This window comes from Bacteroides nordii, assembly GCF_019930665.1.
In the GTDB taxonomy this organism is placed as follows: Bacteria; Bacteroidota; Bacteroidia; order Bacteroidales; family Bacteroidaceae; genus Bacteroides; species Bacteroides nordii.
Genome location: NZ_CP082886.1, coordinates 2076177 through 2133847, shown reverse-complemented (window position 1 = coordinate 2133847; position 57671 = coordinate 2076177). Strand labels below are relative to the sequence as shown.

Genomic DNA, 57671 nt, shown 5'->3' with positions numbered 1-57671 from the left:
GTTTGTACCAATATCTTGTCTCCGGGAGATGTCAGGGCTTTTATTATTGCAGACAGTGCCGGTACAACTCCGGTTGTATAAATAATCCAATCTCTTTCTATTGTCCAATTGTGTTTTCGTCCAAACCAATCTACAATAGAATCATAATATTCAGAGGGAACTTTTGTATAACCGAAAATACCGTGTTCTACCCGTTTTTTCAATGCATCAACCACAGCGGGAGCTGTACGGAAATCCATATCAGCTACCCACATAGGCAAAACATCCTCTTCCGTCTCTGTATCCCATTTATAAGAGTTGGTACCACGACGGGGGATTACTTCATCAAAATCGTATCTCATGCGCTAAAGCAGGTTATATTGTCCCATAGTTGTAATTCACAGTCAGCAGGTTTTTTGATGTTTTCGTCGATGATAATTTCACCGTAACTTTCTGCCATGATACTCCCGCTACGTGGATTTTTTATACTATGTACCGGACTGTTGATAGTGGCTTGTACACTGCTATACTCAAAACAGAGATCAGCGTCATCAGCCATTATACAATTTTCCATAATAAGATTATGGGCATAGCAAAGTGGTTGGGTTCCTGAAATTTTACAATTTACCAGACGTAGGTTGTGAGAATGCCAACCTAAGTATTCGCCATTTAGCTCAGAGTTGTACACTGTTACATTTTCAGTATTCCAGAAAGCGTCTTTCGAATTGATTACTGCATTGCGGATTTCTACATTCTTGCAATATTGGAATGAGTAATTTCCGTTTTGACTGTAATTTTTAATACGGATATTTTCACCGTACATAAACAAGTAGTCGGCCTTATCTATCTGTACATTTTTTAATTCTACATTGCGGCAATACCAAAAGGTTTCGAGTGCATTGGGGAGCTGTACATTTTCCAGTTTGACCCCATCCATTTCGCGAAACATTTTCGGAGCTTCTACCACAGTGTCGGTCATATGAAGGTTTTGAGAATACCAGAGGGCGGCACGTGCCCCTTCCGTAAAGAGACAATTTTTCACGATAAAACCATTCGTATGCCAAAAAGGATATTTACCTTCGAAACGACAGTTTACAGCTATAATATTACTGCATTCTTTCAATGCTGATTCGCCGGTATGAATGGTTACATTTTCCAGTTGTAAGTCATGTGTTGCAAATAGAGGGCGTTCGCCTTCGTATTCTGTGTTTTTAATTATTTCCATATTCCAATTGTTTTTAATTTTATAATTCTAATTCTGTTTTATAGGCATTTTGCCGACTCTTTATTCTTCAGACGGCATCTTCTTTCCATTATGGTAATTCAAAAGTGGCAGTTACATTGCCCGAACCAAGAGCAGATGCCAGGCCCACAGGATTGTCCACACGTCCCAGACATGTATAACTGTAAGACGTAGAAAATGTCTTATAAAAGAGTACTACACATGAAGAACCATAAAGCATTAAATCTCCTGTTTGGATTCTACCAGGATTGGAAGATGCCGTCGGAAGGTTTTCCGGTAAGTAATAATACTTTTCATTATTATTCATTTCTGACATATTCACTGTCATTGGCAGTAATGACTTAAACGCTGTTACTGTTGGATTGTCTTCCAGAGTTATATTGAACGAGGTGGAACCAATGTTTATTTTAAGATTATTATTCATAGAATTATCCTCTTCATTATTACCTGGTTTATTGGGATCATTGTTATTATCTGACTCGTCAGGGTCGACAGTAGGCGCAGGCTGTGTTGTATCCGGCGGACTCGGGAAAGGGTCATCCGTACTACACGATGTGAGGCTGACCAATAATGTCAGTACCACAAAAGAAGTTATAATATAATATTTTATATTCGTATCCATTTTCATCATTTCAGATATTCTTTGAAGAAAGATTCCAATTTGTCAAATGGAATGAGGTTTACCCGGTCGTAAAGATCTACATGTCCTGCACCGGGCACGATATACAATTCTTTCGGTTCGGCAGCTTTACTGTAAGCATCTTCACTGAATTCACGTGAGTGTGCATTTTCTCCGGTAATGAAAAGCATGGGGCGGGGGGAGATAGTCTCAATATCAGCAAACGGATAAAAATTCATGAATTTCACGTTGCTTGTCAATGTGGGATGTGTAGTAGTCAGTGATGTTGCACCTTCGGGCGTAAACTCTCCGCGTTCTGTACGATAGAATTCGTAAAACTCGCGTTCTATCGGAGAGGAGTTTTCTGTTAGTTCGTGTACTGTACCACCGGTATACTTCGTTTCCCCACCTAAGAATTCCACATAGCGTTGTTCGGCAGCTTCGGCAATGATCTGTTTTCTTTGTTCCAGTGTTAATGCATGTTTCAGGCCATTACGACTGGCTGTCCCCATGTTGTACATACTTATGGTTGCGATGGCTTTCAACCGCGGATCGATTTTAGCTGCACTGATAGCAAAACTTCCACTACCGCAAATCCCGATCACACCAATGTGTTCACGATTAACAGAAGGATGTGTACCAAGATAATCTACTGCAGCACTGAAAGATTCTGCATAAAGTTCGGGAAGGACTGCATTACGTGGTTCCCCTTCACTCTCTCCCCAGAAAGATAAGTCGATGGACAAGGTTATAAAACCGCGTTCGGCCATCTTCGTAGCATAGAGGTTGGCACTCTGCTCTTTGACGGCTCCCATAGGATGCCCTACAATAATTGCCGGATATCTTTCACTTTCTTTCATGTCTTTGGGAAGAAAGAGATTGCCTGTCACTTTCATTTTGTACTGATTGAGAAAGGTTACTTTCTCAGTACCTACCGTACTACTTTTATAGAAGTTGTCTGCGTCGGTTTGCGCAAAAGAGAGGGTAGTACTGAGCATTGTAAGGGATGTTGCTGCTAATAATAAGTTTCGTCTCATATCTCTTAGGGTTTTAATGAATAAAGAATTGATTGTCTATTTTTTATATTGCAAATGTACGGGGAAGAAAAGAGATTCTTTGTAGACAAATTACAGACATCATAACCCGAATTACAGATTGTAATATTTACATTCACTTTTTCTTATAAAACCGGATAAAAAGAGAATCTGAAGATATGGCAAGAGGGTGCCAAAAGTGAAACTCACTATCATTAAAACGCAGATTAACGCTAATTTACGCAAAGATTATGAGCCTGTTTAAATCTGCGATAATTTGCGTAAATCTGCGTTTCTAAAGTTAGATATTGATAGCTTTCTCAGACTTTTGATACCCTCTTACTACCGTTGATATCTGATTATAGATTACATTCCTTTTGTCTTCATATCAATCACAAAACGATATTTGACATCATTCTTTTCCAAACGTTCCATGGCTTCATTTATTTGGTCAATGCTGATTAGTTCTATCTGAGCCGTGATATGGTGTTCTGCACAGAAATCAATTACTTCTTGTGTCTCGGCAATGCCACCAATGTTGGAACCGGAAAAACTTTTGCGTCCATTTACGATATTGAATGCACCGACTTCCAATGGTTGATTAGGAAGGCCAACCAATACAAGGCTACCATCTACTTTCAAAAGATTCAAATACATATTAACATCGTGTCGTGCGGAAACCGTATCCAGAATCATATCAAACTTAGAGAGGTTTCCCATCTGGTTCGCGTCAGTAGATAGCACGGCTTCATCCGCACCCAACTCTTTGGCTGTTTCTATTTTAGAGGGAGACGTAGTAAAAACGGTTACATGGGCTTTCATCGCTTTTGCAATCTTTATAGCCATATGGCCCAAACCACCAATACCTATGATACCTACTTTTTTCCCAGGTCCTGCTCCCCAATGTTTCAAGGGAGAATAAACGGTGATTCCTGCACATAAGATAGGAGCTGATGCTGCAAGATCAATTGTTTCAGGCAGTTTCAATACATAATTAGCATCGGCTACAATCGTTTGCGAAAAACCACCATAAGTTTGTCCTCCAAGATATTTGTCGGGAGAATTAAAAACAACCGTCCAACCTTCTTCACAATATTGTTCTTCACCGTTGTGACAATGTTCGCAGTGTCCGCAACTATCGACGATACAACCGATGCCGGCCAAATCTCCGACTTTGAATTTAGTTACATCTCTGCCTATTCCGGTAATACGTCCTACTATTTCATGTCCGGGAACAATAGGATAAGTAGTTCCACCCCAATCATTATGGATGGAGTGAAGATCAGAGTGGCAAATACCACAATACAAAATATCAATCTCCACATCATTCGGTAGAAGCGAACGACGTTGAATCTCTAAACTATGGAGCGGAGTTTCTGCTGATTCCGTTCCATATGCTTTTACTGTTTTTGTTTCCATATTTTTATTTTAATGTAATCAATCCGTACTTTGGAAGAAGATATCACTATCAAATTAGTTTTCCCATCTCATAGGCTTCGATCAAGACTGGATTGCCTTTTATCTCACCTACATGCCAGACATCGGTAGCAAGAACTTTGCCTTTTACTACCGGATTTTCCAGACAATCTATAAAGCCCATCAGATTATCGAAAACATGTTCTAAGCTGGCAAGCCCTTCTTTTCCTTCGGCAGCGGTAGCAAGGAAATAGAATTCTTTGTTTTTCATTTCGGTATAAGGCCCGCAACAACGGTCGAGCAATGTTTTCAATTGTGCACTCATTGCATAGAAATATACGGGAGTACCAAGAACTATGACATCAGCAGCCAGCATTTTAGCAATGATTTCCGCTGCATCATCTTTCTGAGGGCATGGTTTCTTATATTGGCTGCATACACTGCATCCCATACAATAGTGGATCGTTTTATCCCGTAGAAAAACTTTTTCCGCTTCATTTCCAGCTTCTATAGCTCCACGCATGAATTCATCACAGAGTGTGTCAGAGTTGCCTCCGCGTCGCGGACTGGATGATAAAATCAGTACTTTTTTACTCATAATGACAGGTCGTTTAATTAGTTGTTTTTTTATGTTACAAAGATACACTGTTGTGAGAAGATACTTTGTAGATAAATTACGGATAATATAACCTCAATTACAGATTGTATGAGGTTTCATCACAGAGGTAGCATAGGACATAGAGTTTAAATCTTTATTGAAACGCAGATGATCGCAGATTTTCGCAAAGAGAAACAAATGTATGATAAAGAACTACAGTCTTTTAATCTGCGTTCATTTGCGATCATCTGCGTTTCATCAGAGAAAATAATATCTCTGTGCTCTCCGTGTCCTCCGTGGTGAACCGTTTCATTTCTATTCAGGTATGATAACCCTGATTACAGAAGAAAATGGCTTTCAAAATCAACTTTAGCTGTTAGCATAAAAAAAAATGTACCCAAATTACAGATAGTATAACCCAAATTACAGATTTGACTAATTCCGCTGAATCAGTGTATATTTTATTTATATCTTTGCTAAAATTCAAATACTTATGTCTATGGATAATATAGTAAACTTAGAAAGTGTAGACCGGTACAACAGCATGTATGGACTCGAAACATTGCATCCGTTAGTGAGTGTTGTAGATCTTACGAAAGCAACTAAGATAGTTAACCATACCCAAATGAATTATGGGGTTTATGCACTTTTTTTAAAGCAGACCAAGAGCTGTGATCTTAAGTATGGACGTAGATCTTATGACTATCAGGAAGGGACTATTGTTTGTTTCGCACCCGGTCAGGCTGTACGTGTAGATATGATCGAAGATGAAATCACACCGGAAGTTTATGGTATTGTTTTCCATCCCGATTTGATTCGTGGCACTTCTTTGGGAAAGAGTATAAAAAACTATACTTTCTTCTCCTATGCTGTCAATGAAGCACTTCATCTTTCAGATCAGGAAAAGGGGATTGTTATGGATTGTCTCAAGAAAATCAGCATTGAGCTGGAACATGCTATTGATAAACATAGTAAGGCTCTGATTGCAATGAATATAGAATTACTCCTCAATTATTGCATGCGGTTCTATGAACGACAGTTTATTACCCGCAGTGATGCAAATAAAGATGCTCTTACGAAATTTGAGCAACTTTTGAATGAATATTTCCTAAGTAAACTCCCCATGCAGGAAGGATTACCTTCAGTGAAATATTTTGCAGACAAAATCTGCCTTTCCTCCAACTATTTTGGAGATATGGTAAAAAAGGAAACCGGAAAAACTCCGCAAGAGCATATTCAGGATAAGGTTATTGAAATGGCAAAGGAACATATTACCGAAACGGATGAAACTGTTAGTCAGATAGCCTATACTTTAGGCTTTCAATATCCGCAGCACCTTTGTCGGTTATTTAAGAAACGCGTAGGGTGTACTCCCAATGAATACAGAACGCAACAAGGTCAAATTATTTGATATACTTCATATTATGGATGAAATTATAAAGATTGATACTATTGATCAATACAATAAGTTATACGGGTTGGAAACCATGCATCCGCTGGTCGGAATTGTAGATTTGAAAAAGGCAACCAATCGTCCGAATCATATCCGGATCAATATGGGTTTCTATTCGCTCTTCTTGAAACATACGAAGTGCGGAGATCTTAAATACGGTAAAAAACAATATGATTATCAGGAAGGAACAATTGTTAGTTTTGCGCCGGGACAGGTTATAGGTATTGAATTGAAAGAAAACGTCCAACCGTCTTCCATAGGTATTGTGTTTCATCCTGACTTAATTCGTGGTACATCTTTGGGGCAGAACATCAATACGTACTCTTTCTTTTCTTATGAGGTAAGTGAAGCGCTTCATGTGTCTCATGCTGAACAGCAAATAATAACGGACTGCCTTAAAAATATCACGATGGAGTTAGAGCGTGCAATAGATAAGCATAGCAAAACTTTGATAGCTAAAAACATAGAGTTATTGCTTGACTATTGTATGCGTTTTTATGAACGGCAATTTAACACTCGCAGCGGAGTTAATAAAGACATTATTGTACAGTTTGAACATCTTCTGGATGATTATTTCCTGGAACAAAATGCAGAAAAAAATGGTTTCCCCACCGTGAAATACTTTGCAGATAAGGTTTTTCTTTCGCCTAATTATTTTGGTGATTTAATAAAAAAAGAGACAGGGAAGAGTGCCCAGCAGCACATTGTGTTCAAAATAATCAATCATGCAAAAGACCAGATACTCAATACCAATCAGCCAATTTCTCAGATTGCATATAAGTTAGGATTTCAGTATACGCAACATTTTTCACGTCTGTTTAAAAAGAACGTCGGATGTTCACCTAATGAATACAGGGCACAAAACGATATAGTTCTTTGATAAACTACTTAGTGTAGTCTTTGCTAAAAATAGGCTGTTTTTATGAAAAAAAACATATTGAATATAGAAACTGTACATCAATGTAATTGCTGTTTAGGATGTAAAACGCTTCATCCATTGATAAGTGTCATTGATTTGTCGAAAGCTAATTTGGAACAACGTACCCTTAAATTTGGCTTCTATACAGTCATATTGATAGAAGGTCATGCTGAAGATTTCCTGTACGGGCGTAAATATTACGATTATTCCAATGCATCATTGATATTTCTTACTCCGGGAGAATCCTTTAAGGCGGATAAAAACAAGATACTTTCTCAAAAAGGTTGGTTGCTGGCATTTCACCCGGATTTACTTTATCACACTTCATTGGAAGCAAATATAAAGAATTACTCATTCTTTTATTATAAACCGGAAGAAGCTTTACATCTTTCTTTGCGTGAAAAGACAAAGATAATAGAATGTTTATGCAATATCGGAGAAGAATTGCAACATGCCATCGATTGTCATACTAAAACAATTATTTCGAGATATATCGAGTTGTTTTTAGACTATTGTACTCGTTACTATGAACGGCAGTTCATCACACGCAACGAACCCAATAAACTCATAATCAATAAAACCGACTTGTTATGGGATGAATATGTTCAGTCTGGCAAACTCATGAATGGCATATTACCATCAGCTGAGTATTGTGCAAGGAACCTTCAATTATCTCCTCATTACTTTAGTGATCTGTTAAAGTTTGAGACAGGGAAAAATATATATGAGTATTTCCAGCAAAAACGTTTTGAGACATCTAAAAGAATGTTGTCCGATAAGAACAATACGACTGCCCTGGTTGCAGATAAGTTAGGTTTCTCTAATGTACAGTATTTTAGCAGCCTGTTTAAAAAGATAACCGGAGTGGCACCGAATGAATACAGAATTTCACAAAATTAATGTTGCCGGGAATTTATGTTTATTTCACCTGTAAAATGTAGTTTTCGGTTCCTTGTAATATCTACAATATCTTTGAAACAATTCAGCTCACCTCTACTACCATGTGTGTAGAAAGATTGTTAAAACGCAAACAAGCGCAGATTTTCGCAGATTATAATAAGACTACATTAATGATATTTACATGACTTTGCGATAATCTGTGTTTCAAAATAGTTGGAATACAATATTTATACTCCCAATGAGTATGAATGCAGTATCTATTTGTCTATGTTGACAATTTCACCAATCATAGGGTTGAGAACATTTAGCGAATCCGTCTCTATCATTTTTCGTACATTCATGATCGGTTCGTCCCACCGATGTTTTGCTAAAGCAAATTTAGAGTGGTGCACCGTCAGTATCTTCCCCTATAAACATATGCATTCGGGTTTGTTTTAATAACTTCATATTCTTATCTATTATTTCACGTTGCAAAATTGCACAGAATCTACAAAAACTTTTGTATACAAATTACGGATAGTTATACCTTAATTACGGTTATCATCTTTAGAGTCTGTTTCAATTTTCCTCGGCATTATTTGGAAACGCCCGGAAGTTCCTGTATATTTGCACAAAACTTTTTCTCAAAATGAGGCAACACAGTTTTGAAATTCAGAATTCAAAGATGAACAATGTGATTCGATTAACAGAGTCCCGGTCGGGATTTTGTCGATTGATGCATTTTGATCTTTGACATTTTGAACAACGTTCAAGATCTGTCCGGTATAAAATTCGTGCAGATCGGGAACGAAAAAAGCTATGCAGGCCTGTACTTTTCATAATTGAACCTTTTTTCTCATTCATTTTATGATTTGCGCATAACTGTCTCTTTACTGAGGCGGTCTTTCTCATGCCCGTATATTAACTTGTGCGGGATTTCGTGTTTCTATACATTTAAAAGTCTTATATTCTTTACTCTTAATTATTATACTACTATGAATAAGAATAAATCAAACAAAACATTTACGGATAAAAGTAATAAGTATACTATACAATCAGTACATATTGAGCATCATGGGGATTCTAAAGAGATCTGCGGAACTTCCGGACGTATGTATCTGAATATCCTTTTTAGGGAAGCAATTACTTCCTTCCATCATTTTACAGCATTCTGTTATAATAGTTTGCTAAATCTGGTAGGTGAATCCGAAGGCAGGCCGGGAGATACAGAGTCAGGTGAGAACGTCCTGAAATTGACTTTCCATCCTAAAAGGATATGGACGGAAGGGCATTATTTTGTACTATTATTACACAATGATGAACCTCTTTACAAGGTTTCTTTCTCTTTAGGAGAAAAAGGAATGATCGATTGCAGCTATGAACCTGTCCATAAAAATTCAGTTGACTATATGCTTGCCCGTTATTTGGGAAAGAATCCATTGTGGTATAATGAGTTACATAATCTTCCGGGCATGACAGCTGCGCGTCGTCAACTATTGAACTTATATAAACAGAGTGAATTCGACCGGTTGCGTAAGCGTCGAAAGCTGAATGTTCTCCGGCATTATTCTAATTTTGTCATTACCGGAGCGGGTGGAAGGAATAAAGAGATTTTCGCAAAGAATGCAGCTTTTCTACTTGCCGGCTCGGAGATTTACTTCAAACAGGTGAACGCGTATACGCTGACCGAAACACATAATGCGGTGGATCCTTATGAAACGGCAACTGAACTTTTCACCCAGTGTTACGGAAGAGTTATTTATCTGGATCATTTATTAGCATTAACCTCTCCGGGTGCTTCGAACGTGATTGGCAAGATGATTAATGCATTGCAAAAACAAGAAGGGATGTTTATACTGTCCGGCATGGACGCCGAGATTAATCAATTGTTTGAGTTAGTCCCCGAACTTGCTGCGTATTTTCCGGAAGAGAACCATTTTAAGACAGAAAGCTTCTCCATGCATGATATACTTAATTTAGTAGAGCAGCAGCTGGAAAGCGAATCCTTTTATCTTTCGTCGGATGCACAACAGGTTTTGTACCGGAGCATGAAGACAGAATCTGATAACGGAACATTGTTATATTGGAAAGAAGATACCGTCAGTAAGTTTATCCATAAGGCCATCTATCCCCGTATGCAAGAGCGCATTCTTCTCGAAGATAATCAGCCAACCGAAGATTTGCCCGAAGCGCTTATACGTATTGAAGCACAAGATATCGATATAACTTTTTTTGAAGCTCAGGCCAACTTGTTTGATGAAAGCATGAAGCAGCTGAATGCTTTGGTTGGTTTAAGTAAAGTAAAGCAGAATATGGAACAGGCTTTCAAATTTGTACGTTTCAATGAAAAACGTAAACAGTTGGGGTTACCTGTTCAGGGTCCGGGGGCACATCATATGATTTTCACCGGTAATCCGGGAACGGGAAAAACAACAGTAGCCAAGATGGTAGGGAAGATATATCATGCATTGGGGCAACTGTCTAAAGGAGAGGTTATAGTGACCGGACGTTCACAGTTGGTGGGGCGTTTTATCGGAGAGACGGAAAAGAATATGCAGGAGATTCTGGAACGTGCACGTGGCAATGTACTATTCATAGACGAAGCATATACGCTTTATGACGGAGCAAGTGATCATAAGGACTTTGGATTTCGGGTATTGGAGTCCTTATTAGCCGTACTTGCATTGGAGCATGCTGATATACTGGTTATATTTGCCGGTTATGAAAAAGAGATGAAGGCGATGATGGATGCCAATCTGGGACTGTGGGGACGTTTTCCGCATCAATTTCATTTTGAAGATTACTCTGTTGACGAGTTATTACGGATAGGATATGATCTGTTGGATAAGAAAGGGTATGTGCTGACGAATGGTGCACGGAGTGTTCTGAAAGAAACAGTGATCCACGTTTGTGAGCATAAAGATTCGTATTTCAGTAACGCCCGCTGGATGGGGCAATTAATAACGAATGGGGTACTTCCTGCAATGGCAGAAAGAATATTCAGAAGTACGCCTTCAGAAGATAAGAGGCTTTATCAGACGATTGAAGAAGAAGATGTGCGTTTTGCTGTAAATCGGATGAAGATCAATGAAATGCGGCTATCTCCACGTTCTGTTATCGGTTTCAGGGCCTGATGACCAAGGAACGGTAGATTACTGATTTGCAGATAAAGACAAAAGACTTTATACTATTTACCTTTTGCCTGGATAGCTTTAGAGTCTTTTGTCTTTTTTTTACGTTCCCTTTTTCTTCCCTTATTCTCTTTTTGCTAACTTTACAAGATGATAATTAGTGCAAGTCGCAGAACTGATATACCCGCCTTTTATTCAGACTGGTTTTTTAACCGGATAAAAGAAAGGTATGTGCTTGTTCCCAATCCTTATAACTCAAAAATGATAAGTAGGATTAGTCTGGATCCTGCCGTAGTAGACTGTATTGTTTTCTGGTCAAAGAATCCGGCTCCGATGCTTGAAAAGCTGGACCAACTGAAAGATTACAATTACTATTTTCAGTTTACTCTCAACCCTTATGGACCGGATATTGAGAATCATCTCCCTGCAATAAGCAAACGTATTGATACTTTTAAGCGTCTTTCGGACCGGATAGGTAAGGAGAAAGTAATCTGGCGTTATGATCCGGTTCTTACCAATGAGACATATACCCCTGGTTTTCACAAAAAGAAATTTGCTGAAATCGCCTATGAGTTAAAGGAACATACAGAGAAGTGTATGCTTGGTTTTATAGATCATTATCAGCATATCCGCACTGCTGTCAGTCAATTTAACATACAATCTCTACTGAAAGCGGATATTGAGGAGATGGCGGTATCCTTTAAAAAAACGGTGGACACCTGTTCTATTCAATTGGATACATGTACAGTCAAGGTCGATTTGACTCACTTGGGCATTCCGGATGGATTGTGCATTGATAATCAATTGGTGGAAAGAATTACAGGTTATCCTATATCCGTCCGGAAAGATAAAAATCAGCGTGATATTTGCCGGTGTGCGGAAAGTATTGACATCGGTACTTATGAAAGTTGTCTGAATGGCTGTATTTATTGTTATGCCATCAAAGGAAACTATAACACGGTGAAGTATAATTTGAACAAGCATGATAAAAATTCTCCTATGCTTGTCGGAGAATTGCAAGAAGATGATATCGTGAAAGAGCGTTTGGTTAAAAGCCTGCGCAATGATCAGTTTTCGCTGTTTTAAAGATTGAATATCATTCAAACAAGAGTACGTATTTAAGGGTGTGTTAAAATGGATTTTAACTTACATTTAAATACGTACTTTTATACCTATAAAGTACGTACTTTATCATCGGCTGATATACAGACTTTTATCTTTTGTTTTCTCTGCGCTCCTTTTGTACACAAACGGGTTGGGTAGTTTGTCTTGCAGTAAGGACATCGATAAGTTTATTATAACCCAACGTACCAAAGGTCGTAGGGGAATGATGTTTTAGATGTACATGTAAAGCAGTACGACATGTGCATGTGGAGCGGTACGACATGTACATCTAAAACATCGTCCCCCGGTGAGAGAAGGAACATTCCCCGGTAAGTAAACTAAAGAAGAACGGTAAGGATGGAAAACAAAAACCGTTATCGTCTGGGCTATCACTGCATAAATAAGTATCTTTGTTCCCCGGAATTGTAGCCATACATCAATAATCATGAAGCAAAATACCATTCATATAAAAGATCTTTCCATCGGTTATCCTGGTAAAGGAGAGGTGAAGGTGGTTGCCGGGCACATCAATGCCGGCATCAATAGTGGTGAACTAACTTGTTTGTTGGGAGCTAATGGTATCGGCAAATCTACTTTGTTGCGTACTCTTTCTGCTTTTCAGCCTAAGCTTAGCGGAGAAATTTTCATTCAGGGCCAAGAGATTGAACAATACAAAGACAAAGAGCTGTCAATGGCCATCAGTGTAGTGCTGACCGAAAAATGTGAAGTGCGCAATATGACTGTAACGGAGCTGGTGGGACTTGGACGTACTCCTTATACCGGTTTTTGGGGAACACTTGACGAGGATGATAAACAAATCGTAGAACGTTCTATCTCTTTAGTGAAGATAGAGAAGCTTGCCGATAGAATGGTGCATACGTTAAGCGATGGTGAACGACAGAAAGTGATGATTGCAAAAGCATTGGCACAGGAAACACCTATCATTTTTCTGGATGAACCGACTGCTTTTCTTGATTTTCCCAGTAAGGTAGAGATGATGCAACTGCTTCATCGGTTGAGCCGTCAGACGAATAAAACGATTTTCCTTTCTACACATGACTTGGAATTGGCATTGCAGATTGCCGACAAAATATGGCTGATGGATAAAATGAACGGAGTCATAATTGGCACTCCTGAAGATCTTTCACTCAATGGTAGTTTAAGTACCTTTTTTGCTCATAAGGGGATTATTTTTGATATTGAAACCGGTCTTTTCCGGGTAGATAATGAATATATTACCAAACTTCGTCTTATAGGAGAAGGGGAGGGGTATGCTATGGTACGCAAGGCTTTACAACGTAACGGCATTCTTGCTGATAAAGAGGTGGAATCAGAGTTTTTTATTGAAGTCGGTGACTTGAAAAAGGAGGGAAGTTTTACTGTTTATTCTCAGCAAGGAGAAGTTTCAAAGGCAGATACTATAGAGGAATTGCTGGAAAAGATTCTGAATAATACGACAATATGCTAATATGCCAATGTGCCAATTGGCTGCGCTACCTATTGTTGTACATCAGTTAAGAATTAAATCTTTGATGAAACGCGGATGATCGCAGATAAACGCAGATTAAAAGACTGTGGATCTTTATTTATATTTGTTTCCCTTTGCGAAAATCTGCGTTTATCTGCGTTTCAATGAATCATCGCTTGTCGTTCCTCCCCGTGCGGGAAGCACTCATTGCGCAGCCAATTGGCACATTGGCAAATTATTCTTCCCTTTCCAATTTCATTATTGAAGGAATAAAGAACGCCAGTGTCCCAGTCAATACAATGGCAATACCGCATATTGCAAATACATTGGCAACACCGATAGCATCTGCTATAAATCCGGTAGCCATCAATCCCAAAATAGAAGGCAGTAAACTGATACTGTCAAACAACGAGAATACACGTCCCAGGAAAGAAGCCTCGATTTTAGTTTGAAGTAACGCTGTGAAAGGGCCCGAATTAAATGGAATAGCAAGACCTTGTACTACGGAAAATATAGCGTAGGCAATGAATGCCGAAGGCGGGAGAATGCCTGAAATAAAAATGCTTATTCCGATGATAACATAAGATACATTCATCATCACTACCTTCCGGATACGGGGATTCCATATTCCTAACAGAATACCACCCAACAGCATACCTAAACCGAAAAGAAGTTCGATCAGGCTGACCTGATAAGCTGTTCCCGAAAAGTTTTTTAATGTCATCAGAGGTAATAGCGCTACGATAGGCATTACAAAGAAAGTGATAAGCACTTCGATTACCATTACCCAACTCAATCCACGATTCCTGCTAATAACGTTGAAGCCTGCCTTCATATCCCGCAACACATTATCGGCAGTATCTGTTTCTGTTTTTTCCGGGTTAGGGATAAATACAAACAGCAAAGCCGTACAAGCTATAACAGCTCCTGCAACATCGAGAAGCATCACTATGCTCATGTCCGTAGCAACAATCAATGCAGCACCCAGCACCGGACCACAGATATTACACACAGCTTGTATCGCCTGGTTAATACTGGCAATACGCGTTAGCTCTTTCTCCGGAGCAAGCAACGGTATGGATGATTTCATGGCAGGTGCATGGAAAGCACTACCCATGGAACGGAGCATCAGTAACAGGTAAATTTGCCATATTTCGATAATATCAAGATAGAACAACAGTGCAATAACCCCGGAACAGAGAGCAACAAAGCTGTCTGCCAATATCATAGTCCACTTACGGTTCCAGCGGTCTACAAATACACCGGCAAAAGGACCTAATACTACTTGGGGTAATAATGCAGCAATAGTAGCAAACGAAAGTACTTCGGCAGAACCCGTTTCAAGACTGATCCACAGTACGATAGCAAACTGAGCAATTGAACTGCTGAGAATAGAAAATAATTGCCCTGACCATATAATAATAAACTTCTTCTTCCAATTATTCATAACCTTTCTTTCGTCGTTTTTTTCTACGTATCAGGAAGTATCCCAATGCAATAATAATTAGCAATCCTGTACCTGTTATAGCAAGGAGTGAGACATCGGAACGGCTTTGTTCGGCTTCATAAACTTCGAGACGCTTATGCACCGTATTAATAATCCCCCTTGATGTAAAAGTAGCTCCGGATACTGCATCTACTTTCTTTGCCAGTGCTTCCTGGGGCGTAAGTCCGTTCCAGGCTTTCAGTAAGCCATCATCTATGGCTATCTGTACGTATTTCGGAGTGTCTTTATTGGGTAGAAGCTTCACTTCTGATATCTTTCCGGAAGCATCCAATATGATCTCCAATGGGGTAGGACCGGCGAAACCGATTACTTTATCTGTATAAGGTTTCGATTGTAGTATAAGGGTATCGTTATTCATGTAAACATCTCTTTTATCCCTTCTTCAAGGGTATGTGGAGTATAATTGATTTCTCGTTTTGCTTTTGCAATACTCAGGCCGCTAAAACGGGGACGAGGGGTGGCTTCCTGCATTTCTTCCGTAGTGACAGGCAAAATAAGGGAACGGTCCAACTTCAATACCTCAGCTACGCGATAGGCTATATCAGCTATAGAAACGCAATCGCTTCCGCAGATATGGTAAATTCCATTACGGGGATGATGCATTAATTGTTCTACGGCATATGAGATATCACCTACAAAAGTAGGAGTACGCCATTGATCGGAAACAACACGAATTGTTTCACCGCTACGTAGTTTGTTGGCTACCAGTTGTACAATATTACCATGTTGACCGGGCAATGCTTTCCCATAGACCACGACTACGCGGACAATGGCATAGTTACCACAGCATTCTGCAACACGCTCTTCCCCTTCAAGTTTGGTAATCCCGTAGTAATTGACCGGATTAGGCTCATCTTCTTCTGTATACAACCGGTCAGTTCTGCCATCAAACACAAAATCGGTGGAAAGGTGTATAAAACGACTTCCATACTGTTCGCAGGCACGCGCCAGATGTTCTACCGCAGTGATATTGGTAGCACGCGCCTCATTATGATGTGTTTCGCAGAAGTCTGGTACTGACAGTGCAGAGGTATTAATAACCACATCCGGACAAACTTCCTTGAAGAGTGCCCGTACTTCTGATGCATTACGTATGTCTGCACGGATAAACTGATAGCCGTCGCTACTTTGGATGTCATTGCGTAACGAACAAGCAGTAATGTTGTATATTTCGCGTGCCACGAGATCGTTCAGTATCCATCGGCCGGTAAAGCCGTTGGCACCAATAATTAGAATATTCATGCTTTATTATTAAGGGTAATAGGGGTTTCTTCCTTGCTGTACTTCTATGCGTATTCCAAATGAACCATCGGCCGATTTCAATTCGAAAGCTCCTTTGAAAGCATTTCTTTCCCAAGGTAGTGCACTACGGTTAGGCACCCTGTATCCATCGGCATTATATTCACCGTATGTATTGATTCGCATACCGTTTTTCAGCTTGAATGATCCCATTTGCAGGTTTTGTGCAGAGCCGAAACCAAATCCGCCGAATCCGGAGAAAGAAGGGGTAAAAACGTTTGATAATCCCTGTGAATAAGTTACATCCGGATTGAGACGGAACAATTGATTAAAATCTTTGCCGGTATCGGACAGAGAAAGATCTACTTTGGGCAAATGGGGAGGCATAACACTCATCAAACCCATATCCAGCAGAAATCCGCCAAACTCCTTATAGTTCTCTTCCGGAGCACGAGGGGTACGATCATCTGACGGTAGTTCCGATTGTGCGGACACTACAGCCGTTGCCAGTAGCAAAGAAAGAAATAATATCAGCTTTTTCATATCCGTAGGTTATTATTGAGGCAAAGATAGAAAATATTTGCTGATTATCTATATCAGGGAATAATCTGTTGTATAAACTTAACTTGAATAATGGGCGGTTAATCATTGAGTGCTTCTCTTACAATCGCTCTGTTTTATTTCCCTCCGATTTTAAAAACAGGATAAGCGATTGGAACTGTTTTCCATTTCATCTTCATCGGATCGTACACCCGTTCCATGCCTCCGTGAAGCTCAAGCCAATTGGTTACCTTCAACTCCATGATTACTCCGTAGTAACTCTGTGGAGCCATAGGAGTGAGATAACCGTGTGCCGCATTGCGTTGCCCGTTGATGGAGTATTGCCCGACTGCTCTTATTTTGAGCCAATCATTAATACGATATCCGAATGAGCCGTTGAAACCGGCATCAAACTGAGACCCGTGAACGAAGGAAGGCATTGTATATTTTGTTGTATAAATCCCTCCGGTAACATCCCATCGCTCATTGAACTGATAGGTATAGGCGGCACCGACATCTATGTGAGTACCCATAGTAGGATACGTATTGTATGTACTATAGGTGCTGATGTAACTGTTGGGAGTGAGTATGAAATTGTCATATCTGTTATAGTCGCGTGCCCAGGGGTTAGAATCCTGACCAAGACGTGGTTTGGGCCAGGGAGTCCGGACAAATTCGGGGATAGTGATACGCATCGTCATGCTGTCTGCTGCCACAGGAGAGGCATGATGTGAGTCAGGAGTAGCATCCGGCAAAATGAAACCACTGTCGTCTGTATGTACAGGTGAACGGCTTTCCGGGACGGCGGGAACCAATAGCTTTATACTATCATTGGGCGCCTCGGTCTGTGAAAAAACCGCGATTGCGAAAAGAGAGAATAGAAAGCCGATGCAGATCCTTTTGTCCATAATTTCGTCCTCCGTTAGTTAACGATCATTTTATAACCAATACCACGCACATTAACGATACGTATCCGTTCATCCTGTGCTAATTTATGTCTTAACTTGGTGATAAACACATGCAGACTGCGGGAGTTAAAGAAACTGTCATCTCCCCATAACTCCAGCAAAACGTTTTGCGTATTCACAACCTGATTACGATTCTCGCACAATCGTTTTAGTATCTCCGACTCACGATGAGAGAGCTCCTGCTTTGTACCGGCATAGATAAGTGTTTGTGCTACAGAGTTAAAAATATACCGTCCAATCTCAAAACACGTTTCCTTGTGCGTCTCGGTAAAAGAAAATGCTTTCCCGGCTAATGATTTGATACGTATAATGAGTTCCTGCATGCCAAAAGGCTTCTTCAGGTAATCATTTGCACCAAGTTCAAAACCTTCTACTACGTCATTGATTGCCGACCGGGCTGTGAGAAAGAGTATCGGTGTTTGCCTGTCTGTCTGACGGATACGGCGTACCATTTCAAATCCATCCATGTGCGGCATCATCACATCGGCTACCAGTACATCCGGGCGTAAATCAAAAAACAGGCGTAATCCTTCTTCACCATTGGCGGCTGTATGGATAATGAAGTCACTCTCTTCAAGCGTGTCTTTAATGATCATGGCGAGGGTGAGTTCATCCTCCACCAGCAGTACTTTGATTTTGTCCTTACTCATAATAAAACTACTCATTAATTACCAATGTGAATGTACTTCCGTGTCCCGGTTCACTCTCAACACTAACAGTGCCGCCATGTTTCTCTATCATCGTACGGACATAATAGAGCCCTAACCCGTAGCCTTTAACGTCATGAAGATTACCGGTAGGCACACGATAGAATTTATCAAATATATGTTTTTGCTTCTCGGAAGCTATGCCGATACCCTGGTCGGTAACTGATATTTCAACCTGTCCGTTCGCATTACGATGGCAATGCAATTTAATCAGAACCTGCCCCGGAGAATACTTCACGGCATTATCTATTAGATTGCTGATAATATTACTGAAATGAGTACGATCTGCCATCACAGAAAGATTGGCAGGTTCTATTTCATAAGTGATGGTTATCTCTTTTTCAGCTTTCAGCTTATGAAGTTCGATCAGAGTATCTAACATTGGTTTTAACTCCAAACGTTCGGTATGCAGGCGGAAAGTTTTCCGACGCTCCATGCTCATACTTAATATCTGTTCAACCAGTCCGCTGAGCCGTTGTAGTTGTTCCTGGCAGATACGGAGATATTTGTCGCGCTTCACTTTCTCTTCGGCCTGGTTAAAGTTGAGTAAGGCATCATTGGCAGCATAAGCTACAGAGATAGGAGTCTTCAACTCATGAGTGATATTATTGGTAAAATCGCTTGTTATCTCTTCCAATGATTTCTGGCGCAGGATAGTACGAATGAGATACCAGAAAGAGAAAGAAAGTATGATAAAAATAATGAATGAAGTAATAAGTATACCGATCATTTGCTTTAACACGAGCAGAGTTACAGGCTCTATCCAAAGGCGATACATAAATGAGGAATGAAGATCGAATGCATAATTGTAACATTGTGCTTTCGGTCCCGGAATATAACTGCTGTCTCCGGCAATACCGAGTGTGTCGGTAAAGGTCAGTGTAGAATCTATATTACTTCCGGAATGAAGAAACTCCGTCCGGTGCGGCAGAAAAATATTATTTGCTCTGAGAGAAAGAGTTAATAAACTATCATATACATGCAAATCGGGATCCATAAGAAGATCAAGGCCAGAGTGTAGTCCGCGTTGGAAGTGAGTGGCGAGTTCCAACATACTGTTTTTATCCTTTAATATTATATCCAGTCCGCTGTTGGAGGTTAAAGCAGCTTCTCCTTCTTTCTGATCTGCCATCTGAGCATTCTTATACTCTTTTATTGAATCATCGGGAGTATCTACAATCTCACCATTGAATAGCATTTCTGCTTTTTTATTAGAATCTTTAGGGGAACGGGCACTGTCATTATGTACGTATATCTCTACTACTTTTGTAGAATCTTTCAAATAGGTAATGTTGCTATCGCTTTGGGAAGTAAGTTTCTCGAGTTTTGCACTATCCAACTGGCTTGCATTCTGATAAGTAGTGGTACTACTACGAACAAAAGATTTTCCCTCATCATTATATCCGGCAGCAACAGATACCTCACCGTGTGCATCTCCATAGTTTCTCAGATTCTCTACGCGAAGCATCATCTCATTATAATCACTCATACGCATAGATTCCACGATACTATGTTCGAGATCGTCTTTCATAGTATGGTAAAGTCCCGTAAGCCAATATGCCTGATATGCAAAGATACCTATCAGCGAAACGAGTACAAGAATAGCAATATGTTTAAAAGGTAGTTTCATGCCCGATACACATGTTCTTTGTATAGGCAAAGATAAGAGGAAAGTGGATTAATCGCACCTAACGGTAAGACTAAATAACACTTTCTTCCGTTTTTCAGACTATTGGCAAGGTAACTATGACCCGTGTGCCTTGATTGGCGCATTTCATTAATAAATCCATCTCGTACTGGTAGATATTATATGAGATAAATTATTAATGGTATAAAGAAATATCCTTCAGATTAACTTTAAATAGTATTTCTGATAACAGTAGATAACCCGAATGAGTACTATATCGTGTCATCATAAATCCTGATTGAGGTTTAAGGTTGACCTTCATTTTTTCTTTTATCAGTAATTTGGGTTAGATAATCAGTAATTTATATACCTTTATGATAGATATTATCCTGTAATTTTGTACCATGATAATAGAAACTAAAACTATAAAGGGCTATGAAGATTAAAAGTATGATTATGGTAGTGATCATGATGTTATGTATCACTATAAATGCACAGGAACAGAGTAATAAGACATTGGTGGCTTATTTCTCGGCAACAGGAACGACGGAAAAAGCAGCGAAGTTGATTGTAGAAGTTACAGGTGGTACACTCTACGAAATACAACCTGAAAAGGAATATGTCACTGCTGATTTGGATTGGCATAACAAGTCCTCACGTAGCAGTGTGGAAATGTCAAATGCTAAATTACGCCCTACACTAAAATCTAAACCAGAGAATCTTGCAGATTACGATATCATTTATATAGGTTTCCCCATTTGGTGGAATTCAGCTCCGAGAATCATCAATACTTTTATTGAGAGCGATAATTTTGCCGGCAAGGTGATTATTCCCTTTGCCACATCGGGTGGAAGCAGTATTTCTAATGCAGAAAAAGAGTTGCGGGAAACCTATCCTGATATGAAATGGCAGAAGGGTCAACTTCTGAATGGTGCGACGAAGGAAGATATTAAGAAATGGACTAAAAAATAAATTGTTATGAGAAAGAATTTTGGGGCAAAGCCCTTTACTTATCCGCAGCCGGTGTTCATTATCGCTGCTTATGATGAAAATGGTACTCCCAATGCTATGAATGCAGCTTGGGGTGGTATCAGCGAAATGCATGAAATCAGTATTTGTATTAGTGAGGGACATAAAACGACTGCCAATATACTGAAACGTAAGGCTTTTACTGTAAGTATGGCAGAGGTCGGACAGGTGGTTGCCTGTGATTACGTAGGCATTGTTTCCGGTAATAAGGTTTCGGATAAATTTGCTCGTGCAGGTTTCCATGCGACTCGTTCGGAGTTTGTGGATGCACCGTTGATCGACGAATTATCCGTAGTACTGGAATGTAAGTTGAAAGATTATGATCCTGAAACCTGTATTTTACGTGGTGAAATAATAAATGTGAGTGTAGACGAACGTGTTCTTGACGAAAACGGTAAGGTGGATGTATCCAAAGTGTCTCCTGTTATATTCGATCCGTTCAATAACGATTACCTGGAAGTGGGTAAAAAGGTAGGTAATGCCTTTTCGGATGGAAAAAGATTGAAATAAGGAGTAGCATTATATATGAAAGAAATAAGAATAGATTGCGCACACCAGAGTGAGGCGGAACTAGCTTTAGCGAAAGAACAGACACAATTGGTATTCCGCCTGAACCATACTATGCCGATGACGGATGAATATGATGAACTGCTTCATCGTCTTTTTCCGAATATGGGGGAAGGCAGTCATGTGAATACCCCGCTTACAGTTGTTCGTCCCCATGAGGTGAAGATTGGCCGCCATGTCACTATAATGAACGGTTGCCTGATGATGTCTGCTGGTGGCATCACGATTGACGATGATGTTCAGATAGCCGCCAACGTACAACTGATATCGAATAATCATGATCTCGACAATCGCTCGATTATTACTTGTAAGCCGGTACATATTTGCCGCAGGGCATGGATAGGAGCAGGGGCTACGATTCTTCCGGGAGTTACAATCGGTGAGAATAGTGTTGTAGGAGCAGGCAGTGTTGTGACCAGCGATGTAGAACCGAATACGATTGTAGCAGGTAACCCCGCTAAGGTAATTCGAAAGATTTAGATTTTTCAATTATTGGTTGTGGAAAAATATAAGAAAAAACGGAAGGGATTGATTTCTCTTCCGTTTTTATTCTTGTGAACCCTCGATTGGGCTTCTTCTATTTGTTATTCTTTGTTCGTTACTTGTGGAGATTCAGACAATATTCCTCTTTATATATATTTGTGTTCTGGGACAATGCACAAGGCATTTCAAACAGGTACTGCATCCATGTATGTCAACGATTTCATCTCTTGAAACAGATCTACTCCAAATTTTACCTTTAAGGACTTTTCTCTCGCAGATATTGACGCAAGTAATGCAATTACCGCATTTTGGAGATAGAGGTTCATGCAATACCGTTTCCAGTGGAGCATCAGTCAAAACCGTACCGAGACATTGTGCTGAACCATATTCAGGAGTAATTAACAGGTTATTTTTTCCAATCCATCCTAATCCGCCAAGTAATGCAACGGTCTTATGGGGCAATACAGATTCTTTTGTTTCAAAATTGAATACGCCGTCGGCCAATAATCCCGTATCGGATTGTGAAATGGCTTTATAGCCCTTCCCGGTGATGAATTTGGCCAATTCGTCTGCTATTTCTCCCGCCTTATGTTCGGTTTGCGAATATTCATCATCGTCGAAATTGTAATTATCCGCTATCCGTACTTGTACGTAGTCGGGAATATTAAATACCATTTTAGCATATTCTGCAGTTAGCGGAAGCGCAAAAACAATGGCGTTCGGGAGTTGTCTGTTTTGCTTTTCGTCTAAATGTGATATGCCGACAAAGCGTATCAGTTCTGCTCCTTGATTTTTTAATTCGTTTTCTATCTCTTGGTTTAAGTATTTCATGTTTCTTTTTTTGTAATAGGGATATAAATATCTGTTATAAGCTCCGAAGCCGGAGTTTTTTCGGGAGTGTTGATGTAAGTCTCAAAGGTGAACTGTTCTCGCAGGGTATAATCGTTTGCCGGCAACCAGTCAAGGTAAATATGGCGGTACACCTTATTCAGTTCATGGTAAAACCCTTTGAAACGAAAGATTGCATATTCTCCCGCATGAATTTCATAAATGCCAAAGCCTTTCGGCGTTTCAAATGACTGCGGCAATGTCACCCCAATCATAAAACGGCTTTGCTTTTCAGACGTAATATACGGATAATCGAGAGTCAAGCTCACATATTTACATCCTTTTGAAGACAATTCATATTTTTCGGAAAATTGTAGCAACTGCTTCCACAAAACAGAGAAGCTATGGATGACATTATTTGTTCTTTCCAATTTCAAGTATGCGATTCGGATATCAGATATTTTTTCAATGCTTGGTTCAATTCGTATCGGATTCTTCCTCTCGGGATTGACGTTTGAATGCTTTTTGCGAAATTCCGGAATGGAACAATTGAAATAACTTTTGAATGCCCTCGAAAGTGTATGCTTGTTCTGATAATTGATTTGACCGAGAAGCTTCGGGACACTTACGTCAGTTGTTATTACCTTAAATGCAATGTACTCTAATCTCAGTCGTTGAATGTAAGTTCCAATATTTTCTCCACAGACAGCTTTGAAAAGCCTGCGAAAATAATATTTGGAGATACCTGCAACATGAGATAGCTTGTCAGAATCAAGGTCGTCAAACAAATGGCGGTTGATATATTCCTGAACTCTTATAATCAAATCATATTGCACATGAGCCGTATTGATCTTTTGTTTCCACCTCTTGATATTCGGAAGTCGTTTGGACATTTCCGTTCTCAACTCTTCCGAAGTGAGATTAACTCCTGTCTCTTTATAATATTCTTCGGGGAAAAGCCCCCAAAGATAAATGAGATAATCCATTGAAAAATCATAGAGTTTAACTCCATTGTGCAAACAATAGTCGCAATATTCCACATTTTGGTTTGCCTCAAGATTTGTATAATCTATATCTAAAGGTATTCCACACGTCTGGCAATATTTTGTTTCAGCATTGATTTTCATAAATATCCTGTTATTTGGATGCAAAGTTAATCAATAGATTGTACTAAAGGTTACCATAAATAGCCTTCTTTTAAAAGAAAGCAGAGAATACTTTAATTATAGATTCATTGTTATTCAGTCTGTTGTCAGTGTTATTATCTAATTCTTCTTTGTTTTGTATGGTAGTGGACGATAAGACTAAATAACACTACATAAGTTTCGGATAACGCAGACTAAACTGATTTTTGGCGTATTTTGCATTATCACTAAAACCAGATACAATATGAAACGAATTTATTTACTGTTTACTATGATTGGCATAGGGTTAACACACTTATGTGCACAATCTCAAGATAGCTTGGATATTTATATTGATAGTATTTATCACGAATTGCCTGAAGTGATGATAAAAGGCGAACGTCCCATTGTAAAAGCCACACAGGGCAAGTTGGTATATGACATACCACGGCTCATAAATGATTTGCCTGTCGATAATGCCTATGATGCAATCAAGGAACTTCCGGGAGTTGCAGAAATGAACGGTAGTATCACACTTGCCGGACAGGGTGTTACCGTAGTCATAGATGGTAAAGTGACTACTATGAGTACCGAACAGCTGAATACGTTGCTAAAGAGTATTCCTTCAAGCCGTATTGAGAAAGCTGAAGTGATGTACTCCGCCCCGGCACGCTACCAGGTTCGTGGAGCCATGATAAATATTTGTCTGAAACAAGGGGGAGGAAATGCTCCTTCTTTTCAGGGAGAACTTTTTAGCGATTACAGACAGAAACATTATGAAGCATTGACCGAGCGTGCAAGCCTCCTTTATTCCGGAAATAAATTCTCTGCTGACTTTCTTTACTCTTACGGACACGGACGCAACTATTTTTTACGGACAAAGAGGCTTTGCATACGCTGTCGGATAGTCATGTATATCCAATGAATACACATGAGATGCAGCGCAGCCGACACAACACACACAGTGTTCGTCTTGGTGCGGATTACCTAATTGCAGAAGAACAGCAATTGAGCTTTGTTTATAATGGTACGTTCACCAATGGGCATAACCGGACTACAGTAGAAGGAGCACAAACCTCTAATACGCAAACACGTAGTACGGATCAACTTCATAATGGACGCGTGGATTATCGTACTCCGTTTGGCTTGAAGGCAGGTGCGGAATTTACATTCTATGAGTCTCCTTCTACCCAATTGTTGCACAGTCGTTTAAATGATGACGAACTTGATTTTCTGAGTGATGATTGTCAGCGTATTAATCGTTGGAAGTTTTTCCTTTCTGAGGAACAAAATCTGGGTAAAGGTTGGGGAATCAATTACGGAGCGGCTTATACTACCAGTATAGATCATAGTCATCAATACTACTATCATCCCGAAAGTGGTGAATTATTGTCTGGGAATAATAACATGAAATCACGTCGGCGTGAGCAGACCTTAAACTTTTATGCCGGATTTAATAAAAGCTTCGGTGATAAATTATCGTTGGATGTTTCGCTGGCTACCGAACAGTTTCATACACCTGTCTGGAATGAATGGAATCTTTATCCGACTCTGAATCTCAGCTATGTTCCATCTGCCGGAAATATCTGGCAACTTTCTTTTAGCAGTGATAAAAATTATCCGGATTATTGGGCTACACAAGATGCTATATCTTATTTAGGAGGCGGATATTCTGAGATTCATGGCAATCCGTTCTTGAAGCCGAATATTGATTACCAGGCACAACTCACATATGTTTTGAAAAGTAAGTATATGTTTACTGCCTGGTATAGCCAAACGAAAGATTACTCTACCCAAACACTGTATCAATCTCCTGATCGCTTGTTGGAAATCTATAAATATTTAAATTTCGATAAGAAGCAACAGATAGGGCTACAGACGGTTATTCCTTTTAAAGTGAAAGAGTGGTTAAGCTCTCGCATTACTCTGATCGGAGTGTATGACCGGCAGAAAGACAGTGATTTTTGGGATATTCCTTTTGACCGTAAGATTTGTTATGGTATGGCTCATATGAACAATACGTTTACACTTTCCGGTAAGCCGGATATTAAAATAATCATTAGTGGTATGGTTCGTAGTAAAGCCCAGCAAGGTATTTATGATTTACCGGCATCCGGCAACGTGAACGCGGCTATAAGATATACGTTTGCAAAAGGAAAAGCTTTGCTCACTTTACGCTGTAATGATATCTTCGAAACCGGACAAATTTCGCCACGTATCCATTTTGCAACACAGAATGTAACGAATAACTATTCTTGCTTCCGTGAATTCGGTGTTTCATTTACCTATAAGTTTGGTGGCTATAAGGAGAAACAGCGGGAAGCAGTAGATACTTCACGATTTAAGTGATTTTTCTCTGCTTATTCCAACTTTTGTATGGAGTTAATTGTTAATTTTGCAACCTCAAAAGCGAAACTAATAATTACCCGATATGAAATCAGATATAGAAATAGCCCGTGGTACGGAACTGAAAAAAATAAAGCAGGTTGCTGAAAGTATTGGTATCCCGCGTGACGAAGTGGAAAACTATGGTCGCTACATTGCAAAAATCCCCGAGCAATTGATAGACGAAGAGAAAGTAAAACAGAGCAATCTGATACTGGTAACTGCTATCACTGCTACAAAAGCCGGAATTGGTAAGACTACTGTTTCTATCGGTCTGGCTCTGGGACTTAATAAAATAGGCAAGAAAGCGATTGTAGCTTTGCGTGAACCGTCTTTAGGACCTTGTTTTGGCATGAAAGGCGGTGCAGCAGGAGGTGGATATGCCCAGGTACTTCCTATGGATAAGATAAACCTGCATTTCACAGGTGATTTCCATGCCATCACTTCGGCGCATAATATGATCTCTGCTTTATTGGATAACTTTCTGTATCAGAACCAGTCCAATGGCTTTGGACTAAAAGAAATCCTTTGGCGTCGGGTACTCGATGTAAATGATCGCTCTTTGCGTAACATTGTTACCGGACTGGGTGCCAAAACAGACGGCATCACTATGCAATCCGGCTTCGACATTACTCCTGCTTCAGAGATTATGGCTATTCTCTGTCTGGCAAGTGATATGGAAGACCTTCGCCGCCGCATTGAAAATATACTTCTTGGGTTTACTTATGATGATAAGCCGTTCACAGTGAAAGATCTTGGAGTGGCTGGTGCAATCACCGTTTTATTAAAAGATGCCATTCACCCCAATTTGGTGCAGACGACAGAGAATACAGCGGCTTTTGTACACGGTGGTCCGTTTGCCAATATTGCGCATGGATGTAACTCTATCCTGGCAACTAAGATGGCTATGACTTTTGGTGACTATGTAATCACAGAGGCTGGTTTTGGAGCTGATCTTGGTGCAGAGAAATTCTACAATATAAAGTGTCGAAAGAGTGGCGTACAGCCTCGACTGACTGTTATTGTTGCCACAGCACAGGGATTGAAAATGCATGGCGGCATTAGTCTTGATCGCATTAAAGATCCCAATATGGAGGGCCTGAAAGAAGGACTTCGTAACCTCGATAAACATGTTCGTAATCTTCGTGCTTTTGGCCAGACGGTAATTGTTGCATTCAATAAGTTTGCCAGTGATACGGATGAGGAAATGGAGTTACTTCGTCGTCATTGTGAAGAATTAGGAGTAGGATTTGCCATTAATAATGCGTTTAGTGAAGGAGGAGAGGGAGCTGTCGATCTGGCTAATCTCGTTGTGGAAACTATTGAGAAAAAACCATCCGCCCCCTTACAATTCACTTATAAAGATGATGATAGCATCGAACAGAAGATAGAAAAAGTTGCTACCGGTATCTATGGCGCAAGTGTGATTACATACAGTACGATAGCTCGTAAGAAAATCAAGCTTGCCGAAACGATGGGGATCACTCATTATCCGGTGTGTATTGCTAAAACGCAATATTCATTTTCTGCCGATCCGAAGATATATGGTGCAGTCAATAATTTTGAGTTTCATATTAAAGATATTGTAATAAATAACGGAGCAGAAATGATTGTTGCTATTGCTGGTGAGATCATGCGTATGCCGGGACTTCCCAAAGAGCCACAAGCTAAACATATTGACATTGTTGATGGCCAAATAGACGGGTTAAGCTGATGAATAATGTGGTAATATGATAATATATGCACACGGATGACAACGGAACTTTTTATTTTATTTATTGATAATCAAGGAAAAAGGAAATCTGATCCGTTGTCATCCGTTCGATCCGTCTCGTCTTGTGTGCTATAAAAGACTAATCCTCAACTGATTTCAACCACTTTTCGCATTATTATTAAAAACTGAGTAGCTACTATGGATTTAGCAACTACTCAATTTCTGTTTTTTTGGAAAGAATGTGGAGATTTCTCTCTCATAAAGGAATCATTGTCAAATGTGACTTCTCCGTACAGAAAGCACCACACTCTTGGGTATATATAGAGTCCAGTGTGTCATTTCTTGATTTTCTCTAACACACTGTAAGATTGCAATTCGTTTTTCTTGTTATATTGTTCGGAGCGGACAATACCAATGTTGGGAGCATACCATTCGTATCCGTACCCCTCTATCTTTCCTTTCGGTGTCCAGATGTCTATGTCATATTTAATTTTCGTACAGTAAAAAGGACCTGCAGGAGTATCTACACTTTCTGTAGCAACAAAGCGTCGGTCAGAGAGAGTAATTTCTGCGCGATTGTTTTTGTTTCCTTTCTGATACAGGCGTATGGTAGCGTCGTCAAATTCATTGTCATCGTCCGGATCTGTCGGATCAGACATCGCATCCGGATAATTCATCAAATCACCGATCATGTATACATCTGTATTCATCATATCCATTGCAGCAGGGAAAGTGGTAGCACCGTTCATACTCATAGAGAAATCTCCATCGTTACAGCGTGCTACCATTTGCCCGGAGTTTATAAGCTTACCGGCAGCATTGGAGAAGGTGTAACTGGCTATTGCTTCTGTACCGGATGGATAATCATAGACCTGGTCTACACGATAAACGAGGATACTGGAGAGCTTTCCGTTAGCTGTATAGCAATTGCGGGTTACTTGTTGTCCCTCTTGGTTAGGGAAGAAGAAGGTACAGTTCTCCTGAGCTACGGCGCTGGTTGCAATTAGCATAACGCCCATTAATAATAGATTTTTCAGCTTCATAATTAAGTATAGGTTTATTATCTTTTCTCGTTTTTATGTAGTAAGAACATCATTTAAAACAAAAAGTTCACAATGAAGAAAAAAAATCCCGTGTATCTTCTTCACAGATGATACACGGGCTCTAAGTTGTAAATTATTAATTTATGTATTCCGGCTTTTAATAGGCAAAGATCGGATATTTCTCCATCGTTTTGTTGACACGTGCACGAATTTGTGCTATTACTTCTTCATTATCAACATTAGAGAGTACTGTTTCAATCATTTCAGCAATTTCTAACATTAGATCTTCCTTTGCACCGCGGGTAGTGATGGCAGGAGTACCTAAACGTATACCAGAAGTCTGGAATGCAGAACGACTATCAAACGGTACCATGTTTTTGTTTACTGTAATATCAGCGGCTACCAATGCTTTCTCTGCTACCTTACCTGTCAGATCAGGGTATTTTGAACGCAGGTCTACTAACATTGAATGATTGTCCGTACCACCGGATACGATTGTAAAACCGCGATCAATCAGTGCCTGAGCCAATACAGAGGCATTTTTTTGTACTTGCTTCTGATACTCTATATATTCCGGTTGCAAGCATTCACCAAAAGCAACGGCTTTGGCTGCAATAACATGCTCCAGCGGACCACCCTGAATTCCAGGGAATACAGCTGAATCCAGTAACTGAGACATCATTTTGATTTCTCCCTTCGGAGTAGTCTTACCCCATGGGTTAGGGAAGTCTTTACCCATCATGATAACGCCTCCACGTGGGCCACGCAATGTTTTATGTGTTGTTGAAGTGACGATGTGTGCATATTTCAAAGGGTTATCCAGCAGACCGGCAGCAATAAGTCCGGCAGGGTGTGCCATGTCTATCATAAGGATAGCGCCTACTTTATCTGCTATTTCACGCATACGTTTGTAATCCCATTCACGAGAGTATGCCGAACCACCACCGATAATCATTTTGGGATGTTCGCGCAGAGCAACTTCTTCCATCTGATCGTAATCAACGCGACCTGTCTCTTTATTAAGATTGTACTCACATGGAGTATAGATAAGGCCGGAAGTATTGACCAATGAACCATGAGATAGGTGTCCGCCATGTGCCAAATTTAATCCCATGAATTTATCTCCCGGATTTAATACGGCAAGGAATACAGCCGCATTGGCCTGAGCTCCTGAGTGGGGTTGTACATTAGCCCATTCGGCACCAAAGATTTCTTTCAGACGGTCAATAGCGATTTGTTCGCTTTGATCTACCACTTCACATCCCCCATAATAACGTTTACCGGGATATCCTTCGGCGTATTTATTGGTAAGGCAGGAACCCATTGCTTCCATCACCTGGTCACTCACGAAGTTTTCTGATGCTATCAGCTCGATACCTTTAAGCTGACGTTGATGCTCTTTTTCGATAATATCGAAAATTAAATCGTCTCTTTTCATTCTGTATTATATAAAAATAAGTTTCTTATTGGAGATTCTTTATTAAGCGCACAAATTTATGGAAAAAGAATGATAATCCGACAAAAAAAAGCAGATTTATCTATTAAAATATCACTCCTAATGAGAAACTGAGTACCTGATCGCGCCGATGGAAGGTGATATTGCTTACTCCGGTACTCCCGTCAGAATTTATATTATCGTACGTTACCGATTTGGAAATGTTGTGTACTCCCTGCTCATATCGGAAATCGAAGAATATACGGGAGATGTTTACACCTACGCCAATAACGGCACTCAGATTGAAAGGGTACAGACGTTCATGTATTCCTTTCTGGTCAAAATTCTCAAAAGTGATTTCGTTTTTCTTTCCCCAGATATAGCGAAGTTTCGGTCCAAAGAAAATAGACATACCATAAGGCCCCTCTTTCACCACATTATATCCATAGAGCATCGGAAAATCAATACTATGGATCATGGAAGTGACCGAAGCATAATCCGGCTCAATGTCCGGGTGATGTGATCCAAGTTTATCGAAAGTTATTTCACACTTACTGACGTTATAGGATATTTCCGGTTGAATGAAATGCCTTTTCATGTTGATACGCATAAAAAGTGCACCAAAGTAACCCAGTTTATAGTTGTTCTGAATCTCATCAATGGTCACATCTTTAATCTTAAAATCCGATACCAAAAACATGGAAGCATTAAAGCCAGCCTTTATCCCGATATTGAATCTTCTGTGATTGGGACGGTCTATTTTATCCGGGCTTTTACCACTTTGTGCAGAGGCAACTGATAGTGATACAAAAAGGCAATATGCCATTATACCTGCTATTTTGCAGACATACGAAAGAGACATACATTTTGTGTGTATGTCATTGACTGAACGCATCTGTTTTATTTCTACCGGCATTATTGGCATATTATTCAGTTAACATGTTATTTCTTCTTCTCGACGCTCCATCCGAACTTTCCTATTTTACTACCCAATTCGTAGTATCCACCGTGAACATACACCAGTGGATTGGCTTCTGCCAGTTCTAACTTTCCGGTTTCCGGGTTCAGGTGGCTTTCGTCAGCACGTACATTTACTACATCGGCGATAAACATATCGTGTGATCCTAACGATACGATTTCTTTTACTCTACACTCTATACAGAGTGGTGATTCTTCAATGAGTGGGGCATTAACTACGGTACATTTACCCGGCGTTAACTTCATCTCCTCAAACTTATGATATTCTTTCCCTGAACGTACTCCGCACCAGTCTGTAGGGAATGCCATCTCTGCTGTTGTGAGATTAATCACAAATTCCATGTTTCTCTTTATTATGGAGTAGGAGTGGCGCTCCGGACGTATGGATATATAACACATGGGCGGGTTCGTACAAATCGTTCCCGTCCATGCCACTGTAATTATATTGTATTCACTTTCTTTATTTCCGCAACTCACCATGACGGCCGGCAACGGATAAATCATTGTTCCAGGTTTCCAGTCAACACGCATAAATTAAATATTTACAATTAGACGATTTACTATTTACGATTGAAATTACTCTTATGTATAGATTGACAATAAATAGTATTCTTCAATAGTAAATCGTCCAATCGTCAATTACTTGGTTATTGTAAATTCTTCTCTCCGCTGTTCCTTTTCACAATAATGACATTTCACCACACAGTTGTCTTTGTCCACTACATGGAACAGGGTGGCCATTGGCTCATTATTTGTGATACATTTTGGGTTGGCACATTTTATAATCCCTTTCAGATCGTCCGGCATGCGCACTTCCTTCTTCTCTACAACTTCATAATCACGGATAATGTTCAGCTTCACATGTGGAGCCACTACTGAAATGCGGTTAATTTCTTCATCGCAAAAAAACTTATCGGCTATTTTGATAATACCCTTTCGTCCCAGTTTCTTACTTTCAAGATTGAAGCCAATAGTGATATTGTTCTTCATGTGTTCCAGTCCGAGTAACCGTACGATGGTAAACAGTTTTTCGCTGGGTATATGGTCGATGACAGTCCCGTTTCGGAGGGCAGCCACTTGCAGGGCTTGTTTATTTTCGTTCATATCTTTGGTCATTAACTCTATTTTATATCTTCCAATGTAATTCCTAATACATCACACAAAATGGCTTCACGGGCATACAATCCGTTTTGCGCCTGTTGAAAGTAATAAGCTTTCGGGCTTTCATCCACATCATAAGCTATTTCATTGACACGAGGCAGCGGATGAAGAATGCGCAGATTAGGTCGTGTATTCTCCAACATCTGAGCGCGTAGGATATATACATTTTTCACTCGTTCGTATTCCATCAGATCGGTGAAGCGTTCGCGTTGTACCCGGGTCATATAAAGAATATCGGCTTCGGCAATCGTCTCTTCGGTAAAATCAGTATGTTCTACGTATCTTATATTATGATCTTTACAATATATTTTATATTCCTCCGGCATCTTCAGCTCATCGGGAGCTATAAAATGAAAAGTAGGGTTGAAGTGGCGCATGGCCATTAGCAAGGAGTGAACGGTACGTCCGTATTTAAGATCGCCAACGAGATAGATATTCAGATTTTCGAGTGTACCTTGTGTTTTGTAGATCGAGTAAAGATCGAGCATTGTCTGCGATGGATGTTGGTTGGCTCCGTCTCCGGCATTTACAATAGGTACTGTTGTTATCTCGCTTGCATAGCGGGCAGCTCCTTCCAGGTAGTGACGCATGACGATAATATCAGCATAGTTACTTACCATTTTAATCGTATCTTTCAGCGTTTCGCCTTTAGATGAACTGGTAGCTTTGGGATCACTAAACCCAATTACACGTGCTCCAAGACGATTGGCAGCTGTTTCAAAACTAAGTCGGGTACGGGTAGATGGCTCAAAGAACAAAGTGGCTACCACTTTATTTTCAAGTAGCCGACGATTGGGATTTTGTTCAAACTGCTTCGCCATTTCAAGCATATAAAGTATCTTTTCTTTCGAATGCTCGGCAATGGTTACTAAACTTCTGTTTTCCATTCTGTTATCTTTAATATTGATAGAACTTGTTTTCAGACTGTAAAGGTAGAGAGAAAATGCGGTATCTGCAACGAATGAAGTTGAAAATTAAAAGTTGAAAGTTGAAAATTGCATTCCACAGGAGAATCCATACTGGCTCTTAGTTATTTTTTGCTTTTCAATAACTTTGATTTGAATTGAAATTTGTACGTTCTCTGAATAATAGCTATCTTTGCAACTTAATAAACTGATAATTTCGTAACAGAACGCAATGATAAAAAAAATAATAAAAGCCCTTTGGATATTTTTTGCTGCAGTAGTACTGCTTTGTGTGGTTGTTTTTGCTTCTATATCGTATGGCTGGATAGGTTATATGCCTCCGGTAGAAGAACTCGAAAATCCGGAATATAAATTTGCAGCCGAAATATTTTCCGAAGATGGAAAAGTACTCGGAACTTTCTCATTAAAGCAGAACAATCGTGTTTACAGCAGTTATGCTGATTTATCTCCCAACATCATTAACGCTTTGATTGCCACCGAAGATGTCCGCTTTGCCCAACATTCGGGTATTGATGTGAAAGCTCTTTCCAGAGCCATAGTGAAACGTGGTATCTTGATGCAGAAAAGTGCCGGTGGAGGTAGCACACTCTCTCAGCAACTTGCCAAACAGCTATTTACCGAAAATGTTGCAAGCAATACGCTTCAGCGCCTTCTTCAGAAACCGATTGAATGGGTAATTGCTGTGAAGCTGGAGCGCTACTATACAAAAGAAGAAATTCTGACGATGTATCTTAATAAATTTGACTTTCTGAATAATGCAGTAGGTATAAAAACGGCAGCTCACACTTATTTCGGTTGCGAACCCAAAGATCTGAAAACGGAAGAAGCCGCCATGCTGGTAGGCATGTGCCAGAATCCTTCACTCTACAATCCGGTATCCCGCAATTCGAAGATACGGGCGAATGCTTTGGGACGTCGCAATGTTGTTCTTAGCCAAATGGAGAAAGCAGGATATATTACCGAAGCAGAACGCGATTCCTTGCAGGCGCTTCCGTTAACGCTGACTTACAATCGCGTAGGGCATAATGAAGGTCTTGCAACTTATTTCCGTGAATATCTACGTGGAGTACTGACTGCTAAAAAACCGGATAAAAGCGATTATCGTGGTTGGCAAATGCAGAAGTTTTATGAGGATTCACTTTCATGGGAAACCGATCCTCTTTATGGGTGGTGTGCAAAGAATAAAAAGAAGGATGGTTCAAATTACAATGTCTACACCGATGGTTTGAAAATTTATACGACCATCGATTCGCGCATGCAACGTTATGCCGAAGAAGCTGTAGAAGAACATATGAAAGATTTGCAAGCACAATTCTTCAAAGAGAAAAAAGGCCGTAAAAAAGCACCATACAGCAATATGCTGACTCAACAGCAGATTGACGAAATCCTTGAAAGAGCTGTAAAGCAAACAGATCGTTATCGGGCAATGAAAAAAGACGGGGCTTCGGAAGCTGAAATCAAGAAGGCATTCAATACACCGGAGGAGATGTCTGTGTTCAGTTGGGCAGGTGAAAAAGATACCATCATGACACCAATGGACTCTATTAAATACTATAAGCATTTTCTACGTACCGGGTTTATGTCAATGAATCCGTTCAATGGACATGTAAAAGCCTACGTGGGAGGCCCCAACTATAACTATTTCAAGTATGATATGGCTATGGTGGGACGCCGTCAAGTGGGTTCTACAATAAAACCCTACCTTTATGCGCTGGCTATGGAAAACGGGTATTCTCCTTGTGACGAAACCCGCCACGTAGAGCAGACGCTAATGGATGAAAACGGTATACCCTGGACTCCGCGTAACAGTACTAAAAAACGTTACGGAGAACTTGTAACCCTGAAATGGGGATTGGCTAATTCCAGTAACTGGGTATCGGCATATTTGATGGGGAAATTGAATCCGTATGCATTGGTACGGTTGATACATAGTTTTGGGGTTCGCAACAAAGACATAATGCCAACTGTATCGCTTTGTCTCGGTCCATGTGAAATTTCGGTAGGAGAGATGGTGAGCGCTTATACGGCATTTGCCAATAAGGGTATTCGTGTGGCACCATTGTTTGTTACCCGTATCGAGGATAATGAAGGTAATGTACTCTCAACGTTTGCTCCGCAAATGGATGAAGTTATCAGTGCGTCGAGTGCTTATAAAATGTTGGTGATGCTCCGTGCAGTAATCAACGAAGGTACTGGTGGACGTGTTCGCAGCCGATATGGTATTACAGCCGATATGGGTGGTAAAACAGGTACTACGAATGCTAATTCCGATGGTTGGTTTATGGGTTTTGTTCCTTCACTTGTATCCGGTTGCTGGGTAGGAGGCGAGGAACGTGATATTCATTTTGATACGATGACCTACGGACAAGGAGCTTCTTTGGCATTACCTATCTGGGGAAAATATATGAAAAAGGTATTTGACGACAAGACATTAGGATACGATCCGACAGAGCATTTCCAGTTACCCGAAGGATTTGATCCTTGTGCCGGATCGGAGATTGGCTCAGAAGACTCTGGAGAACTTGGACTAGACGATCTGTTTAATTAAAAATTCTACCATTGAAGCGTTGTCTTATCTGTATTGGAAGTAACTACAACCGGAAGAAGAACCTCCTTCTGGCACGCCAAAGGCTACAGGCTCTGTTTCCTACTGTTCGTTTTGCAACGGAGGAGGAAACAGAGCCACTGTATTTGAGGAGTTTCGCATTGTTTTCCAATCAGGTGGCAGAGTTTGTTACCGAATTGGATGAAGAGTGCGTAGTAGATGAGCTGAAAGCCATAGAACGTGAAGCCGGTCGTCGACCTGGTGATAAAGTGAAAGAAAAAATCTGTCTGGATATAGACCTGTTGATGTACGACGGCAAGATATTGAGACCAAAGGATATGAAGCAAGAATATGTCCGGAAAGGATTAAAAGAGTTAGATTACTTAGATTTAAAATAATATGAAATTTATAGGAATAATACCTGCCCGTTATGCTTCTACACGTTTTCCTGCAAAGCCGCTGGCTATATTAGGAGGAAAAACCGTAATACAGCGTGTATACGAACAAGTGGCAGGGATACTTGATGACGCCTATGTGGCAACGGACGATGTGCGTATTGAGGCTGCGGTAAAAGCTTTTGGTGGTAAAGTAGTCATGACGTCCGTAGAACATAAGAGCGGCACGGACCGCTGTTATGAAGCTGCGACTAAAATTGGTGGTAATTTTGATGTTGTGGTTAATATACAAGGGGACGAACCTTTTATCCAGCCATCACAATTGCAGGCAATAAAAGCCTGTTTTGAAGATGCAACGACTCAAATAGCTACATTAGTTAAACCTTTTGATACTAATGATGCTTTTGAAACCCTGGAAAATGCAAACTCACCTAAAGTAGTAGTAAACAAGAACTGGAATGCATTGTATTTCAGTCGCTCTGTGATTCCATATCTGCGCGGTGTGGAAAAGTCCGAATGGCTTCAGAATCATACCTACTATAAACATATTGGACTTTACGCCTATCGTACCGAAATATTGAAAGAGATAACTTCGCTTCCACAGTCTTCTTTGGAACTGGCCGAATCGTTGGAACAACTCCGTTGGCTAGAGAATGGTTATACAATCAAAGTAGGAGTCAGTGAAGTAGAGACGATTGGTATTGATACCCCCCAGGATCTCGCACGAGCAGAGGAGTTTCTGAAAAATAAAAAATGATTTTATATCGCAACCATGGATAGAACGATACAACCCGAGATCCAGGACCTGGAAAATTTGATTGTTACCCTTCCAATGCGGACTACGTTGCCCAATGGCATTCCTTTGGCGGTAATCAAGGCAGGAGAACAGGACGTAGTACGTATGGACATTCTTTTTGCCGGAGGGCGATGGCAGCAAACTCAGAAATTACAGGCTCTTTTCACGAATCGGATGCTTCGTGAAGGCTCTCTTAAGTACACTGCTTCGGAGATTGCAGAGAAACTGGATTATTATGGTGCATGGTTGGAACTTTCCAGTTCGTCGGAATACGCATATATCACGCTATATTCTTTAAATAAGTATTTCGCTGAAACACTCGAAATATTAGAGTCTATAATAAAAGAGCCTCTTTTCCCCGAAAAAGAGCTGAACACAGTACTTGATGTAAACATACAGCAATATCTTGTTAATTCCTCCAAAGTTGATTTTCTTGCTCAACGAAGTTTGCTCACTGCACTTTATGGAAACGAACACCCATGTGGGCGTTTAACAGAAGAGAAAGATTACCGTTTGATAACTCCCGACGTGCTTCGTGAATTTTATGATGAATATTATCATTCCGGTAATTGCGCAATTTTCTTGTCCGGTAACGTAACAGATGATGTTATCCACAAGGTAGAGTCTGCTTTCGGTAATACTCCTTTTGGTAACTATCGGTATCCTTTGGTGAAAAAAGAATATACTTTTACCACTACGCCTGATAAAAGAATATTTGTAGAACGGGATGATGCGTTACAGAGTGCCATAAAGTTAGGCGCTACAACTATTGAACGTACGCATCCGGATTATCTTAAACTACGTGTATTGATGACCCTTTTCGGAGGTTATTTTGGCAGTAGGCTGATGTCTAATATCCGGGAAAATAAGGGATATACTTATGGCATTTCAGCAGGTACCCTGTTTTATCCCGGAAGCGGCATGATTCTGATTAGTACGGAAGCAGATAATGAATATGTAGAGCTTTTAATCAGGGAGGTCTATCATGAGATTGATAAATTACAGGTTGAACCCGTACCTGTGAGTGAACTGACAATGGTACGCAACTATATGTTAGGAGAAATGTGTCGTAATTATGAATCCCCTTTCTCATTGGCAGATGCGTGGATGTTCATCTACACTTCAAAGCTTGATGATACTTATTTTGCCCGCTCATTGCAGGCTGTAAAGGAAGTTACACCCGAAGAAATGAAAGAATTGGCCAATCGCTATTTGTGCAAAGAGACATTAAAAGAGGTCATCGCAGGTAAAAAGTTGTCATAAAAAGGGGATGATAGCTGTGTGTTTTGCCTGAGAAATTGTATCTTTGTCACATCGCTAATCGTAATTCGTAACTTGTAATCTGTAAATTAATGAAATATCTATATACTGCACTCATATTGGTTTTTCTTTCTCAGGAAGGCGCTATAGCACAAAACAAAGGTGGTTTTTTCGGAAAAATAAAAGACACTTTCTCCACTGAAATCAAGATAGGAAACTATACATTTAAAGACGGCTCCGTGTATACCGGAGAGATGAAAGGCCGTAAACCAAATGGTAAAGGAAAGACTGTTTTTAAGAATGGAGACGTATACGAAGGGGAGTATGTAAAGGGAAAACGTGAAGGCTTCGGAATATATACCTTCCCTGATGGAGAAAAGTATGAAGGGCAATGGTTTCAGGATCAGCAGCATGGAAAAGGAATTTTCTACTTTATGAATAATAACCGCTATGATGGTATGTGGTTCCAGGACTATCAACATGGACAAGGTACGATGTATTACCATAACGGAGATATCTATGAAGGGAATTGGGCTAATGATAAACGAGAAGGTCAGGGCACATATACCTGGAGAGACGGTTCGAAATATGTAGGTACCTGGAAAAATGATAAGAAAGACGGCAAAGGTGTGTTGGCATGGAACAACGGCTGCAAATATGATGGCGAATGGAAGAACGATGTCCGTGAAGGTAAAGGAACTTTCGAATATACCAACGGAGAAAAATATGTAGGTGACTGGATGGACGATCTGCAACATGGACAAGGTATTTTCTATTTGGGAGAAGATCGCTATGAAGGTTCATATGTACAGGGTGAACGCACCGGAGCAGGTATCTATTATCATGCGAATGGCGATAAATATGTAGGAAATTTCAAGAACGGTATGCAGGATGGTGAGGGTACATTTACCTGGGCAAACGGAGCTGTATATAAAGGACACTGGAAAGAGAACAAAAGAAACGGGCGTGGTAAGTACACCTGGAGTAACGGTGATACATACGATGGAGAATGGAAAAATAATCAGCCCAATGGAGAAGGAATATTAATTCTGACCAATGGCACAAAGTATAAAGGCGGATTTGTAAATGGCCTTGAAGAAGGTAAAGGTATCCAGGAAGATAAAGACGGACATCGTTACGAAGGATTCTTCAAGCAGGGAAAGAAGCACGGGCCGTTTGTTGAAACAGATAGTAATGGCAAAGTTATTCGTAAAGGGAACTATAAATTTGGAAGATTGGAGTAGGGAGCTCCCGTACGGAAAAGATACTTTTTAGTTGAAACGCAGATTAACGCAAATTTTCGCAAAGAATTAATTCAAATGGTAGAACTCTTGATCTACAAAAATCGACGTTAATTTGCACTTTAAAATGGGCTTTACAAAAAGTGGCGACACAATCTTTATTATTTGTGCCGCCACTTTTTTATTTATCAGGATCGTTTGTCTTAGATAATGTATTGTGAACTGATTGATTCGTTGCTCACGACACGTCTGATCGTTTCGGCAAACATATCTGCAATACTTAACTGTTTTACTTTAGCACATTTTTTAGAATAGGGGATGCTATCGGTGAATACCATTTCAGTAAGACTTGATTCTTGTACACGGAAAGAAGCAGGGTCTGACATAACACAATGACTTGCAATAGCACGTACAGATTTTGCACCGGCTTCTACCATAATATTGGCGGCCTTAGTAATCGTACCTGCTGTATCTACGATATCATCAATTAAAACAACATTTTTATCTTTTACATCACCAATAATCTGCATAGAGGCAACTTCGTTAGCTTTCTCACGCGATTTATTACAAAGTACCAAAGGTACACCGAGGTATTTTGAGAATGTACTTGCACGTTTTGAACCGCCTACGTCAGGAGTAGCGATAACTAAATTTTCCAGATGCAGTGACTGAATGTAGGGAAGGAACACTGCCGAAGCATACAAATGGTCAACCGGAATGTTAAAGAATCCCTGAATCTGGTCAGCATGAAGGTCCATTGTGATCAGACGGTCAATACCTGCTACTGCAAGTAAATCGGCTACCAATTTTGCGCCGATAGAAACACGAGGCTTGTCTTTTCTGTCCTGACGAGCCCAACCAAAATATGGAACAACAGCAACTACGCTCTTTGCAGATGCTCTTTTTGCTGCATCAATCATCAGCAGAAGTTCCATTAAATTGTCAGAGTTTGGGAAAGTGGATTGAACCAGGAATACATGTGAACCACGGATTGACTCCTCGTAAGAAACAGCAAATTCACCATCTGCAAAATGGGTGATATTCATGTTTCCCAAAGGACAATTGAGGCTGGCGCAGATTTTCTCTGCCAGGTATCTCGAATTGGTTCCCGAGAATACCATAAAGGGTGCTTTTTCGCTCATTTTATAATAGTTGTTACCTATTTGTTAATTTGCCCGCAAAGGTATGAAATCTCCCGACAATCTAAAAGACTTATTGTAGAAAAAATATTTTTTCATTCCTATTCACGGGAAATATTTGTAGATTTGCGAGATTAAATAATGCGCCAATAGGATAATGTGCCAATATGCTAATTGGCTACACTATTTTAACATACCGCATGGTAATTGGCACATCGAATAATTATTAAAACGATGAACCGTCACCTACCTTTGTATATACTGTGCATGCTGTTGCTCACAGCACTCTTTTCGTGTGTCGGTACAGCACCTACCAAAGAGGTACGTTTTATCGACTCTTTGAATCGAAGAGCGTATGCTTATCGTTACAAAAATCTGGATTCGTCCTATCATCCTGCATTGGAAGCCTATAACAAATCCCGCCTTTACAACCAGGGAAAAGCAGAGGCTTGCAATAATCTGGGATTTTGTGCATTTATGAAAATGGATTTTGAACGCGCTGAAGGTTTGCACAAAGAAGTATACGGACTCACTAAAAATGAACTGGAATTGCTTATTGCGGATGTGGGACTGATGAAAATCTACCAGCGGGCGGGCATGAACAAAGAATATTACGATTATCGCAACAGCGCTATGCGGCGAATGAAACGTATTCGTGAAGACAGTAATGTTTTTGCAGACAAGCATGAGACGCTACGGTTGAATTATGCCTTTACTGAGTTTTTTATAGTATCTGCCGTTTACTATTATTATCTTCAGCAACGTCCCGAAGCAATGGCAGCACTGGATAAGATTCCGCAAGACGAAGCTTTGAATGAAGATACCAATCAATACCTTTATTTTCATTATATCAAAGGATCGGCTTCTTTGTGTGAAGGTGATACACCGGACGAACGGAAATTACATGAATATGACGAACTCTATACTACCTGGCGACTGGCTTCCCGTGAAGGTTATCTTTATTTTGTCGGAAACAGTATGCAGGGATTGGCTAACCTGCTGATACCTGAAGGAGATTTTGATCTGATTGTGTCAAGACGTTCACATTCATTGAAGCAGCTGGGCATACCAATTGACTCTTTATTACCTTTAAGATTGGGAGAAAAGGCCTTACAGACTTTCAAGGAATACGATGACCTGTATCAGATTGCCGGTGCTTATGTCTCTATCGGAAAGTACTTCAATGCTCATGGTCTGTATTCCGAAGCACTCGATTCTCTGGGTAAAGCACTGGAATGCGTAAATCATCATCATCTTTTGTATTATCACCATGATGCCGATACGTTGGACAAACTGCAGCCTTTTGTCGGTGCTGACACCATTTTCACCGAAATGACATGGATAGGGCAGGAGAGAGTCAAAACTGTACCTGAATGGATATCCCGTATTCGCGAACAGTTGAGTGTCTCTTATGCAGGTTTAGGTATGAAGCCGGAGTCCGACTACAACCGCAATATCTACCTGGATATATTAAATGATACCCGTCAGGACAAGGAACTGGAAAGTCGTTACGCCTATCTGGAAGCAGAGTCCAAACAGTTAAATATCGTACTTTTCTTTGTTACGGTAGGTTTGTTCCTGGTAATCGTTTTATTCTGGATTTTCAATAAACGTTCTAAAATAAAAAATCGTATTTACACCGAACGGTTGCAACAGACGCTGATTCTCTGCCGGGATATTACAGCTTTTATTCCGATGAATATACCTCTTATTCAGCAAGGTATTGACCGCTTGTTCGGACCGGACCGGATTACATTGGAGGTTACCGAAGAAGGAAAGGCAAATTTCGTTCACAATCATCGGCTGAGCCGCGATGAACAGGCATTGGTACATATATTGATACCCTATGTGGAGTGGGCTATGGATAATGAGCAGGCCATTGCCACCCTCAGTGACGAGCGTAATCAACTGGAAAAGCAACGTTATGTCTATGAACAACATATTGCTGCCAACAAACGCCAGAATCTGATAAAGAAGTCGTGTCTTGCCATTGTGAATGGTATCAATCCTTATATAGACCGCATACTCAACGAGGTGCACAAACTGACGGAAAAAGGTTTCATGAAAGATCTGCGGATCAAAAAAGAAAAATATCAATACATTGACGAGTTAGTGACTACGATCAATGAATACAATGATATTCTTGCCTTGTGGATTAAGATGAAACAGGGTACATTGAGCCTAAATATAGAAATTTTCAGCCTGAACGAGCTTTTCGAACTTTTAGGGAAAGGACGCAGAGCCTTTGAAATGAAGAATCAGACACTCGAAATAGAATCTACACAGGTATTGGTAAAGGCAGACAAGGCATTGACTTTGTTTATGATAAATACATTGGCCGAAAACGCCCGTAAATATACTCCTGAAGGAGGGAAAATACATATTTATGCCCGCCAGACTGAAGAATACGTTGAAATATCGGTAGAAGATAACGGACGTGGACTTTCTGCCGAAGATGTGGCGCGTATTATTGGCGAGAAGGTATACGATTCACGTGCTATCGGAATGAAAGATACTGAGGATACGGAAATACTGAGACAGAATAAAGGAAGTGGCTTCGGACTGATGAACTGTAAAGGTATCATTGAAAAGTATCGTAAAACAAATGATTTGTTCCGGGTATGCCTGTTCAGCGTTGAAAGTGAACCGGGTAGGGGAAGCCGTTTTTATTTCCGTCTTCCGCCGGGAGTACGAAAGATAATAGGAATGCTGTTATGTTTGCTATTGCCTTCATACCTGTGCTCTTCTTGTGTAAAAGAAGCTAAACAGGCATTTGCTCCATCTGCAATAGACTCCGTAGGCCTGGCTGTAGATTCCAATTATGAACAATTGCTTGACGAAGCATCAGACTATGCCAATGCAGCCTATTTTGCTAATGTAGACGGTTATTATGAAGCGGCCCTGCAATATGCAGACTCCGCTATTAAGGTGTTGAACAAGCATTATAAGAAATATGCCCGCCGGCCCTATCGATACATGAAACTGGTTGGTGAAGGTACTCCGGCCGAACTGACCTGGTGGAATGAAATGTTCGATTCAGACTTCCATGCCATACTGGATATAAGGAATGAAGCAGCGGTCGCTTTTCTTGCACTAAAACAGTTGGACGGATATAATTATAATAATGCAGCATTTACAGCCCTTTATAAGCTGCAAAGTGAAGATCAGTCGTTGGAGGGATACTGCCGCCAATTGGAACGTTCTACAACGAACAAGATAGTAGGTATTATCCTTTGCATCCTTTTGTTGGTAATCTCTCTGGCAGGTTATTATCTAATCTATATACGCAAACGCCTGCTCAACCGTCTGAATTTAGAACAGGTGCTTGAGATAAACAAAAAAGTTTTCGCTTCTTCACTGATACGTTCACAGGAGTCGGCCGAAGCCTTACAGCGCGAAGAGGATACATTGAAGGAGATTCCTCAACGACTCGTTGACGAAGCATTTGATTCTATCAACGAATTACTCACAATTGATAGACTCAGCCTTGCCGTGTACAATGAGACTACCCATCATTTAGAGTTTGCTTCCAATCCTCGGCTTGATGCGATGCCTGAGTTGATGCAACGTTGTTTTAATGAGCAAGCTTATCAGTCTGACGGGCTTGCACAGGCCATTCCATTGATGGTGGATGCCGGAGGAGAGCATCAGTGTGTAGGTGTGCTTTACCTGGAACGCCGTGAAGGAACTGAATTAGAAACAGATCGTTTGCTGTTTGAATTGGTGGCCCGTTACGTAGCAATCGTAGTGTTCAATGCTGTAGTGAAACTGGCAATGAAATACCGGGATATTGAATCTGCACATGAAGAGGCACAACGTGCTTCCTGGGAAGACAGTATGCTGCATGTTCAGAATATGGTACTCGATAATTGCCTTTCTACCATCAAACACGAGACTGTTTATTATCCCAATAAAATAAAACAGATCGTTGGTAAGTTGAATACACAAAATCTTTCAGAAGCAGAAGAACGGGAGAATGTGGAAGCTATCAGTGAATTGATAGAGTACTACAAAGGCATCTTTACCATCCTTAGTTCCTGTGCTTCCCGGCAATTGGAAGAGGTTACATTCCGGCGGAGTACGATTCAGGTTTCCGATCTTTTTGAATATGCAGCTAAGTATTTCCGGAGGGTTAGTAAGGGAAAAAGAACCGGAGTTGAGTTAATGCTCGAACCAACGGAGGGCCGGGTTATCGGAGATATCAATCAACTTCGTTTTCTTCTTGAAAATCTGATAGACGAAGCGCTCGATGGGTCTAAAAACGGAATATTGAAATTAAGAGCCAGAGAAGAGGATGAATATGTACGCTTTCTTTTTACCGACACCCGTCGCGAAAAGAGCGTAGAAGAGCTGAACCAATTGTTTTATCCCAATCTGGCACGTATGACTGCAGGTGAAAAAGGAGAACTCCGCGGTACGGAATATCTGATATGTAAGCAAATTATTCGCGATCATGATGAATTTGCCGGACGACGTGGATGCCGTATCAATGCCGAGCCTGCTGTGGGGGGAGGGTTTACTGTTTACTTTACCATACCCAGGCGATGATAACAATAGATGTAAAGCAGTATAATAATATGTGTAACGAGTCATAACAATATATGTAACGAAACGTATGGAAGACAGAAAATTTAAAGTAATTATCGTAGAAGATGTAAAGCTGGAATTAAAAGGTACAGAAGAGATTTTCCGGCATGAAATACCCAATGCAGAAGTTATTGGGACAGCTATGACTGAAGCAGAATTCTGGCCGTTAATGGAAGCCCAATTACCCGATCTGGTACTGCTCGATCTTGGTTTGGGTGGTTCTACCACTATTGGAGTAGATATCTGCCGCAATATATTCAAACGTTACAAAGGAGTACGGGTGCTTATCTTCACAGGTGAAATATTGAATGAAAAACTATGGGTAGATGTACTGAATGCAGGAGCAGACGGCATTATCCTGAAGACAGGTGAACTGTTGACTAAGACCGATGTACAAGCAGTGATGGACGGCAAGAAACTTGTATTCAACTATCCCATACTTGAGAAGATAGTAGATCGTTTTAAAGCCTCTGTAGGTAACGATGCCAAACGCCAAGAAGCTGTTATCAATTACGATATCGATGAATATGACGAACGTTTTTTACGCCATCTCGCCTTGGGATATACCAAAGAGATGATAGCCAATCTCAAGGGTATGCCTTTTGGAGTGAAGTCGCTCGAAAAACGGCAGAACGATCTTGTCGGACGACTCTTTCCTAATGGAGAACGGGTAGGGGTGAATGCTACCCGTCTGGTAGTACGTGCATTTGAACTTCGTATCCTCGATCTTGATAATCTGGAAGCCGATGAAGAATAGCAAATGGCGCATGCCACATCCGGCCACAATGTTCCTTGTGCTGACAATGTTCGTTGTGCTTCTTTCGTGGATATTTGACATCTACGGACTAAGCGTTACATTGCCACAAACAGGTGAGGAAATTCGTGTGCAAAGCTTGTTAAGTCCGGAAGGTATTCGCTGGTTGCTTCGTCATATAGTCACCAATTTCACAGGATTTGCTCCTTTGGGAATGGTAATTGTAGCTATGTTTGGTATAGGAGTAGCGCAACACTCCGGCTTTATAGATGCTTGTATCCGGCAGGGAATTCGTGGAAAGCAGGAGAAAGAGAAAATTATTCTTTGGGTTATTTTCCTGGGATTGCTATCAAACGTAGTAGGTGATGCTGGTTATATTATATTGCTGCCTATTGCTGCTACTTTGTTTCATTCCGTGGGGTTACATCCGGTAGCTGGAATTATCACAGCTTATGCATCTGTAGCTTGCGGTTATAGTGCTAATGTTGTATTAAGTACGATGGATCCTTTGCTGGCCCGCACCACAGAAGAAGCCGCAGTGGCAGGTGGTATAGAACACGGTGATACGGGGCCGTTATGCAATTATTTTTTCATGTTTGTTTCTACTTTTCTCATTGCTGCCGTAGTTTATTGGGTAACGCGTCGTAAATTACTTCCGGCTATGGGCAATTATGGTGGAAGTACACTCTTTGAAGGTTATAAACCGCTTTCTCGTAAGGAACGCCGTGCTTTAACAATGGCCATCATTGTAGGCGTGGCCTATGTTGCTTTAGTACTTTGGCTAACTTTCTCTTCCTATGGTATTTTGCGTGGTGTAAGTGGCAATTTGATGCGTTCTCCTTTTATTATGGGAATATTGTTTCTCATTTCCTTGGGAGCCGGACTTATGGGAATGATCTACGGATTCAGTTCAGGGCGGTATCGTACGGATGCAGATGTGATAGAAGGTTTGGCACAACCGATGAAGTTACTGGGAGTATATTTTGTTATCGCCTTTTTTGCGGCACAGATGTTTGCCTGTTTTGAGTACTCACACCTTGACAAGTGCCTGGCTATAATGGGAGCAAATCTACTCTCTTCTATTGAGTTTGGCAACTTGTCGACTCTTATCCTTTTTATCATATTCAGTGCGCTGATCAATCTCATCATGGTATCTGCAACCTCCAAATGGACATTTATGGCATTCATTTTCATTCCGATATTCGATAAAATAGGTGTCTCTCCGGATGTAGTGCAGTGTGCTTTTCGTATAGGAGACAGTGCAACCAATGCCATTACTCCTTTTCTTTTTTATATGCCTTTAGTATTGACCTATATGCAGCAATATGACAAGAACTCCTCTTATCTTTCCCTATTAAGATATACATGGCGTTATTCTGTTTACATTTTAATAGCCTGGACTTTGTTATTTATTTTGTGGTATTTAACAGGCTTACCTTTAGGATTATAGCCTTTTCTGCACAGAGAAAGACACAAAAAAATACAGAAATATTTTTGAAGTTTCAGAAAAAGCATTACCTTTGCACCGCAATTAAGGATGGTTCCGTAGCTCAGCTGGATAGAGCAACGCCCTTCTAAGGCGTGGGTCAAGCGTTCGAATCGCTTCGGAATCACAACGATAAGGCAAGTAGTCAATAAAAAGACTGCTTGCCTTTCGTTGTTTGGGTGGTTATCAATAAGTTACTACGGCTGAGCTAATGTTTTGGGCTCAGCCGTCATTTATGGGAGATTTAAAACATATGTATAAAATGAACCCTAAAAACTATTTTTATAATTATTGGAATAAACTTATGCAATATCCGCTATTGAAAAAAATCTACTCCTCCCACATATTTCTTAGAAACTGTCAAGCCAAGCCCTCAAGTCTTGCAACATTTCTTTATGATACCTAAAATCCCCTTTATATCCCCATCCATGTCTTCCTGATGGATAAATGAAGATAGAAGCAGGAACTCTATTCTTCTTTAATGCCAGATAATAATATACTCCATTAGGTGTAGGCACAACGTTATCATCGTCAGAAAAAACAATAAAGGCTCTGGGAGTTTTGTCTGTCACATGTTTTTCATTAGAATACATATCTTCCAGTTCTTTAGAGGCATCTTTTTTTAATAAATTATCATGCGATCCTATGTGAGTAAAGGCTTTATCCATAGTTATTACCGGATAAAATAATACTTGAAATGCCGGACGCAAATCTGCCTTTGTATGTGTCGCTATTGTTGAAGCCAGATGACCACCAGCAGAAGACCCCATAATTCCGATATCTGCCGGATTTATATTCCACTCTTTTGCTTTTTCTTTTACGAGTCGTATGGCCTCTTCCGCATCAGAGAATGGAACCTCTCGATTTCCCCTTGGCATACGATATTTCAGGACAGCATAAGCAATGCCCAATTGGTTGAAGAACGGAGCCCAATCGTACCCCTCATGTCTATAAGCCAATCCACCGTATGCACCACCCGGGCAAGCAATAATAACACGCCCGGTCGCTCTTTCTTTCGAAGGCAGGAATATCCGTAATGAAGGTTTATAATTTTGGATGTTATCATCAAAAGGAGTATGATCTATACCATTTGTGTTAGGGAGTCCATTTGCCCATAAATCCACATCAAATTCTTTTTCTGTGAATTGAGCAAAAATCGGGTTACAGATAACAATAAATGTCAAAAAAACAAAGGAAGTTGTTATTGTTCTCATCGTAAATTTCATATTAATGAATTATTTAATTGTAATGCATAACTACAAATAATCACTTGAACCCAAAGTCGAAATAATTATTATACTATAAATAAATTTTTCTTATAGGCTCTGAGTGATACTGATTATGATTGTTTTATATTATAGAGAAATGTTTTTGAAAAGTCCAATTTATTCAAATCTTAAAAAGCACATAACAGGTATTCTTTTAACATACAAAAGACCTACTTATTATCCTAATCTCAAATTTTTTGATTTGAACAATCAATTACAATCTTGTTTTTTTCAGGAACAAACAAAACCCCGTCTTTAACTTGTTTCATTATACCTTTTTCACAAATGATTCCATAATTGATATTTTTCATTTGCGCTTTCATAATTCGTTGGTTATTGGCAATATTTAAAGGGAATATTTTACCTTTGGCTACATTCAATCTCATCATCCACTGATTCTGATCATTACTCTTTATTTCAATCTGTTTTTCATTCATAGTAAAAGTATACTCTTTCCCTGAAGCAGTACAACAAATTATCTCAGTCGCTTTTTTTCCTATTACTTTAACAAACATTTTGTCCATAATAATTTCCTTAGGATGATTACTATTATCCATCGTGTATATACGGATAGCTGCCAAATCATTAGGGGTACTCCAAAGAAAACCGTCAATGATAGGACAAGTCATATAAATACATTGATTGGAAATACCAGCTTGTTTCAAATAATCAGATTCCAGATTTTCATCAAAAAGATGAATGTCTCTAAAACGGATTGTATTATTTTCCCAAAGAAGATTTGCCCTATAATAGCGGCTATTAAACCATACTGTTTTTTGTCCATTATCATATGTATCTGTTAGTGTTGTAACAGATGTCGGTGGATTCAAAGGATATTTCTTCTTAAACCATTTACCCGAAGTCTCTAATGTTTCTATTCTGATTTTACCTTCCTGTTGCAAAGATGCAAGAATTGGCATTTGCATTTCAAGTCCCTTTCTCATAGTATTCCATGTGAATGAATTCTCTTGTCCGACTTGTGTGTAATTGAACCCAAGACATGGATCTTCAAAGATAGATTTGAAGAATTTTCTCACCCATTTCTCGCTTTCACCTGCATTTTTGTACACAGGCTCCAAAGTAATAACTCCTTGTATTGTATGTCCTACACCTGTGTCATATTGATAGATAGGGTCACTTCCCAACATTCGGAAAACAGGTACCGGTATCTGTCCTTTGGCTGTTTGCGCAGGCATATATCCATTAAGACGGCTGGGATAATATGCCTGATTCCAATAACCTCCCCATAAAGTGTAACCATCCGTTCCATATTGATCTTTACAATTACAGGAAGCTATAATACCATATTTGTCATACATGTATTCTAACGAATGAGCGTCTATAAACCATGAACCGATGGAAGACGGATATCTACCAAATATAGATTTGAATTTTTCCATATAGACGTCTATCAGTTTCTCTCTTTCTTCAGTAGTATATCCAGTGGCAAACCCCACATTTGCATGCCAATCCCAAGGATAACGTCCTCTCCATGTTAATCCTGCAGCTTCAACGTGTGGCTGGGTAATTTCCCACCATCCACCGACCTCAGAACCACGTTCTATTTCTTTTTTAAGTAGAGCTTGGTAACGAGGATTAATGAGAGCATCGTACTGTAACAGAAAGGTTCCTTGCAAATTGTATTTCATGAGCAGTTTCACTTGTTCGTGTACAGTCTCATATAAAACCTGTTCTGTTATATTTTTATCTCTAGGTTCTATTTGACGAATAAAATTAATGATATTAACAATTCGCGGGCTGTCCTGAGAGAAACTACTTCTAGCTATGCTATTTGTTGAAGCTAATAGTAATAACAATAGTAGTACATTTTTTAATTTCTTCATTTTGTCTATATTTTATCTGGTTATATTGATACTGCAAAACTAATAAATAAAAAGTAATTAACAAGATTCAGTTGTGCACAAACTCTGTCAAACTAAAATATCTTTCCTAAATTTAGTAATATTCAATTATTACACAACAGGTTGATTATCAACAAATAGAGCATATGCAGTGGCAATGAAATACAACTGAATTCTACTTTTTAGTCAGCTTTATAATAATCATTAGAAGTCATATCAGGCTTTCGTATGAATTCTTTGTAGAAATAAATTCGGCTGATAATTCATACATTTCAATAATAGTTTGTATTAATATATCGATAGCCTATTTCTCCACTTATCAGCAATAATCAAGTTTTAAAAATAATAAATATTTGTACTAAATTTCCGAATGTAGATACTGAATTTCCAGACATAATAGCAACTTTTATTTTTTCAATATACATTTGTATCACTGTTCTACAGATATCTGAGAAGAAAAATGTAGAGTATTGTTTGTTTTGTTTGTGTGTGATGGATTCTTCTCAAGCGTGAGAAGAATCCATCTTTTTATTTTATATCTATTTATTAATATAAATCAACTGATAACAGGCTTATGTACTTTCTAAACAATCAGAAAGAAGTATGTTTATCGCCATCATATGTGAATAAAATGTATGTTTCGTAGTGTGAAAGAGCCTATAAAAAACAAAATAGCTTTGTTATTCTATTCATTTCTTGTTACATTTGAACGATAAACAATTAAAAAGACACATTTTAAGAACCATGAGAAAATTTATTTTGCTTGCTGCTTTGTGCTGTGCCACAGGTAGTATCTTTGGTCAAACAGACCCTAATCAATTAAAAAAAGAAGGAAATGACGCTTTAAATGCTAAGAATTACCAGGTTGCTTTTACTAAATACGATGCGTATTTGAAGCAAACAAATAATTCTGATTCCGTAATGGCTTATAATTGTGGTGTATGTGCTGATCAGATAAAAAAATATGCTGATGCGGTGAAATACTTCGATGTGGCCATCCAAAAGAATTATAATGTAGCCAATGCATATGCCCGTAAAGCTGGTGCATTAAAAGATTTGAAAAAGGATGCGGAAATGGTGGAAACATTGGAAGCCGGACTTAAAATTGCTCCGGGTAATAAAACAATGGAAAAACTATATGCTATCCATTATTTGAAAGAAGGACAAAAATTCCAGAAAGCAAATGATATTAATAAGGCAGAAGAAAGTTACAAACAAGTAACTACGCTGAGCAACAAAAAATGGAAAACAGATGCTCTTTACAGTCTGGGAGTGTTGTTCTACAATAATGGAGCTAATGTGTTGAAAAAAGCCGCTCCACTGGCTACTTCTGATGCAGACAAATATGCAACGGAAAAAGCTGCTGCTGATGCCGATTTCAAGAAAGCTTCAGATTACTTGAAAGAAGCTGTAGCTTTGTCTCCGGATAGAGCTGAAATTAAGAAAATGTTGGGACAGGTAGAAGAGAGCCTGAAATAGTAAAAGCTTATCATAATAAAGAAAAGAGCCATTTTCTATATGAAAATGGCTCTTTTCTTTATTATGACAGTAGTTATTTTACTTTTTACGCAATACCATTGCTGTACGAGCAGGAATATAAAGTTTCAACCATTCTTTCTTTTCCTTTTTGTATAAAGGATCGGATATCGTGAAATGTGTAATGGTATCGTCAGAGAACCCATTGCCCCCAAACTGTACACTATCCGTGTTCAAAATTACTTCGTATGCACCCGGAGCAACCAGGAAACCATAATCTGTAAACGACTGTTTCGGATTGAAGTTGAATACAAATATGAAATCTTTACGCTGATATACAAGTACCTGATCGCCGTCATTATGCCAGATTTCCTGTATTGGCGTAGCCTGGAAATCTTTCACGCTTTTAATGACCTTCAGCATATTTTCGTCAAAATCTGCCATATAGTGATAGGTCAGATTCTTATTGTCTACCAGATCCCATTGACGACGGGCGTACTTGCACGACCAGCCATTTCCCTCGCGTGGGAAATCAATCCATTCGGGATGTCCGAATTCATTTCCCATGAAATTCAGATAACCACCATTAATCGTGGTAGCAGTAAGCAGACGAATCATCTTATGAAGAGCAATACCACGATTTACAGTATAATTTTCATCTCCTTTCTGCATATGCCAGTACATATCGGCATCAATCAGACGGAAGATAATAGTCTTATCACCTACTAATGCCTGATCATGGCTTTCAGCATAGGATATTGTCTTTTCATCCTGACGGCGATTGATAACTTCCCAAAACATACTGGAAGGTTTCCAATCTTCATCGATTTTCTCTTTGATAGTTTTTATCCAGTAGTCCGGAATATTCATAGCCATACGATAGTTAAATCCATAACCACCATCTTCTACTTTGGCTGCCAATCCCGGCATACCCGAAACTTCTTCTGCAATAGTAATTGCTTTAGGATTCACCATATGAATTAATTCGTTGGCAAGCGTCAGATAACACATTGCATTGTCATCTTCGTGTCCATTAAAATAATCACCATAATTAGAGAAACTTTCTCCCAATCCGTGGCTATAATACAACATTGAGGTTACACCGTCAAAACGGAAACCGTCAAATTGATACTCTTCCAACCAATATTTGCAATTAGACAATAAGAAATGTATCACTTCATTTTTGCCATAATCAAAACAGAGAGAATCCCATGCCGGATGTTCACGACGTGCTCCCGGATAGAAATATTGATTAGGATCACCGGCAAAATTGCCTAGACCTTCTACCTCGTTCTTCACAGCATGAGAGTGAACAATATCCATTATTACAGCAATCCCCAATCCGTGAGCAGTATCAATCAGTTCTTTGAGCTCTTCAGGAGTACCGAAACGCGAAGAAGCCGCAAAGAAACTCGATACATGGTAGCCAAAGCTACCGTAATACGGATGTTCCTGAATGGCCATAATCTGAATACAGTTGTAACCAGCTTTTGCTATACGAGGAAGAATCTTTTCACGGAACTCACTGTAAGTTCCAACTTTTTCTTCTTGCTGAGCCATACCGATATGGCATTCATAAATAAGTAATGGATCAGTAGAAGGTTTAAATGTTTTTTTGCGAAATTTGAAGGGTTTCTCCGGATTCCAAACTTGTGCACTGAAAATTTTTGTATTCTCATCCTGTACCACTCGCGTAGCCCAGGCCGGAATACGTTCTCCTTGTCCTCCGTCCCAATAAACGATTAGTTTGTAAAGATCGCCATGTTGCATTGCATTCGCGGGCAGATTGATTTCCCAATTACCATTCTGCAAACGTTTCAGGCTATATTCTTCTTTCTCTTCCCAATTGTTGAATGTACCTACCATGTAAATATGGGTCGCATTGGGCGCCCATTCACGGAAAGTCCATCCTTTGTCTGTACGATGCAAACCGAAATATAAGTATCCCGAAGCAAAGTCCGACAAGGTCTGTTTCCCTCCGTTTGTCAGTTCGGTTTCCTTATCCATGGCATATTGATGCCGTCCGGTAATAGCTGCAGCATACGGTTCCAACCAGGGGTCACTTTTAATAAGATTCAATGTTTTCTCCATATCAGGATGAGTTTGATTATGCTTTCACTTTTACAATAACTTTCTTCACACCATCCGGACTAATGCCCGGAGCATGTCCGTCTTGCGGAAAGAAAATAGCGAACATACCTGGCTTAACAGCCACATATGTCTCTGCTAAACCTTCAAAGAAAGTAATGTCTTTTTCGGCATTATAGGGAGCATCGGCAGGTACACAATCTTTACCGGGAGTGTATCCCATTACTTCTGTTCCTGAAAGAGGAATTTGAATATCGATAAATTCGTTATGAGTTTCAAGTTTGGCTTGCTCTTTGGCCTTTGGAGTAGTCTGGGCAATGTTTACTACCAGATCCGCACCTTTCAATTCGGTCTTGCCTACTTCCATAGCATGAAGGTCATGAGACTTTAAGAACTCAATAGCTTGTGCGAACAAAGGATTCAGTGACGCGTATTTTTCCAGGTTTTCTAATGTATCTACTACCATAGTTATAAAAAATTTTAAGTTATTATTAGGTATTATTATTCGAAATCATCAATTGTGTAGTTAATAAAATCAGCAAATCGTTTAAACTGTCGAAAGGCGTCTTCTGTTTTATCCAGGAAGTCGGGGGCAAGGAAGAATTCGTCAGGTACATTGTAAGCGCAGGTATACTCCTTACATTTCAGATAATCAATGTATTTAAAATCTTTCGGAAAACCTTTGGGGGCGGTTTTCAGGAAATCTTCTCCTATCACCGGAAAATATTTTTTAAATTCAGGATCTTCTACTATGGCAATATATTCATCTATATTGTCATAAATAGACTGACGAACTGCTTTCAGAATATTAGGAGGTAAACAAAGGCTTCCTCCTGCCAACATGCAGGAACCATTCTGAATATGCACATAGTAGCCACAATGATCGGATTTTTTTCCTTTAGCATTGATATATCCGCCAAAATGAATTTTGTATGGCGTTTTATCTGATGAAAAACGGGTATCCCGATAGATACGATAGGTACAATCTTTAACTTGTACACCTCTGATGCTCTCATCAAAGAGGCCGATACGGGAAATTACAGCTGCCAAAAGATTTTCGAACTCTGTACGGGCGGTTTCATACTCATCACGGTGCTCGTTAAACCACTCACGGTTATTATTTGCAGCGAGATTTTTTAAAAATTGAAAGATAACAGGCATGTTCATTGTCATTCTTTTCTATATCTTTATTCTACAAACGTACGAATTTTATTTGTAACAAACTAAAAAATGCAATAAAAAAGCATCGACTTAAAGAAAGCCGATGCTTTAACACATTTATCAAAAAAACAGACGCTTCTGTTTCTGACGTACTTACTTATCACAAGCTGGTACAATCTCTTTTAATTAATCTTATATCTAATACTATGAAAAACACATCTATATAACACACCCCAAAAGGCTTTTGTTCGTAGACATAATCTTTTTTGCTGTTAATAATAGTTATACAATAATATGATCGCCAACCGGAAATTCTATTTTTCTAAAAGTAATCATTGCATTAAATAAAGTGATCCGGGAGTAAGTAAAAAGTTGTTTCAAAGTTATTTCTTCTTCTTTTATAATTTGTTGATCCAACAGAAATGCTCTTTGTGTACCTTTCAGTAAAGGAGATTTGGGAGTATGCCATTCAGAACCATTATAGAGAGCTATGTTAGCAATGGAAGTATCGGTGACCAGCTCATTTTTAACAATGAGTATATCATCGGCTGTTTCCCGTAAAGCATAGAGTTGATTTAAGTATTCACGGTCAAGACTTTTATAAGTATAATCTATTTCGTCGGAGCGGACCACACGGAGTGTATCAATGCTGCGAATAGAATAGGGGGCATACGTGATTTCTCTGATTTCTTTATCGTATACCACTCTGCACTTTATTACCCCTTCACTTTGTATAGGTCGGATGTAATCAGTGAGGTCCAAAGTGGTACAATTTTTCCAGAACCAATTTCTAGTCCGATTTAACCTCTTATTGTGATAGACTAAATTGTGTATTGCCCCATTCTCTATTCGTATGGTTTCAATAAATTGGTACATAGACTTTTTGTTTCATTTCATTGTATTCACTTTTCAGATCACTTTTACAGGTAATTCCTCCTCCGCTTTTGAAATAAAGTTTATCTCCCCGCTGTTCAATAAAGCGTATCATTACGGCACTGTCGAGGTTCTCACCATCAAAATATCCGGTAATACCAGTATAGAAACCTCTTTCATATGTTTCCGCACGAGCTATAATATCCATTGTCTTTTGTTTGGGAGCACCTGTAATAGAACCTGCAGGTAATAGTTTAAAAAGAATGTCTCCCAACCGTGAACGATAATCATCAGGCAAAACACCGCTAATTTCCGAACTTGTCTGTAAAATAGGACCGGAATTTGTCTGCAGTGTATCAGCATAACGATAACGGTTCACAAACACTTTTTCTGCAACCAGACTCAAATCATTACGTATCAGGTCTACAATTGTAGCGTGTTCTGCCGCTTCCTTCGGGTCATCCATTAGTTGTTGGCAGGCAGATGGGAGGGTAGCATCTATTGTTCCTTTCATGGGGTATGAACTGATTAACGTTCCATTGATCCGGACAAATATTTCAGGAGAAAATACCACAAAAGCATCTTTTACCCATAGCTTATACATTGCTTTGGAATGAAGAAAAATTTCTTTTAAAC

The 57671-nt window shown here is 39.7% G+C and carries 47 protein-coding genes, 1 tRNA gene and 3 pseudogenes (2 of these 51 cut by a window edge); 21 read left to right on the top strand and 30 right to left on the bottom strand.

The window, feature by feature from the left end; all coding sequences use genetic code 11:
• The 6 genes from K8P02_RS08380 to K8P02_RS08355 form a co-directional block, all read right to left on the bottom strand.
• Positions 1–341, bottom strand: partial view of a MalY/PatB family protein gene (locus K8P02_RS08380; RefSeq protein WP_002560389.1) — the beginning only. Its footprint begins 820 nt before the window's first position; the window shows 341 of its 1161 coding nt (coding positions 1–341); the start codon lies at positions 339–341; its stop codon lies beyond the left edge, outside the window.
• On the bottom strand, positions 338–1204 hold the full coding sequence (locus K8P02_RS08375; RefSeq protein ID WP_002560388.1) for a DUF3737 family protein: 867 nt from the start codon (positions 1202–1204) through the stop codon (positions 338–340). The genes K8P02_RS08380 and K8P02_RS08375 overlap by 4 nt, the downstream gene beginning before the upstream one ends.
• Positions 1205–1292: 88 nt before the next feature.
• Positions 1293–1853 (bottom strand): cyclophilin-like fold protein, encoded by a 561-nt coding sequence (locus tag K8P02_RS08370; protein ID WP_002560387.1) that lies wholly within the window; start codon positions 1851–1853, stop codon positions 1293–1295.
• On the bottom strand, positions 1850–2878 hold the full coding sequence (locus tag K8P02_RS08365) for an alpha/beta hydrolase (RefSeq protein ID WP_025866414.1): 1029 nt from the start codon (positions 2876–2878) through the stop codon (positions 1850–1852). The genes K8P02_RS08370 and K8P02_RS08365 overlap by 4 nt, the downstream gene beginning before the upstream one ends.
• A 363-nt stretch (positions 2879–3241) precedes the next feature.
• Positions 3242–4294, bottom strand: a complete 1053-nt coding sequence (locus tag K8P02_RS08360; RefSeq protein WP_002560385.1) for an NAD(P)-dependent alcohol dehydrogenase — start codon at positions 4292–4294, stop codon at positions 3242–3244.
• Positions 4295–4343: 49 nt separating this feature from the next.
• Positions 4344–4889 carry a flavodoxin family protein gene (locus K8P02_RS08355; RefSeq protein ID WP_002560384.1) on the bottom strand — a complete coding sequence of 182 codons (546 nt, stop codon included), beginning with the start codon at positions 4887–4889 and terminating at the stop codon, positions 4344–4346.
• 499 nt (positions 4890–5388) lie between these two features.
• Here K8P02_RS08355 and K8P02_RS08350 point away from each other — a divergent pair, with 499 nt between their 5' ends.
• The 3 genes from K8P02_RS08350 to K8P02_RS08340 are packed head-to-tail and all read left to right on the top strand — an operon-like array spanning position 5389 to position 8161.
• Positions 5389–6300 (top strand): helix-turn-helix domain-containing protein, encoded by a 912-nt coding sequence (locus K8P02_RS08350; RefSeq protein ID WP_025866413.1) that lies wholly within the window; start codon positions 5389–5391, stop codon positions 6298–6300.
• Positions 6301–6313: 13 nt separating this feature from the next.
• Positions 6314–7222 (top strand): helix-turn-helix domain-containing protein, encoded by a 909-nt coding sequence (locus K8P02_RS08345; RefSeq protein WP_025866412.1) that lies wholly within the window; start codon positions 6314–6316, stop codon positions 7220–7222.
• Positions 7223–7264: 42 nt separating this feature from the next.
• Positions 7265–8161, top strand: a complete 897-nt coding sequence (locus K8P02_RS08340; RefSeq protein WP_002560381.1) for a helix-turn-helix domain-containing protein — start codon at positions 7265–7267, stop codon at positions 8159–8161.
• A gap of 257 nt (positions 8162–8418) precedes the next feature.
• Here the strand turns inward: K8P02_RS08340 and K8P02_RS08335 are convergent.
• Positions 8419–8565: pseudogene (locus tag K8P02_RS08335) on the bottom strand (MBL fold metallo-hydrolase); the annotation flags it as partial.
• A gap of 570 nt (positions 8566–9135) precedes the next feature.
• Between K8P02_RS08335 and K8P02_RS08330 the strand changes: the two are divergent.
• The 3 genes from K8P02_RS08330 (at position 9136) to K8P02_RS08320 (ending at position 13843) form a co-directional block, all read left to right on the top strand.
• Positions 9136–11274: an AAA family ATPase gene (locus tag K8P02_RS08330; protein ID WP_025866411.1), complete on the top strand. Its 2139-nt coding sequence runs from the start codon at positions 9136–9138 to the stop codon at positions 11272–11274.
• A gap of 147 nt (positions 11275–11421) precedes the next feature.
• Positions 11422–12357, top strand: a complete 936-nt coding sequence (locus K8P02_RS08325; RefSeq protein WP_025866410.1) for a DUF1848 domain-containing protein — start codon at positions 11422–11424, stop codon at positions 12355–12357.
• A gap of 463 nt (positions 12358–12820) precedes the next feature.
• Entirely contained in the window at positions 12821–13843 is a 1023-nt protein-coding gene (locus K8P02_RS08320; RefSeq protein ID WP_007485536.1) for an ABC transporter ATP-binding protein, read from the top strand.
• 235 nt (positions 13844–14078) lie between these two features.
• Here K8P02_RS08320 and K8P02_RS08315 read toward each other — a convergent pair whose 3' ends face one another.
• The 7 genes from K8P02_RS08315 to K8P02_RS08285 form a co-directional block, all read right to left on the bottom strand.
• Positions 14079–15290, bottom strand: a complete 1212-nt coding sequence (locus tag K8P02_RS08315; RefSeq protein ID WP_007485537.1) for an MFS transporter — start codon at positions 15288–15290, stop codon at positions 14079–14081.
• Positions 15283–15708: an FMN-binding protein gene (locus K8P02_RS08310; protein WP_007485538.1), complete on the bottom strand. Its 426-nt coding sequence runs from the start codon at positions 15706–15708 to the stop codon at positions 15283–15285. Before K8P02_RS08310 ends, K8P02_RS08315 begins: the two co-directional genes overlap by 8 nt.
• The gene (gene rfbD, locus K8P02_RS08305; RefSeq protein ID WP_007485541.1) at positions 15705–16592 is read right to left on the bottom strand and encodes a dTDP-4-dehydrorhamnose reductase; all 888 of its coding nucleotides are present in this window, start codon (positions 16590–16592) and stop codon (positions 15705–15707) included. The genes K8P02_RS08310 and rfbD overlap by 4 nt, the downstream gene beginning before the upstream one ends.
• 9 nt (positions 16593–16601) lie before the next feature.
• Positions 16602–17132 (bottom strand): hypothetical protein, encoded by a 531-nt coding sequence (locus K8P02_RS08300; RefSeq protein WP_007485542.1) that lies wholly within the window; start codon positions 17130–17132, stop codon positions 16602–16604.
• 134 nt (positions 17133–17266) lie between these two features.
• Complete coding sequence (locus K8P02_RS08295) at positions 17267–18037, bottom strand: TonB-dependent receptor (protein WP_007485543.1); 771 nt, start codon at positions 18035–18037, stop codon at positions 17267–17269.
• Positions 18038–18051: 14 nt separating this feature from the next.
• On the bottom strand, positions 18052–18747 hold the full coding sequence (locus K8P02_RS08290; RefSeq protein ID WP_002560372.1) for a response regulator transcription factor: 696 nt from the start codon (positions 18745–18747) through the stop codon (positions 18052–18054).
• Positions 18748–18754: 7 nt separating this feature from the next.
• A complete protein-coding gene (locus K8P02_RS08285; RefSeq protein WP_007485544.1) occupies positions 18755–20434 on the bottom strand; it encodes a sensor histidine kinase in 1680 nt (559 codons plus the stop codon).
• 432 nt (positions 20435–20866) lie between these two features.
• Here K8P02_RS08285 and K8P02_RS08280 point away from each other — a divergent pair, with 432 nt between their 5' ends.
• From K8P02_RS08280 to K8P02_RS08270, 3 genes are read left to right on the top strand one after another with little or no spacing between them, the layout of a single operon-like run.
• Positions 20867–21403 carry a flavodoxin gene (locus K8P02_RS08280; protein WP_007485545.1) on the top strand — a complete coding sequence of 179 codons (537 nt, stop codon included), beginning with the start codon at positions 20867–20869 and terminating at the stop codon, positions 21401–21403.
• 6 nt (positions 21404–21409) lie between these two features.
• Entirely contained in the window at positions 21410–21970 is a 561-nt protein-coding gene (locus tag K8P02_RS08275; RefSeq protein ID WP_025866409.1) for a flavin reductase family protein, read from the top strand.
• 15 nt (positions 21971–21985) lie between these two features.
• Positions 21986–22507: a DapH/DapD/GlmU-related protein gene (locus tag K8P02_RS08270; protein WP_025866408.1), complete on the top strand. Its 522-nt coding sequence runs from the start codon at positions 21986–21988 to the stop codon at positions 22505–22507.
• Positions 22508–22639: 132 nt separating this feature from the next.
• On the opposite strand, the gene K8P02_RS08265 is transcribed toward K8P02_RS08270, so the two are convergent.
• Positions 22640–23341, bottom strand: coding sequence for an epoxyqueuosine reductase (locus K8P02_RS08265; protein WP_025866407.1), 702 nt, complete (start codon positions 23339–23341; stop codon positions 22640–22642).
• Entirely contained in the window at positions 23338–24465 is a 1128-nt protein-coding gene (locus K8P02_RS08260; RefSeq protein WP_223382218.1) for a GyrI-like domain-containing protein, read from the bottom strand. Before K8P02_RS08260 ends, K8P02_RS08265 begins: the two co-directional genes overlap by 4 nt.
• A gap of 262 nt (positions 24466–24727) precedes the next feature.
• On the opposite strand from K8P02_RS08260, the pseudogene K8P02_RS08255 reads away from it, so the two are divergent.
• Positions 24728–26811 (top strand): annotated as a pseudogene (locus K8P02_RS08255) (outer membrane beta-barrel family protein).
• Between the two features lie 82 nt (positions 26812–26893).
• Positions 26894–28561 carry a formate--tetrahydrofolate ligase gene (locus K8P02_RS08250; RefSeq protein WP_223382216.1) on the top strand — a complete coding sequence of 556 codons (1668 nt, stop codon included), beginning with the start codon at positions 26894–26896 and terminating at the stop codon, positions 28559–28561.
• Between the two features lie 335 nt (positions 28562–28896).
• Here K8P02_RS08250 and K8P02_RS08245 read toward each other — a convergent pair whose 3' ends face one another.
• From K8P02_RS08245 to pyrB, 6 genes are all read right to left on the bottom strand, one after another.
• Entirely contained in the window at positions 28897–29604 is a 708-nt protein-coding gene (locus K8P02_RS08245; RefSeq protein ID WP_007485556.1) for a TapB family protein, read from the bottom strand.
• Positions 29605–29761: 157 nt separating this feature from the next.
• The gene (gene glyA / locus K8P02_RS08240) at positions 29762–31042 is read right to left on the bottom strand and encodes a serine hydroxymethyltransferase (protein WP_007485557.1); all 1281 of its coding nucleotides are present in this window, start codon (positions 31040–31042) and stop codon (positions 29762–29764) included.
• A gap of 103 nt (positions 31043–31145) precedes the next feature.
• Entirely contained in the window at positions 31146–31865 is a 720-nt protein-coding gene (locus tag K8P02_RS08235) for a porin family protein (RefSeq protein ID WP_223382214.1), read from the bottom strand.
• 116 nt (positions 31866–31981) lie between these two features.
• Positions 31982–32548, bottom strand: a complete 567-nt coding sequence (locus K8P02_RS08230; RefSeq protein WP_007485558.1) for a flavin reductase family protein — start codon at positions 32546–32548, stop codon at positions 31982–31984.
• Positions 32549–32656: 108 nt separating this feature from the next.
• Positions 32657–33121 (bottom strand): aspartate carbamoyltransferase regulatory subunit, encoded by a 465-nt coding sequence (gene pyrI, locus K8P02_RS08225; RefSeq protein WP_002560359.1) that lies wholly within the window; start codon positions 33119–33121, stop codon positions 32657–32659.
• 17 nt (positions 33122–33138) lie between these two features.
• On the bottom strand, positions 33139–34065 hold the full coding sequence (pyrB, locus tag K8P02_RS08220) for an aspartate carbamoyltransferase (protein WP_002560358.1): 927 nt from the start codon (positions 34063–34065) through the stop codon (positions 33139–33141).
• A gap of 250 nt (positions 34066–34315) precedes the next feature.
• Between pyrB and K8P02_RS08215 the strand changes: the two genes are divergently transcribed.
• The 5 genes from K8P02_RS08215 to K8P02_RS08195 all read left to right on the top strand — a co-directional run bounded on the left by K8P02_RS08215 (position 34316) and on the right by K8P02_RS08195 (position 40344).
• Positions 34316–36652, top strand: a complete 2337-nt coding sequence (locus tag K8P02_RS08215) for a transglycosylase domain-containing protein (RefSeq protein ID WP_025866406.1) — start codon at positions 34316–34318, stop codon at positions 36650–36652.
• 11 nt (positions 36653–36663) lie between these two features.
• Positions 36664–37047 carry a 2-amino-4-hydroxy-6-hydroxymethyldihydropteridine diphosphokinase gene (locus K8P02_RS08210; RefSeq protein WP_002560356.1) on the top strand — a complete coding sequence of 128 codons (384 nt, stop codon included), beginning with the start codon at positions 36664–36666 and terminating at the stop codon, positions 37045–37047.
• Between the two features lies 1 nt (position 37048).
• Entirely contained in the window at positions 37049–37801 is a 753-nt protein-coding gene (kdsB, locus tag K8P02_RS08205; RefSeq protein WP_002560355.1) for a 3-deoxy-manno-octulosonate cytidylyltransferase, read from the top strand.
• A gap of 15 nt (positions 37802–37816) precedes the next feature.
• The gene (locus tag K8P02_RS08200) at positions 37817–39103 is read left to right on the top strand and encodes a M16 family metallopeptidase (protein ID WP_002560354.1); all 1287 of its coding nucleotides are present in this window, start codon (positions 37817–37819) and stop codon (positions 39101–39103) included.
• 89 nt (positions 39104–39192) lie between these two features.
• On the top strand, positions 39193–40344 hold the full coding sequence (locus K8P02_RS08195) for an MORN repeat-containing protein (protein ID WP_002560353.1): 1152 nt from the start codon (positions 39193–39195) through the stop codon (positions 40342–40344).
• A gap of 200 nt (positions 40345–40544) precedes the next feature.
• Here the strand turns inward: K8P02_RS08195 and K8P02_RS08190 are convergent, their stop codons facing one another.
• On the bottom strand, positions 40545–41483 hold the full coding sequence (locus tag K8P02_RS08190; RefSeq protein WP_002560352.1) for a ribose-phosphate pyrophosphokinase: 939 nt from the start codon (positions 41481–41483) through the stop codon (positions 40545–40547).
• Between the two features lie 231 nt (positions 41484–41714).
• Here K8P02_RS08190 and K8P02_RS08185 point away from each other — a divergent pair, with 231 nt between their 5' ends.
• From K8P02_RS08185 to K8P02_RS08170, 4 genes are all read left to right on the top strand, one after another.
• On the top strand, positions 41715–46028 hold the full coding sequence (locus K8P02_RS08185) for a DUF5113 domain-containing protein (RefSeq protein WP_223382212.1): 4314 nt from the start codon (positions 41715–41717) through the stop codon (positions 46026–46028).
• A 67-nt stretch (positions 46029–46095) separates the two neighbouring features.
• A complete protein-coding gene (locus K8P02_RS08180) occupies positions 46096–46824 on the top strand; it encodes a DUF5932 domain-containing protein (RefSeq protein ID WP_002560350.1) in 729 nt (242 codons plus the stop codon).
• On the top strand, positions 46814–48271 hold the full coding sequence (locus tag K8P02_RS08175) for an AbgT family transporter (RefSeq protein WP_002560349.1): 1458 nt from the start codon (positions 46814–46816) through the stop codon (positions 48269–48271). Before K8P02_RS08180 ends, K8P02_RS08175 begins: the two co-directional genes overlap by 11 nt.
• An 89-nt stretch (positions 48272–48360) precedes the next feature.
• A tRNA-Arg gene (locus K8P02_RS08170) sits at positions 48361–48434 on the top strand.
• Between the two features lie 226 nt (positions 48435–48660).
• Here K8P02_RS08170 and K8P02_RS08165 read toward each other — a convergent pair.
• Both K8P02_RS08165 and K8P02_RS08160 read right to left on the bottom strand, forming a co-directional pair.
• A pseudogene (locus K8P02_RS08165) lies at positions 48661–49533 on the bottom strand (alpha/beta hydrolase); the annotation flags it as partial.
• Between the two features lie 230 nt (positions 49534–49763).
• Positions 49764–51419: a hypothetical protein gene (locus tag K8P02_RS08160; protein WP_025866404.1), complete on the bottom strand. Its 1656-nt coding sequence runs from the start codon at positions 51417–51419 to the stop codon at positions 49764–49766.
• Positions 51420–52181: 762 nt separating this feature from the next.
• Between K8P02_RS08160 and K8P02_RS08155 the strand changes: the two genes are divergently transcribed.
• Complete coding sequence (locus tag K8P02_RS08155) at positions 52182–52916, top strand: tetratricopeptide repeat protein (protein WP_002560325.1); 735 nt, start codon at positions 52182–52184, stop codon at positions 52914–52916.
• 78 nt (positions 52917–52994) lie between these two features.
• Here the strand turns inward: K8P02_RS08155 and K8P02_RS08150 are convergent, their stop codons facing one another.
• The 5 genes from K8P02_RS08150 to K8P02_RS08130 form a co-directional block, all read right to left on the bottom strand.
• Complete coding sequence (locus tag K8P02_RS08150; protein WP_025866403.1) at positions 52995–55004, bottom strand: alpha amylase C-terminal domain-containing protein; 2010 nt, start codon at positions 55002–55004, stop codon at positions 52995–52997.
• 16 nt (positions 55005–55020) lie between these two features.
• Complete coding sequence (locus K8P02_RS08145) at positions 55021–55467, bottom strand: YhcH/YjgK/YiaL family protein (protein WP_002560323.1); 447 nt, start codon at positions 55465–55467, stop codon at positions 55021–55023.
• A 35-nt stretch (positions 55468–55502) separates the two neighbouring features.
• Entirely contained in the window at positions 55503–56168 is a 666-nt protein-coding gene (locus K8P02_RS08140) for a DUF2461 domain-containing protein (RefSeq protein ID WP_025866402.1), read from the bottom strand.
• Between the two features lie 276 nt (positions 56169–56444).
• On the bottom strand, positions 56445–57038 hold the full coding sequence (locus K8P02_RS08135) for an aminotransferase class IV family protein (RefSeq protein WP_025866401.1): 594 nt from the start codon (positions 57036–57038) through the stop codon (positions 56445–56447).
• A protein-coding gene (locus K8P02_RS08130) for an aminodeoxychorismate synthase component I (RefSeq protein ID WP_002560320.1) crosses the window boundary here: on the bottom strand, positions 57022–57671 show its 3' portion. Its footprint extends 334 nt past the window's final position; only the last 650 of its 984 coding nucleotides appear in the window; its start codon lies beyond the right edge, outside the window; its stop codon occupies positions 57022–57024. The genes K8P02_RS08135 and K8P02_RS08130 overlap by 17 nt, the downstream gene beginning before the upstream one ends.

Bases quoted from the DNA above. Each gene is read 5' to 3' on its own strand.
- K8P02_RS08365 (WP_025866414.1), bottom strand. From the start codon at position 2,878: ATGAGACGAAACTTATTATTAGCAGCAACATCCCTTACAATGCTCAGT.
- pyrI (WP_002560359.1), bottom strand. From the start codon at position 33,121: ATGAACGAAAATAAACAAGCCCTGCAAGTGGCTGCCCTCCGAAACGGG.
- K8P02_RS08300 (WP_007485542.1), bottom strand. From the start codon at position 17,132: ATGAAAAAGCTGATATTATTTCTTTCTTTGCTACTGGCAACGGCTGTA.
- K8P02_RS08150 (WP_025866403.1), bottom strand. From the start codon at position 55,004: ATGGAGAAAACATTGAATCTTATTAAAAGTGACCCCTGGTTGGAACCG.
- pyrB (WP_002560358.1), bottom strand. From the start codon at position 34,065: ATGGAAAACAGAAGTTTAGTAACCATTGCCGAGCATTCGAAAGAAAAG.
- K8P02_RS08230 (WP_007485558.1), bottom strand. From the start codon at position 32,548: ATGCGTGTTGACTGGAAACCTGGAACAATGATTTATCCGTTGCCGGCC.
- K8P02_RS08200 (WP_002560354.1), top strand. From the start codon at position 37,817: ATGGATAGAACGATACAACCCGAGATCCAGGACCTGGAAAATTTGATT.
- K8P02_RS08135 (WP_025866401.1), bottom strand. From the start codon at position 57,038: ATGTACCAATTTATTGAAACCATACGAATAGAGAATGGGGCAATACAC.
- K8P02_RS08325 (WP_025866410.1), top strand. From the start codon at position 11,422: ATGATAATTAGTGCAAGTCGCAGAACTGATATACCCGCCTTTTATTCA.
- K8P02_RS08140 (WP_025866402.1), bottom strand. From the start codon at position 56,168: ATGAACATGCCTGTTATCTTTCAATTTTTAAAAAATCTCGCTGCAAAT.
- K8P02_RS08355 (WP_002560384.1), bottom strand. From the start codon at position 4,889: ATGAGTAAAAAAGTACTGATTTTATCATCCAGTCCGCGACGCGGAGGC.
- K8P02_RS08260 (WP_223382218.1), bottom strand. From the start codon at position 24,465: ATGAAAATCAATGCTGAAACAAAATATTGCCAGACGTGTGGAATACCT.
- K8P02_RS08290 (WP_002560372.1), bottom strand. From the start codon at position 18,747: ATGAGTAAGGACAAAATCAAAGTACTGCTGGTGGAGGATGAACTCACC.
- kdsB (WP_002560355.1), top strand. From the start codon at position 37,049: ATGAAATTTATAGGAATAATACCTGCCCGTTATGCTTCTACACGTTTT.
- K8P02_RS08180 (WP_002560350.1), top strand. From the start codon at position 46,096: ATGGAAGACAGAAAATTTAAAGTAATTATCGTAGAAGATGTAAAGCTG.
- K8P02_RS08160 (WP_025866404.1), bottom strand. From the start codon at position 51,419: ATGAAGAAATTAAAAAATGTACTACTATTGTTATTACTATTAGCTTCA.
- K8P02_RS08215 (WP_025866406.1), top strand. From the start codon at position 34,316: ATGATAAAAAAAATAATAAAAGCCCTTTGGATATTTTTTGCTGCAGTA.
- K8P02_RS08340 (WP_002560381.1), top strand. From the start codon at position 7,265: ATGAAAAAAAACATATTGAATATAGAAACTGTACATCAATGTAATTGC.
- K8P02_RS08360 (WP_002560385.1), bottom strand. From the start codon at position 4,294: ATGGAAACAAAAACAGTAAAAGCATATGGAACGGAATCAGCAGAAACT.
- K8P02_RS08330 (WP_025866411.1), top strand. From the start codon at position 9,136: ATGAATAAGAATAAATCAAACAAAACATTTACGGATAAAAGTAATAAG.
- glyA (WP_007485557.1), bottom strand. From the start codon at position 31,042: ATGAAAAGAGACGATTTAATTTTCGATATTATCGAAAAAGAGCATCAA.
- K8P02_RS08175 (WP_002560349.1), top strand. From the start codon at position 46,814: ATGAAGAATAGCAAATGGCGCATGCCACATCCGGCCACAATGTTCCTT.
- K8P02_RS08190 (WP_002560352.1), bottom strand. From the start codon at position 41,483: ATGAGCGAAAAAGCACCCTTTATGGTATTCTCGGGAACCAATTCGAGA.
- K8P02_RS08350 (WP_025866413.1), top strand. From the start codon at position 5,389: ATGGATAATATAGTAAACTTAGAAAGTGTAGACCGGTACAACAGCATG.
- K8P02_RS08195 (WP_002560353.1), top strand. From the start codon at position 39,193: ATGAAATATCTATATACTGCACTCATATTGGTTTTTCTTTCTCAGGAA.
- K8P02_RS08270 (WP_025866408.1), top strand. From the start codon at position 21,986: ATGAAAGAAATAAGAATAGATTGCGCACACCAGAGTGAGGCGGAACTA.
- K8P02_RS08155 (WP_002560325.1), top strand. From the start codon at position 52,182: ATGAGAAAATTTATTTTGCTTGCTGCTTTGTGCTGTGCCACAGGTAGT.
- K8P02_RS08315 (WP_007485537.1), bottom strand. From the start codon at position 15,290: ATGAATAATTGGAAGAAGAAGTTTATTATTATATGGTCAGGGCAATTA.
- K8P02_RS08345 (WP_025866412.1), top strand. From the start codon at position 6,314: ATGGATGAAATTATAAAGATTGATACTATTGATCAATACAATAAGTTA.
- K8P02_RS08185 (WP_223382212.1), top strand. From the start codon at position 41,715: ATGAACCGTCACCTACCTTTGTATATACTGTGCATGCTGTTGCTCACA.
- K8P02_RS08275 (WP_025866409.1), top strand. From the start codon at position 21,410: ATGAGAAAGAATTTTGGGGCAAAGCCCTTTACTTATCCGCAGCCGGTG.
- K8P02_RS08310 (WP_007485538.1), bottom strand. From the start codon at position 15,708: ATGAATAACGATACCCTTATACTACAATCGAAACCTTATACAGATAAA.
- K8P02_RS08250 (WP_223382216.1), top strand. From the start codon at position 26,894: ATGAAATCAGATATAGAAATAGCCCGTGGTACGGAACTGAAAAAAATA.
- K8P02_RS08375 (WP_002560388.1), bottom strand. From the start codon at position 1,204: ATGGAAATAATTAAAAACACAGAATACGAAGGCGAACGCCCTCTATTT.
- K8P02_RS08265 (WP_025866407.1), bottom strand. From the start codon at position 23,341: ATGAAATACTTAAACCAAGAGATAGAAAACGAATTAAAAAATCAAGGA.
- K8P02_RS08235 (WP_223382214.1), bottom strand. From the start codon at position 31,865: ATGGCATATTGCCTTTTTGTATCACTATCAGTTGCCTCTGCACAAAGT.
- K8P02_RS08280 (WP_007485545.1), top strand. From the start codon at position 20,867: ATGAAGATTAAAAGTATGATTATGGTAGTGATCATGATGTTATGTATC.
- K8P02_RS08295 (WP_007485543.1), bottom strand. From the start codon at position 18,037: ATGGACAAAAGGATCTGCATCGGCTTTCTATTCTCTCTTTTCGCAATC.
- K8P02_RS08285 (WP_007485544.1), bottom strand. From the start codon at position 20,434: ATGAAACTACCTTTTAAACATATTGCTATTCTTGTACTCGTTTCGCTG.
- K8P02_RS08370 (WP_002560387.1), bottom strand. From the start codon at position 1,853: ATGATGAAAATGGATACGAATATAAAATATTATATTATAACTTCTTTT.
- rfbD (WP_007485541.1), bottom strand. From the start codon at position 16,592: ATGAATATTCTAATTATTGGTGCCAACGGCTTTACCGGCCGATGGATA.
- K8P02_RS08145 (WP_002560323.1), bottom strand. From the start codon at position 55,467: ATGGTAGTAGATACATTAGAAAACCTGGAAAAATACGCGTCACTGAAT.
- K8P02_RS08320 (WP_007485536.1), top strand. From the start codon at position 12,821: ATGAAGCAAAATACCATTCATATAAAAGATCTTTCCATCGGTTATCCT.
- K8P02_RS08245 (WP_007485556.1), bottom strand. From the start codon at position 29,604: ATGAAGCTGAAAAATCTATTATTAATGGGCGTTATGCTAATTGCAACC.